This is a genomic window from Aromatoleum toluolicum (assembly GCF_012911005.2).
GTDB lineage: Bacteria > Pseudomonadota > Gammaproteobacteria > Burkholderiales > Rhodocyclaceae > Aromatoleum > Aromatoleum toluolicum.
Genome location: NZ_WTVS01000009.1, coordinates 56,214 through 112,776 on the forward strand (window position 1 = coordinate 56,214; position 56,563 = coordinate 112,776).

Below are 56,563 nucleotides of genomic sequence, written 5' to 3' on the forward strand. Positions count from 1 at the left end.
ACGGAGCGACAAGAAATGCGCAAGATCACGATCATCGGCGCCGGCCAGGCCGGCCTGCATCTCGGCATCGGCCTACTGTCCAGGGGTTTCGACGTCACGGTGGTATCCAACCGGACGGGGCGCGACATCGCCGCCGGCAAGGTGATGTCGAGCCAGTCGATGTACGACATGGCGATCGGCTACGAACGGGAACTGGGGCTCGCCCTGTGGGACGGCGCCTGCCCACCGATCGAAGGCGTGCACATGCGCGCGGGAACGCGCGACGGCACGACGATGATCGACTGGCGCTCACGCATGCGCGCGAGCGGGCAGTCCGTCGACCAGCGCATCAAGATGCCGGTCTGGAGCGACGTCTCGACGCCCGCCGAGCACCTGACGCTCGCGAACGAACTCATCCGCGAATTCTTCCCGTGGGAAGCGCCGCGCTGCGAGAAGCTACGCCTCACCGACGACAACGGCATTCTCGTCGGACGCATCACGCCGACGGTGAGGAAGCCCGTCGGCACCCTGCCCTCGGGACGCCAGGTGCTCGGCATGGCCGACGTGCTAGTGCTCAACGATCCGATCACCGGGCAGGGCTCGAACAACGCCGCGAAGTGCGTGAAGGTCTATCTCGACGCGATCCTCGAACAGGGCGCGCGCCCCTTCGACGCCGACTGGATGAGCGCGACCTTCGAGCGCTACTGGGACTACGCGCAATGGGTCGCACGCTTCACCAACACCCATCTGCTTCCGCCGCCGCCCCAGGTGCTGAAGGTCTTTGCCGCCTGCGGCGAAAACCCGCGCCTGGCTGCACGCGTCGCCAACGCCTTCGACGACCCGAAGGGCCTCGCGCCGTGGTACTACGACCCGGTCGAGGCCGACCATTTCATCGACTCCTTCGCCGTTGCGGCGGCGTGAGGAGCGTCGATGAAAATGCCAACCTCCTCGCACCGACCCTCGCATCGCACCACCCTCGTCGCCACGCTGATCGCCTCGGGCTGCTCACTCGCTGGCTCGGCGCTCGCCACCCAGGGCACCTTCCCGCACGGCTACGGCGTGAAGTCGGAAGGCATGGGCGGCGCCGGCATCGCCCTCGCGCAGGACGGGCTTGCCGGCGCGACCAACCCGGCCGGGATGGTCGAGGTCGGCAATCGCCTGGACCTCGGCGCCGCCTTTCTGAAGGTGGACAACGGCTCCCGTTTTGGCAGCACACGCTTCGACGGCAGCGCCGACAAGAGTCTCTACGTGATCCCCCAGCTCGGCGCGAACCGCATGCTCGACGACGCGAGCGCGATCGGCCTGTCGGTGGTCGGCAACGGCGTCGGCACGGCCTACCGCCACAGCGACGACATCGGCGGCCTGCGCGGACCGCGGTCGGAACTGAAGCAGATGGTCGCGACCGCCTCGTACGCGCGCAAGCTCGACGAGGCCAACGCGATCGGCGCCGGGCTCGTGCTCGCCCGCCAGGTGCTGACGATCCACGGCCCCGGCGGACTGGGTTTACCCGAGGGGCGCGACGAATCCTACGGCGCCGGGGTCCGCCTCGGCTGGACCGGCCATCTCGGGTTCGGCCTGTCGCTCGGCGCCGCCTACGCGAGCCGGATCCGCATGTCACGCATGGACGAATTCCGGGGCCTGCTGGCCGAGCACGGCGATCTCGACGTGCCGGCGAACTACGGCGCCGGGATCGCCTGGCGCATCGGCGCGACGACGCTTGCCGTCGACTACCTGCGCATCGAGTGGAGCGACGTGCGCTCGCTAGGCAACCCGGGCGTCACGAGCGCCGACGGGCCGCCGGGCAGCCGCGAGGGCCCGGGCTTCGGCTGGCGCGACCAGTCGGTGTGGCGCGTGGGCATCGCACATGCCGTGACGGACGCACTGACGCTGCGTGCGGGCTACAACCACGGCACCAAGCTCCTCGATCCGCGCGACGGCTTCCTCGGCGTCCTGGCGCCCTCGGCCAACCGGCGCCACGCGACGCTCGGCGCGAGCTATGCACTCGCGAAGGGCACCGAACTCTCCGTCGCCTACGCCCGCTCCTTCAAGGAGACCGTTCACGGGCAAGGCCCCGCACCGGACGGCATCACCGACCTGTACATGGGCCAGCACTGGCTGTCGGTCGCATACGGGGTGCGCTTCTGAGCGCCCGCAAGGAGAATCCGGCCATGATCGACACCCTGGAACTACGCCAGGCGCTCGGGCAGTTCGCGACCGGCGTCACCATCGTCACGACGCTGGACGCCGACGCACGCCCGATCGGCGTCACCGCCAGCAGCTTCAACGCGGTCTCGCTGACGCCGCCGCTGATCCTGTGGAGCCTGGGCAAGAACGCTTTCAGCCACCCCGCGTTCGAAGCGGCGAGCCACTTCTGCGTGCATGTACTGAGCAGCGCGCAGCGCGAGCTGTCGGACCGCTTCGCGCGCGCCTCGGGCGCGAAATTCGAGGGCCTGGCACTCGGGCGCGGCTTCGGCGGAAGCCCGCTGCTGCCCGGCTGCGCGGCGACCTTCGAATGCGCGACCGAGCACCGCTACGACGGCGGTGACCACCTGATCCTCGTCGGACGCGTGCTCAGGCTCGCCACGTCGCCCGTCCGAGATCCGCTGCTCTTCTACCAGGGGCGCTATGCCGGGCTGGCCTTCCCACCCCTGTATGCGACGAGGCGAGCGCGACTGCCGCCTGAGAAGATCCCGTCCGGTCACCGCGGCAGCCGCCGGCCGGTGACCGGACGCCCCTTACTCCGCGGACTTTGCAGCCGCCTTCGTGGCGGCTTTCGTCGATGCCTTGCCGGTCGCCTTGCTTGCCAACCCTGCTGCCGCTTTCGTCGCCGCTTTCGTCGCCGCTTTCGCCGACGTCTTTGCCGGAGCCTTCGCCGGCGCTTTCACCGCCTTCTTCGCCTGCTCGTCCGTGACGCTGACATACGGGTTGTAGGTCGCCGACACCCGCATCGCCTCGTCGTAGACGCCGCTCAGCATGCTGATCAGCCGGCTCGCCTCGGACAACTTGCGGTCGATCGCCTCGATCGACTTCGTCTGCTCGGTCAGCACGAGCTGCCGGAAGTGCGCGTACTGGCTGATCAGCTCGCGTCCCTTGTCGGTCACGTCGTAGGTGAAGACCTTGCTCCGCCCCTCGCGGATCTTCACGACGAGCTTGTAGCCGACGAGTTTCCGCAGGCTGTACTGGATGTTCGTCACCGAGTCGGTATTCGTCTGCCGGGCCAGCAGGCCGACGGTCTTCGGCGTGTCCTGGAGCCCGATCACGTGCAGCAGGATCAGCTCCGAAAAGGACAGCTCGGCAAGCCCCGAGATGTGCGCGATCTGCATGCAGTAGCGCTCGAAGGCCTGGAAGAAGCGCAGGACCGACCACTCGAACTCGGTGGTCACCGCCTCGTGGTGCGTCGCGCCAAGGTGCCAGACGCGCTGGGTAATCGGCGTCTTCGGTTGCGCAGAGCTCTCTTTTTCTTGGGTCATGTTCGTTCAAGTCGCGGCCCGGGAAATGCCGGAGCCGACTTCCAATGCAATGTCTATTCGTCGGACGACGTGTCGAGCGCCATGTATCCCGTCGACACCCGTCCCGCTTCGTCATAAAGGCCGATCAGCATGCTCACCGTCTTGGCCGTGAAGAGCAGCCGCGCCTCGCCGTTCTCGAGCTGCGCGATCTGCTCGATCAGCAACTGGCGGCGGATGTTGGCCACCTCGTCGCAGACCTGGCGCCCCTTGTCCGTGACTTCGACGTTCGAGTTCTTCCCCGCGCCGTCCTTCGCCTTCTGGACGAGCTTCAAGCCCATCAGCTTGCGCAGGCTGTACTGGATGTTCTGCACGTCGTCGCGGTTGAGCAGGTTCGCGATCATGCTCGCCGGCTTGGCCCGGTCGTGCAGGCGCACGATGTGGAGGATGGACATCTCCGGGATGCTTACGGTTGCAAGACCCAGCATGTTGAGCGCCTGCCGGTTGTAGCGATCGAAGGCTTCATGCCAACGCAGCATCGCCCACTCGAACTCCGTCGTCGCCGCTTCGAGCGACGTGAGGGCCAGATGCCATCCGGTCACCGCGGGACCGACGTTGGCAAGGGTCGGCTCCTCCCCGGGAGTCCATTTTGCATTCACTGTCATGGGCTAAATTTCCTGATCTCAGACTCTGTCGAACGCCAGCGCGCCGGCCAATGGTAGCGACTTAGCCCCCGCCTGTCAGTGCGCCGGCTTGCACTGCCCGCTCCCGCAGCATCACGTCCGCCAGCCCCAACCAGACCATCGCTTCGAGGATCGGCACCGCCCGGATCCCCACGCAGGGATCACGCTTGCCGCGCGTCAGCAGCACGGCCGGCCGCCCGGCCTTGTCGATCGTCCGGCGCGGCAGATGCACGCTGGGCGTCGGCTTGACCGCGACGCGGATCTGCAATGCGTCCTCCGCCTCGTCGAACTCCACCGCCTTCACCGCATTCACGCTCATCAGCGCCTTTCCGAGCAGGCCACGCCACGCTGGCGCCCGGTCTGCGAGCGCCTCCGGCAAAGCGAGCGTGAGGGCGACCTCCGCGCCGACGGAGTCGCCGCTCTCGCGATAATCGGCCAACAGGGCCTCCACTAGCGGCTCAAGCCGCGCATCGGCAACGAACCGCGGGCTCGCCGCGAGATCCGACGCGTCGCGGAAGGGCAGCTCCAGCGAGCCGATCCGGCTCAGCCATCCCCTGACCTCGACCCCGTAGCGCGGCCCCAGCCAGGCCGACGCGATCGCTCCCGCCGCCACCCGCACCGCCGTTTCCCGCGCCGACGCGCGCCCGCCGCCCCGATGGTCGTTGATGCCGTACTTGTGCCAGTACGTGTATTCCGCATGACCCGGCCGGAATAGCTGGTCGAGACGGCTGTAGTCGATCCAGCGCACGTCCCGGTTGCGGATCAGCAGCGCGATCGGATGCCCGGTCGTGCGCCCCTCGAAGACGCCCGACAGGATCTCCACCTGATCGGGCTCGCGGCGCTGACCGAGGGCGGCGACTACGCGCGGCCGGCGCCGATCGAGCGCCCGCTGGATGCCAGCCGCATCGATCGGCAGTCCCGGCGGGCAGCCGTCCACGATGCAACCGATTGCCGGGCCGTGGCTTTCGCCGAAGGACGTCACCCTGAAGAGCTTGCCAAAACTGTTTCCCGCCATGGATGCATTATGCCATGTCTTTTGATGTATTTTCTATTGAATTTTAGTTGACAGTACATCAACGAGACTAATAATCTCCACTCACCCCAGCACCCGACAAAGACGGAAGAACAGGAGACCCCGCCATGGACCGCAATCCCGAAATCGCCAATCGCGTCACGATCAAGGGCATCACGACGAACTACCACGATCAGGGCAGCGGCTTTCCCGTCACGCTGCTGCACGGGTCCGGCGCCGGGGTCACCGCCTGGGCGAACTGGCGCGGCGCGATTCCCGAGCTGGCGACGAACCGACGCGTCATCGCGCCCGACCTCGTCGGCTTCGGCTACACCGACGCCCCCGCCGACATCGAATTCCGCCTCATGGACACCTGGGTCGAGCAGATCATCGGCCTGCTCGATGCGCTCGACATCGAACGCACCGACCTGATCGGCAACTCCTTCGGCGGCACACTGAGCCTCGCGCTCGCAATCCGCCATCCGAAGCGCTTCCGCCGCATCGTCCTGATGGGCAGCGGCGGCCAGCCGTTCGAATTCACGCCCGAGCTCGATGCTCTGTGGGGTTACACGCCCTCGCTCGACAACATGAAGCGCATCCTCGACATCATGGCCTTCGACCGCTCGATCGTGACCGACGAACTGGCCGAGATGCGCTACCGCGCGACGGCCCGTCCCGGCGTGCAGGAGCGCTTCGAAAAGGTCTTTCCGCCGCCGCGGCAGCGTTGGGTCGACGCCCAGGTGATGGCGGACGAGGACCTCGCCGCCCTGCCCCACGAAGTGCTCGTGATCCACGGCCGCGACGACCGCGTCGTGCCGCTCGACGTCTCGCTCAGGCTCGCCGCCAAGATCGACCGCGCCCAGCTCCATGTCTTCGGGCGCTGCGGCCACTGGACGCAGATCGAGCACGGCGCCCGCTTCCTGCAGCTGGTGAAGAACTTCCTCGACGAAGCCGAATGACCCGAACGGGAGCCGCGCCATGAATCACGACATCGCACTGGACATCGCCATCGACCCGGCCGCTTCGGCGCATCTGAAACAGATGCTCGCAAAGCAGCCCGCCAACTGCGTCGGGGTACGCCTGTACGTCCTCCACCCCGGCACCTCGCTCGCCCATGCGGGGCTCGGCTATGCCCGCGAGGGCGAGCGTCCGCAGGAAACGCGGCGGCTGATCGACGAGCTCCCGCTGTGGGTCGACCCGGCTAACGTCTCCTACCTGCAGGGGGTGCGCATCACCTCGCAGAAGACCATGTCGGGCCACCAGCTGAAACTCGTCGCGCCGCACATCAAGCGCGCCATCGCACCGCCATCGGACGCACCGCTCGAACTTCAGCTCAGCCACTTCCTCGAAACCGAGGTCAATCCGCACCTCGCCGAGCATCAGGGATCGGTCGTGCTGCACGGCATCGAGAACGGCGACACCGCCCTCCTCAAGTTTGGCGGCAGCTGCCACGGGTGCGGCAACGCGGACCTGACGCTGACCGAGTTCATCGCGGTAAAGATCCAAGAGCGATTTCCCGCGATCACCAAGGTGAATGCCCTGGCGACCATACATGCCGTCTGAAACCGTGCAGGAAAATCTCATCTCGCGCCTCGAACGCATTACCGCGCGGCTCGGCAACCTTCGCCGCAGACCTCAGCGACGCGCGACCGTCTCGCCGAAGGGGGCGTCTTCTTTTGGTGGGGCTGGAGCGGGACGGAAGCGTATCGACGTGGCTCGTGCAGCCGGACTCGTTTCTTGTCAGCTTCGATGAGCTGCGCAATGTCGACAACCAGCACAAACTCGTCGAACGCAATACCCGGCAGTTCTTCGAGCGACGACCAGCGAACAACATATTGATTGATGCAACGTCGAACCGCCGTCACCTCGTCACCGAGCGGGCCGCCGACAACTGGAACACCACCGCGACGAAGATGTCGAACTGCGCCGAGGCTGTTGGCGCCGGTCCATTTTTGATCAGGAGTACCGGCTGAAAATGGCCGGGCGAGCTAGCCTTTTAGTTTTGAGGCAGCCGCGATCCGTCGAAACGCCCTGCTCAGTTTTTCGCCGGAATGCAGGACGTCATGTGATCAGTCATATGTACACATAGTGGCCGAAAGTGTGGGTCGAATTGGGCCGCGGAAAGCAGACAGTGGCGATTGGGGCGCAGGTACCGCTGAGAGCGAAGCGGCGCGATGGCGGTCCGAGGCACCGCGCCCATGATCGCTCTGGCGAGCATCTCGCCGACCAGAGCCCGCCCAGAGGCGATCACGGCCTCGAGTTCATCGGCGTCAGCGCACTCCTGCAAGCGCTGCGTGGTGCAACAAGACACCGAAACGGGGGCTGGGGTCACCGACATGCTCGTATACCCGGCGCGCCGGCGCCGCATTGTCATTCCCGAAGAGGCACCCGACCCCGCGCAAGCCCATCTCGTCGCGACGACGGGGTGGGGAATGGATACCAAATCCGCCTTATGCGGCAATGTCGGGCGAATCGGGCCTGGATTTCACGCCCCCCTACCCCGCCCTGCACGACTCCACGTACGCCCTTGTCGGCCGTGGCACCCCAACCGCCATGAGCTGACAAAACAAAAGCGGCCCGCTCAGTGAGCGGGCCGCTTTTGTAGAACGTTCTACAATCACTTTGGATAGCCTGAACTGGCTAAGTCCTTGATTACTTGGGGCGACATACCGGGATCGAACCGGTGACAACTGGAGCCACAATTACCGGTTGTTTTCTTTAAAATCAGCAAGTTAAGTCAATTTCTGATCTACAAAACCCGGCCAACCACCCCCTTGAAAGCCGCATCAGTGCTGAAGTCTGAACAGTTTTGTAGAACGATTTTGCCGCACCCGCGGGGATGCACAAAGACCCTAATCCACCCGCCTTCCGTCGGACAATCGCGGGAGTCGAAGGCCCTCACGCCACCGCCCGATGAACACCTGGATCCTGTTCGACGAACAGTTTTCTCCTCGGACAATAAGGGCGAAAAGGTGATGTACGAGGCCCTGCACATCCAAGACTTCGGCTGTATCGGCCACCGCACGCTCCCCGATGGACGCGTGATCATCAACGTGCCGACCGCAGCGATGTTCGACATCGATCCCGAGGGTGCGGTGATGTTCGGGGCCGACCGGGCACTCGAAAAACGAGAGGGGCCGCTCCCCGATCCGCTGCAGTAGTTCCGGACCTACTCCCAGCTCGGCCTGCTTTCGACGAGCGCCCCGCACATGGCGACGATCGACGAGATGGCCCGCCGTTCGGCGAAGAAGATTCCTCGCGGTCTGCACGACATGCCGACGAGGGCGCACGCGTCCCCGAAAGGATCAGCAAGTCCGAGCGCAACGCCGGGATGCTGGCCCCAGTCAGCCAGAAAACGCTGACCGAGACCTATCAGGAATCGGACAAGTTGCAGCGGGCGAAGCGCGACAACGAGATCTTCAGCCGGTCATCGCGCAAGATGGACCGGGATGTGAGCACCAGATACCTATAGGTATAAAATACTTTCCGGAACAGCGAAGAATCAAAAAAATCCTGCGCCGCTTCGAAAAATCTGGGCACGAGGGCAACGTTTCATGGACTTGGTTGGCTACGAATTCCTTCGGCGCAGGCTCAAGCTGAGCGCCTTCCCGCTGGCCCACCCGGCGCGGGTAGCGCCGGTCCAGCGCATTATGCACCTGCCGAACGACGGCGTGCAGGTGCCGCGCACCGTTGCACCCGAGTCCGATCATCCGCTCGATCATGTGCTCTTTTCGCTTCGGCACGAAGGGATCAATCTGCAGGTGCTCGCCGAAGCAATGCCGCACATCCCCGCTGAGGATATGGTGCAGCGCTTGCGCGCGACGCCCTCCGGGCTCTACATCCGGCAAGCGTGCTATCTGTGGGAGTCGTTCACCAAACGAGAGTTGTCCGACTTGCCGGCGGTGGCTGGCGTGTACGGCAACCTGTTCGACCCGGATCTGTATGTGACCGGCCCGGCCGTCAGGAATCCGAAGTGGCGGATCAGCTTCAATGGGCTGGGCTCGATGGACTACTGCCCGACGGTGCGCATAACTGATGCGGTGAGGCAAGGGATCGAGAGCGACATCCTCGGTCGAACGAATGCCTTCCTCGATTCGTTGGGACCGGTCAATGCCGACCGCGCCCTGTCCTGGGCTTACCTGAGCGAAACCGACAGTTCGTTCGCGATCGAGCGGGAAACCCCGAGCCCGCGCAAGGCCGAAGCTTTCGTGGCCTTGCTGCAGCAGGCGCACGAGAACGTCCAACTGACGGAAGAGTACCTGTCCGATCTGCAGTCCTCGACGATCTCGAACCCGTACGATCGGGCAGCCTGCTTTCGTCACGAGCAGAACTGGCTACGCGGCGGCGGGCTGCGCGGGGCAAGCAGCGTCACCTATGTGCCGCCGGCACCCGACCTGCTGACGAGCCTGATGCCTCCCTTCATGGCAATGGCGAACAGCCTATCCAAACAAATCGACCCGATCGTTGCGGCATCCGTGGAGTCCTTCGCTTTCGTGTTCCTGCACCCCTACATGGATGGCAACGGCCGCCTATCACGTTTCCTGTTTCATCACGCCTTGTGTCAGTCCGGCGAACTGGAACGGGGCCTGCTGCTGCCCGTGTCGATCGCGATGAAGCGCCACGAGGAGCAGTATCTGCTGGCCCTGCAGTCCTTCTCGAAGCCTGCCCGCAAGCTGTGGGATGTGACGTGGATCGACGAGGATCAATTCGCGTTCGATTTCAAGGGGCAGCCTTCGATCTATCGCTACTGGGATGCCACGCCTTGCGTCGAATTCGGCTTCCGGATGGCTGAAGAAGCCCTCAACGTCGATCTGCGGCAGGAGACCGAATTTCTCGCGAGCTTCGACCGCATCAGCAGGGCCGTGAACGAGGAATTCGATTTGCGGTCGAACGACCAGCACCTGCTGATCGCGTCGGCGCTGCAAAACGGAGGCGCGATCTCGAAGAACCGGCGCAAGCAGTTGGTCGAAAGGGTGCCCGCCGAAGCCTTCGAGTTCATAGAAGCGCGGGTGAAGGCGGAACTCGCGCAGCAGGAGGCGCCGAGTCCTTCACGCCCTCGATCCGGTCCCGGCCTCTGAAACGTTGAAGCTCTCGAGGCGGTTCAATGCTCCGGTTCAATTTGCGTCAGCCAGTTCTCCGTCATCACTTCGGGGTACCTTGCGAAGTCCCTCGTGTTGTTGGTGACGACCGCAACGCCGAGCGCCACAGCATGGGCTGCAATCAACTTGTCGAGATGATCCTTCTTGCTCTCGCGAGAGGCCAGTCGGATCGGGCCATAGGCAATTGCCGCTTCGACATCGAACGGCATGACGGGAATATCCTGGATGAGATCGTCAAGATTGGCGCGCTCGCGCTCCGGATCGGCCGACACCGCTACGCCGTATTGAAGTTCGGCAAAGGTGATTGCTGACATTACGACATCACCCACATAGCACTCGGCGAAGCGTCGAGCGACCTCCTCGGGATGGTTCTTCATCAGATAGATGCACATGTTGGTGTCGAGCATGTAGCGCGCCATCACAGGGCATCCCTTTCGGCTTGCTCCTGATCGCCGCGACCTTCAGCCATGAAGTCCGGGGAGAACCTCGCAAACTTGGCCATCACACCAGCGAGAGACCGACGAGCGGGCCGAATGCGCAACTCGTCGCCAACGCGTTCGATCTCCAGCTCGATGTCGGTGCGTTCATAAGCCAGGTCCGATGGGATACGCACGGCCTGTGAATTGCCGTTCTTGAAGGCACGTGTGGTGTGCATGGCAAGCATCCTGCGCGGATGTACGATGTGTGTACACTAGGCTAGGCGAGCCATTTTGTAAATACATGGATGTACACACATCGAACGAAAGATCCTGGCACCCCGCACGGATTCCCTACCAAACCGATTCGAAATCAGCGGCCGGCCTCGGGCCGCATCCCATCGGCGGTGGTGCGCGGACCGACCGCGGGCAGTGAGCTGCCCCACAAATTTCGCATTCCCACGTAGTCGTCGTACGATCGATTCAACGACCGGAAGAACGAGTGAAACTCTCGCATCTTGACCTGCCTGGATGACGAGCGCGGAAATTTGACATTATCCCCCTAGTGTGCATTCGCACGTAACTGTGCAAGGGCAAAGATCCGCCCCAGCTCACGCATGGCATCCACGTGTCCTCGGCTCATCCCAACTATGCGATGTGGGCAGCAATCCCTGTCGATGTTGTGTCTGTCTAGCACCGCAGTCCGGAACATCAAGGAAGGAATCTCACCTCCGATCGCGCCTCGGAGCCACCCACTTTTCGAGACGGCGGACATGAGCTGCTAGGCTGACTATAAGTCTAGGTGTATCTCGCCCATGTGTGCCCCACCAACTCTCCGAGGCGAACGACAGTGACCCCAGGGCGCAGCTGCCGAAGCGATGGCATCACCAGCACGCAGTTCGGATAGGGCGTGCGCACCGGCTTACCATCGCACCAGGCGATAATGGTTCCCGCATCCGGGAACGTTTCGAGGCCCGTGTAGTTGCCGGCGAAGCGGAAGTCGGGACTCGATGCGACGACCGGCTCGGTGACCCGCACCAATCTTTGCGTGTTCTCGGGCCTGCGCAGCCAGCCGCGCGGCAGGTCGGCCCCATCCACGACGCCATGCAGGACGAGAAAAGCACCGGTCACTTCCCGTCCGACATCGGCCGCGCGAGCCTCCCAATGCTGCCCGCATTCCACGAGCAGCGCGTTCTTCGGGCTTTCCGGATCCCCAAAGCCTGCATAGTCGCGCATGCGGCGCCCCTCCGGGTGACCTTCGTCGCTGATCACCCATTCCGGAGCGCCGAGGTCGCACGCGAGAGCGATCCCCTTGTCGAGCAGTCCGCACACCGAGAGCGGAGCACTGCGCTCGTGCATCGAATGCAGGTCGAGGAGGAAGTCCACCTGGTCGATCACCTGGCGCATCTCGCGTGCCCGGCGCAATTCGACCGAATCGCGCGACAGATCGTCGAGGATGGCCGCGGTCCATACCCGGTTGAGGTCCTGATCGACGAAGCGCGAGGCGTCGGGATTGGCCGGATCGAAGCGCTCGTAGGCGGCGACGTTGGCGAAGGCCAGGGTGAGGCGCCCGCGGCGGGGGCGGATGCCGAGCTCCAGGAGCTCCTTCACCACGATCGCACCGCACACCTCGTTGCCGTGGGTGAGCGCGTTCACCATCACATGCGGGCCGGGCACGGCGCTGTCGAAGGTGTAGACATAGGGAATGCCCGTGTTGCCTTCGGCGAAGGCGCGGATGTCGGGGAATTCGAGCTCGATCGGATAGTGCTCGCCGGGTGCCGGCCCGGCGGTCTGCTTGGATGTCTGCATGATCGTGTCCAAGTGCGCGATTGCCGGCGGGCTCAGTCGGCCCGCGCCTCCAGGGCGGCGGCGATCGCCTGCCCCATCTCGGTGGTCGAGGCCTTGCCGCCCAGGTCGCCAGTGCGCGGCCCGTCCTTCAAGACTTTCTGGATTGCGGCGAGGATCGCGTCGTGGGCGCGCCGGCCCGCGCCTTCGCCGTTGGCGAGGAAGTCGAGCATCATCGCGCCCGACCAGATCGCGCCGATGGGGTTGGCGATGTTCTTGCCGTAGATGTCGGGGGCGGAGCCGTGCACCGGCTCGAAGAGCGAGGGGAAGCGGCGCTCCGGGTTCAGGTTAGCCGAAGGCGCGAGGCCCAAGGTGCCGGTGCAGGCGGGCCCGAGGTCCGAGATGATGTCGCCGAACAGGTTGGTCGCGACTACCACGTCGAAGCGCTGCGGCTGCAGCACGAAGCGGGCGCACAGGGCATCGATGTGCTGCTTGTCCCAGCTCACCTCGGGGAACTGCTGGGCCATCACGGCCGCGCGACCGTCCCACCAGGGCATGCTCACCGCCACGCCGTTGCTCTTGGTCGCCACGGTCACGTGCTTGCGCGCGCGTTGGCGGGCCTGCTCGAAGGCGAAGCGCAGCACGCGGTCGGCGCCGTGCCGGGTGAAGACGGACTGCTGCATCACCACCTCGCGCTCGGTGCCCTCGAACATGGTGCCGCCGACCGCGGTGTACTCACCCTCGGTGTTCTCGCGCACGATCAGCATGTCGATGTCGCCGGCGCTGCGGCCGGCGAGCGGGCACGGCACGCCATCGAAAAGGCGCGCCGGACGCAGGTTGATGTACTGGTCGAACTCGCGCCGAAACTTGAGCAGAGAGCCCCACAGGGAGATGTGGTCGGGCACCGTCTCGGGCCAGCCGACGGCGCCGAAGTAGATCGCGTCGACGCCCGCGAGCTGGGCTTTCCAGTCGTCGGGCATCATCTTGCCGGTCTGCAGGTAATAGTCGCAGCTCGCCCACTCGATGTGCTTGTACTCGAGTTTGATGCCGAACAGCTCGCCCGCGCGGTCGAGCACCCGCAAGCCCTCGGGAATCACTTCCTTGCCAATGCCGTCGCCGGGAATGACGGCAATCCTGAATGACGAATCCATATGCGAAGCGCCTCGTTGTCGGAGTGGAGAGAGAGGGGCTGCGGCGCTCCGCGAGGAGACGTGCGGCCCCGAATTCGGCGCGGCCTGGAAACCGCCGCGATGGCCTCATCTTAGCCACCGGGCGACGGTGCGGACTTTCGTAAACAGGGTGCTCGATCGCAGGATCGAGCGTTCTTGGCAGGGCGTTCGAAAGCTTGTGCCGCGAGCCGACGCCGCGGATCAGTCGTGCGAGACGTGCAGCCTCTCGATCGGGTAGTAGTCCTTCAAGATCGGCGACTTGATCACGATGAAGCTGAAGTACTTGTCGATCCCGATCCGCGCCTCGAGCAGCGCCTCGACGATGCTCTGATAGTGCACCACGCTGCGGGTCACGAACTTCAGCAGGTAGTCGAAACCGCCGCTCACCAGATGGCACTCGACGATCTCGTCCACGTTTCGGATGTAGGACTCGAACTTGATGAAGTCTTCGCGGCGATGGTCGGACAGGGTCACCTGGGTGAACACCATCTGCACGGGACCCAGTTTCTCGAGCTGGACGTGCGCACCGTAGCCGGTGATATAGCCCGCCTTCTCCAGGCGCTTGACGCGGGTCAGGCAGGGGCTGGGCGATAGGCCGACGGCATCTGCGAGGTCGACATTGGGGGTCCGCCCATTGCGCTGGAGATGGCTGAGGATGCGCAAATCGATACGGTCCAGCTTGGGGGCACCGTTCATCATCATCGGAGGAGCGCACGCCATTCGGTTTTCTAATACTTTCATCGTAGCAGACCGCACCACGGACGACCAAGGTCCGCGGTGTGGTGTCGCAGTCTCAGCGCAGCGCGCCGCGCACACCCGGCATTTCGAGCACCATGTCCAGGGTGTGCCGGACGCGCTCGAACATCAGGTCGAAGTCGGCGCCGGTGTAGCACAGAGCCGGGGCGAAACCGAGCACGTTGTCGCCGAAGGCGCGGAAGATGATGCCGTTGCGGTAGGCGGCGTCGAAGATCCGGTCGGCGAGCTTGAGAGCCGGATCGAAGCGCGCCTTGGTCTCCTTGTCGGCGACCAGCTCCAGCGCCCCCAGCAGGCCGCGGCTGCGCGCATCGCCCACCAGCGGATGGTCGAGGAGCGCCTGCAGGCCCTGCTCGAAGCGCGGCGCCTGGCGGATGCCGTTCTCCAGCAGGCCGCCCTCGTGATACAGCCGCAGCACCTCCAGGGCCACCGCCGCGCTCACCGGGTGCGCCGAATAGGTGTGTCCGTGGCCGACCGGCAGATCGTTGCCGCTCCCCTCGGCGATGCCCTGGTAGATCGCCTCGCTCATCAGTACCGCGCCCATGGGCGCGTAGCCGGCGGTCAGGCCCTTGGCCACGGTCATCACGTCCGGGGTGACGTCTTCCGCCTCGCACGCGAAGAGCGGACCGGTCCGCCCGAAGCCGGTGATCACCTCATCCACCGCGAACAGTATGCCGAGCTCGCGGCAGGCCTCCTGCATCGCCTTGAGCCAGCCCTTGGGCGGCACGATGACGCCGCCGGAGCCCTGCACCGGCTCGCAGAAGAAGGCGGCCACACGGTCGCGGCCGATCTCCAGCACCTTCTCCTTCAGCGCCGCCACCGAGGCGCGGATGATCGCCTCCGGATCCGACCCCTCCGGATTGCGATAGGGATAGGGGGACGGAATCTTGTGCTGATTGGGCAGGGGCACGTCGAAGTTTCGGTGGAAGACCGGGATCGCGGTGAGACCGGACCCCTGCGCCGACGAGCCGTGGTAGCCGCGCTCGATGGTGATGAAGTGCTTCTTCTCGGGCTTGCCCAGCGCGTTGTAGTAATGGACGATGAAGCGGATCGCGGAGTCGACGGCGTCGGAACCGCCCAGGGTGAAGTACACCTTGCGCAGCGACGGCGGCGCGAGCTCCACCAGCTTCGCCGCGAGCCGGATGGCCGGCTCGGAGCCGAAGTGGAAGTAGCCCGTCGCGTAGGGCAGGCGGCGCATCTGCTCTTCGGCCGCGCGCACGATGCTCTCGTGGCCGTAGCCGACGTTTACGCACCACAGGCCGGAGAAGGCGTCGAGGAGTTCCTTGCCGTTGTTGTCCGTGAGGTAGGCGCCGCGGCCGGATTCAAGCACGGCCACACCGCGTCGCTCGTGGGCGCGGTAGTTGACGACGGGGTGGATCAGGTGGTCGCGGTCGAGGGCGACGAGGGTTTCTCTTTGCATGGTCTGTCTGCCGAGGGTTCGTTGACGGGCGGGCTGAACGAGGCCAGAACCGCTTACCGGCGGCCCACTGTTCGGCGGGCGAGGCAGAGACTCTGGCGATGTATTAATGGTAGCCAGGGCCCCGCGGCGGTAGATTCCGACGATGGCGAGCATGGTGCGCGGATATCTCGAAGACGGCGCAGATTCGGCAGATCGTGCCGAGCCCCTTTCCCGCCGTGACCGCGGACGCAAGCGCCGGGCGGCTGCCCGGCGCCGAGCCGCTCAGAGGGAGAAGCGCGCCACCATCGAGCTCAGCTGTCGCGAGCTCGCGCAGATCGTGCGCCGCCACGCCGACCTCCTTCTGCGTGTCGGAGGTTTCGGCCACCGCCTGCGCCACCTGGGCGCAGGCCGCACCCATCTGCTCGCGGGTACCACGAATGCCTTCCTGCATCGTCGTGACGAGAGCGACGATCTCGCCGGTGGCCCCCGACGTGCGTTCCACGAGCTTACGCACCTCGTCCGCCACCAATGCGCTGCGCGCTGTCCTCCATCACCCGGTCAATGCGCTCGAACTCCTCGGCGGCTTCCCGCATCCTGTGCATCCCTGATCCGCCCACCTGTCCAGGCACACCCGCTCGAGGCCCTGCACGGTCGAGCTCATACCGAGATGGCCGATCCCGGCGCACAGCGCCACGAAGCCGATCAGCAGCCCGGCCAGCGCCAGAAGGCGGTGGCGTATTTTCCCGCTCTTCATGCAGGGAGGATGTGGTTTGGAGTTCCGATTTCTTGTAGCCCGGATGGAGCGCAGCGGAATCGGGGACGCGGGCCGGACGGCCCGCGCTCAATAGCCCCGGCTCCGGTCCACCAGCCCGATCAGGGGCAGCCCCACCCGGTGCCGGCGGAGGTTCTCCAGCACCGCCTCCGCAGAAGTCTCGGCCTGGGTCATGCTCGCGATGTGGGGCGTGACCATGATGCGCGGGTGGCGCCAGAAGGGGTGGCCCGCCGCCAGGGGCTCGGTGTCGAAGACGTCGAGGATCGCCGCGGACAGGCGTCCGCTGTCCAGGGCGTCCAGCAGGTCCTGCTCCACCAGGTGGCCGCCCCGCCCCACGTTCACCAGCGCGGCCCCCGGCGGCAGCCTGTCGAAGAGCGCGCGAGAAAGAATGCCCCGCGTCGCCGTCGTGAGCGGCAGCAGGCAGACGAGGATGTCGGTGCGTGCCAGGAAAGCGTCCAGCCCCTCCTCACCGGCGAAGCTCTCCACCCCCGGCAGCTCGCGCGGCGTCCGGCCCCAGCCCGCACACTGGAAGCCGAAGGCTTGCAGCGACGTGAGCACCGCCTGGCCCAGCACGCCCATGCCCAGCACGCCGACCCGGCGCGAGCCCGCGGTGCGCACCCGGAGCGGGTTCCACACGCCCTCGCGCTGCTGGGCGGCGTAGGTCGGCCAGTCGCGATGGGCTGCCAGCACGGCGAGCGTCGCGTACTCCACCATGCCGGCCACGAGCCCCGATTCGATCATGCGCACCACCGGCACCCCCGGGGGAATGCGCGAGAAGTCGAACTGGTCCACGCCGGCACCCACCGAGAACACGAGCTCCAGGTTCGGGCAGGTTTCCGCCAGATTCTCCGGCGGCTCCCACGCGGCGAGATAACGCACCGCAGACGGGTCGCCGATGTCCGGCCAGATGCGGAACTCGACGTCGGGTGCGCGCTCGGCGAACAGCCTCGCCCAGACCGCCCCGCGTTCCGGTTCGGACTTGTAGAGAAAGCTCATCGAGTCGCTCAGCGATCCTTCAGCACAGCGCCTGGTTGATGATGGCGAACTGGCGCATGCCCTCGTCCACGTGGGGCGGCTCGCCCCGTACCATGATGATCCCGCCGTCGACCCGGTCGAGCCCCATCTCGGCCACCCAGGGGCTGAGGCCGCCGGATTCATGCACGTCGATGCGCACGAAGGAACCGGCGCGGACGCCGATCCAGTGGGCGATGAGGGCCTTGGCCCGTTCCGTGTCGGGGGCGACCACCGGTCCGATCGCGTAGCCGCGGCCAAACCGGCGGCAGAAGGCGAAGCCGGCCGGCTCGCCACCGCTGTCGAGCACCACACCGTCGGACACCTTGCGCAACTCGTCGAGCACGGTGGCCCGCGGCATGCCGAGCGCCCGGCTCGCAAGCCGGGCCAGCTTGGGTCCATCGCTCGCGCCGATCGGGCGGATGCGCTCGCCCGCCGGCGGCACAGCCATCACCGGCTCGAACACCGTCCCCTGGTGCTGGTGAATTCGACCGGTCGCGACGAAGCCGAGGCTCTCGTAGAGCGGCTGGCCGGCGGGCGTGGCGATGAGCATCGTGGTGCGCTCGCCCAGCTCCCGGAGCACCCGGGTCATCAGCTCGCGCCCGATGCCCTTGCCCTGCGCGTCCGGCGAGACGATCACCATGCCGAGGGAGCCGTGGTCGCCGCCATAGGCCCAGCACGAGGCGGTGCCGACGATCGTACCCTCGCACTCGGCCACGAATCCCGTCCCGAGGCGATGGACGAACCGCCAGTCCTCGAGCCGATGGGGCCAGCGCACGGCCTGCGAAAGCGCGTGGGCGGCGGGCAGATCGCCCTCGCCCATGCGCCGGTATTCAATCTGGAGTTCAGTGGTCGGAGTCGTCATGAAAGCCTCCTTCAAGGGTCGGCTTAATGTCGCAGGCGGCGGGCGGGATTGATAGGACGTTCTTGCCGTTTGCAGCAATTCGGCAGGATCGTCCACAGGAAGCGGAACAAGAGAACTTCGTGCCGCAGCCCCGCACGGACTCGACATATGCTGCTCGGCAGCAGCTCCTATCATCGATGCGGGAACGAGAGCCGGCTCTCCGCAGCGGGCGATCGACGACATGATCACCTGAAGGAATCGAAATGGACCGATTTGATCCCGCTAAGATTGCCGTGCCGAGCACACACTTCATCGGGGGCCGCACCGTGGGCGGCGCCCGCGAAACCCTGGACGTTCGCCGCCCGTCCGACGGCGCGGTCTACGCGGCGCTGCCACTGGCAGACGCCGACCTGGTGGACCAGGCAGTGGAGAACGCGTGGCGCGCCTTCAAGGAGAGCGACTGGGCAAGCCGCGCCCCGCGCGACCGGGCCCGCGTCCTGCATCGCTGGGCAGACCTCGTCGAGGCCGACGTGGCCACCCTCGCCCCCCTCGAAGCGGTGGGCTCCACCCGCCCCATCCAGAATGCCACGCATTGGGACGTGCCGTTCTGCGCCGAGGGCATCCGCTTCTTCGCCGAGTTCGCCGACAAGTGCGGCGGCGAGGTGGTCCCGACCCAGCGCGACCACCTCGGCATGACGGTGACAGAGCCCTACGGCGTGATCGGGGCCATCGCCCCGTGGAATTTCCCGCTGGTGATGGCGTCCTGGAAGATCGCTCCGGCGCTCGCCGCCGGCAACGCGGTGGTGCTCAAGCCTTCCGAGATGACGCCCTTCTCCATCGTGCGCCTGGCCGAGCTAGCGATCGCCGCCGGCATGCCGCCGGGCATCTTCAACATCGTGCAGGGCGACGGCAGGGTCGGCGACGCGCTGTGCCGCCATCCGCGCGTGTCGAAGGTCACCTTCACCGGCTCCACCCGCACCGGCGCCGCCATCATGGCCGCGTGCGCCGAAAGCGGCACCAAGCCGGTGACGCTCGAACTCGGCGGCAAGAGCCCGCAGTTGGTGTTCGCCGACATCGCCGACGCGGACAAGGTCGCGCGCCGCGTGGCACAGGCCATCGCGACCAACGCCGGACAGGTATGCGTCGCCGGCTCCCGTCTCATCGTGCAGCGGACCATCGCCGACGAACTGATCGAGCGCATCGCGGGCGCCTTTGCCGAACTGGTGCCGGGGCCGACCTGGGAGCCCTCCACCACGCTGTCGCCGATCATCTCGGAGCGGGAAATGAAGCGCATCGACGGGATCGTGCGCACGACTGTCGACCAGGGCGGGCGGATCCTCACCGGCGGGCGCAGCGTTGCCGAGAATGGCGGCGGCGCGTACTACCAGCCGACCATCCTCGCCGACGTAGACATGGGCATGGCCGCGGTGCGCGACGAGATCTTCGGGCCGGTGCTGACCGTGCAGACCTTCGATGACGAGGCCGAGGCGATGCAGCTCGCCGCCCACCCCTCCTACGGCCTGGCCGCCGGCGTGCACACCGCCGACATCAACCGCGCGCTGCGTCTCGCTCGTGGCCTGGAGGCAGGCACCGTGTGGATCAACCGTTACGGCCGCAGCTGGGACTTCGCGCTGCCCACCGGCGGCTACAAACGCTCGGGGATCGGCAAGGACCTGGGGCGCTACGCCTACGAGGCGAACCTGCGCACCAAGACCGTGCTGATCGACTTCGCCGCGGACGCGGCCTGAGCCCACTCCGGAGCTCAGCATAATGTGCCGCGCTCCCTCTGCAATACCAGCAGTTGTGTGATCTGGCTGGCCGAATTTGGGACGAGCGATCGATTGTCGGGTGATGTAATTCGTCCACGGAAGCAATAAGCGCGGATGGCCTGGCAGCCCCAGACCTTCCGGCAATGTGCAACCGCCCCGGTCCATCGAGACCCCGACGCAGAAAACCCCGATCGATACAGGAGTAGAGAAATGAGCAGCCTGCGGCCCAAGTACATCAGCTTCGATTGCTACGGCACCCTGATCAACTTCCAGATGGCCGAACTGGCGCGCGAGCTCTTCGCCGACCGTATCGCGCCCGAGAACATGGCGCAGTTCACGACCGACTTCGCCCGCTACCGCCTGGACGAGGTGATGGGCGACTGGAGGCCGTACGACGAACTGCTGTGCAACTCGGTGGAGCGCACCTGCAAGCGCTGGGGTATCGAGTACCGTGACAACGAAGGCCTGAAGTTCTACAAGGCCGTGCCGACCTGGCAGCCCCATCCGGACGTGCCTGCGGCCCTGGCCCGCCTGGCCACCGAGTACAAGCTGGTGATCCTGTCCAACGCCATGGACTCCCAGATCCAGGCCAGCGTCGACAAGCTGGGCGCACCCTTCCACCGCGTCTACACCGCCCAGCAGGCCCAGGCCTACAAGCCGCGCCTGCGTGCCTTCGAGTACATGATCGAGCAACTGGACTGCAATCCGGAAGACATCCTGCACGTGTCCTCGAGCATGCGCTACGACCACCTGTCGGCGGACGACGTCGGCATCAAGAACAAGGTCTTCGTCGCGCGGGGCCACGAGCCCAGCTGGCCGGTCTGGGGCAGCCTCGAGATCAAGGACCTGAGCGGCCTGCCCGCCCTGGTCGGTCTCTGAGCGCTGTGCGAGACAGGCTCGCGCGGGCCTGTGAGCGTCTCGCCCGCGAGATCGATCCCGTGGGCGAGACCATCGTTACTGCAGGGGTAAACGTATGAGCGACAAGAAAACTGGACCCACCCGGCCGCTGCGAAGCGCACGTTGGTTCCGCAAGGACGACCTGCCCGGCTTCGTGCACCGCTCGACCCTGGCGGCAGCCGGATGGAGCCGCGAGGACCTGATGACACGGCCCGTCGTGGGCATCCTCAACACCTGGTCCGACATCAATCCGTGCAATCTCAACCTTCGCGCCCTTGCGGAGGAGGTCAGGACGGGAATTCTCGAGGCGGGCGGCATCCCGTTCGAAGTTCCGCTGATGTCGATCAGCGAGAACATCATCAAGCCGACCTCGTTCCCATTCCGGAACCTGCTCGCAATGGAGGCCGAGGAGTGCATCCGCGCCTATCCCTTCGATGCGGTGGTACTGCTCGGCGGATGTGACAAGACCCAGCCGGGGCTGTTGATGGGTGCCGCGAGCGCCGGGGTTCCGCTGATCTTCCTGGGCAGCGGCCCGGCCACGCCCCGTTCGGCGACCGGCGGGGATCTGGCCAACGCCACCGGCGTCTGGCGCCTGGTGGACCAGTTGCGCGCCGGCAAGGTCTCCGAAGGCGACTTCGCCGCGTTCGAGCGTTGTGTAATGGGAACGGTGGGCCATTGCGCCGAGATGGGTACCGCCTCCTCGATGGCGACCATCTGCGAGGCCCTGGGCGTGTCCCTGCCCGGCAGCAGCCTGATTCCGGCGGTCGACCGCCGTCGCAATCTCTACGCCCGCGAGGTGGGTCGCCGCAGTGTCCGTATGGCCGCCAAAGGTAGTCCCCGCCCGAACGAGATCCTTGACGCGCGAGCCTTCGACAACGCGATCACGCTCCTGTGCGCGGTGGGCGGATCGACCAACGTCATCATTCACCTGCTGGCGCTCGCCGGCCGCGTCGGCGTGCCGCTGACCCTGGACCGCTTCGACGAGATCGGCCGACGCGTGCCGCTGATCGCCAACGTCCAGCCCGCCGGCGAGCACCTGACCGAGCGGCTCATGACCGCGGGCGGCGTGCCGGCCCTGCTCAAGACCCTCAAGCCGTTCTTGCACCTGGACGCACGCACCGTCGACGGATGCACAATCGGTGAGATCATCGAAACGGCCGAGGTCATCGATGCGGACGTGATCCGCCCGCTGGACAACCCGGTGCGATCAGGCGAGACGCTGGTCGTGGTGAGGGGCAACTTGGCGCCGGACGGGGCGGTGATGAAGGCCTGCGCCGCGGACCCGAAGCTGTTCCGCCATCGCGGCCGTGCGGTGGTTTTCGAGGACGTCCAGACCATCGCCGACCGGATCGACGATCCCGAGCTCGACATCGACGAGAACAGCGTGCTCATCCTGCGCAACGCCGGTCCGGTGGGCGCGGCGATGCCCGAGTGGGGCATGCTGCCCCTGCCGTGTCACCTGCTGGCACGGGGCGTCCGCGACATGCTCCGCATCTCGGACGCGCGCATGAGCGGTACCGCCTACGGCGCCGCCGTGCTGCACGTCTCCCCCGAGGCAGCCGTCGGAGGTCCGCTCGCCCTGGTGCGCGACGGCGACATCATCGAGCTCGACGTTCCCGCGCGTCGCCTCGAGCTCTGTGTCGCCCCGGAAGAGCTCGAGCGCCGGCGCCAGGCGTGGCAGCCTCCGGCGCCCAAGCACACGCGCGGATACCGCAATCTCTACAACCAACACGTCGAGCAGGCGCATCGCGGCTGCGACTTCGACTTCCTCCGGGGCGCCAATGAAGAAACCCTCCCCGAAGGGCTCTTCGATGGCTGGGTCGGAGGCTGGTAGGACATCAACATGAGCATTCTCTATCGATCCGATGCACCGCGTGCGGCCGCCTGGGCGAGCTATTTTGCCGAGCACGCTCCCGACCTGGACTTCCGTGTCTGGCCCGATGCCGGCAAGCTCGACGAGGTCGAATACCTGATCGCGTGGCAGGCGCCGGCCGAGTTCCTCGCCACCCTGCCCCGGCTAAAGGTGTTGTTCTCTTCGGGAGCCGGGGTCGATCACGTCGACTTCTCCGCCGTGCCGGCGCGCATTCCCGTTGTCAGGATGGTCGAGCCCGGCATCATCAACGGCATGGTGGAATATGTGAGCCTCGCCGTCCTGGCTCTGCACCGCGACTTCTTCGACTATGTGGCGGCGAAGGGGGCACGCGTCTGGAACCCCCTCGAAGTGCCGCCCGCCTCGGCCCGCAGCATCGGCGTCATGGGGATGGGTTCCCTCGGCCGCGCCGTTCTGGAGCGGCTGTGGACCTACGGTTTCCGGCTGCGCGGCTGGAACCGCTCTCTGCGCCGGATGGACGGCGTGGAGAGCTTCGCCGGCTCCGATCAGCTGCAGCCTTTCCTCGAGGGTTGCGACGTCCTGATCTGCCTGCTGCCGCTCACCCCGACGACCCGGGGCATTCTGAACCGCAAGCTCTTCGCGGCGCTGCCTGCCGGGGCGGCGCTGATCAACGTCGGCCGCGGCCCGCACCTGGTGGATGCGGATCTCCTCGAGGCGCTGAATTCAGGCCAGCTCTCCCGCGCGATCCTCGACGTGACCGATCCCGAGCCCCTGCCGGCCGAGCATCCCTACTGGATGCATCCGCGGGTGCTCGTGACGCCCCACGTGGCGAGCATGACCCAGCCCGAGTCGGCCGCGCCGATCCTGCTGGAGAACCTTCGCCGGCATCAGCGCGGCGAGCCGCTTCTGAACGTGATCGATCGGTCCCGCGGCTATTGAGGCGGCCGCCTCCGAATCACAGCAAAACATGCTGCGGAGCCGAGTCAATACCAACAAATGTGCGCAGCCCGAGGTCAAAAACGGGACGAACCTACATTCATGGAGTGATGTAATTCTTCCACGGAAGCAATAAACGCAGAGGGTCCCGGCCCATCGAGACCCCGACGCAGAAAACCCCGATCGATACAGGAGTAGACAAATGAGCAGCCTGCGGCCCAAGTACATCAGCTTCGATTGCTACGGCACCCTGATCAACTTCCAGATGGCCGAACTGGCGCGCGAGCTCTTCGCCGACCGCATCGCGCACGAGAACATGGCGCAGTTCACCACAGACTTCGCGCGCTACCGCCTGGACGAGGTGATGGGCGACTGGAGGCCGTACGACCAGCTCCTGTGCAATTCGGTGGAGCGCACCTGCAAGCGCTGGGGTATCGAGTACCGTGACAACGAAGGCCTGAAGTTCTACAAGGCCGTGCCGACCTGGAATCCGCACCCGGACGTGCCCGCGGCCATTGCCCGCCTGGCCACCGAATACAAGCTTGTGATCCTGTCCAACGCCATGGACGAGCAGATCATGGCCAGCGTCGACAAGCTGGGCGCACCCTTCCATCGCGTCTACACCGCCCAGCAGGCCCAGGCCTACAAGCCGCGCCTGCAGGCCTTCGAGTACATGATCGAACAGCTGGGCTGCAACCCGGAAGACATCCTGCACGTATCCTCGAGCATGCGCTACGACCACCTGTCGGCGGACGACATGGGCATCAAGAACCGCATCTTCGTCGCCCGCGGCCATGAGCCGAGCTGGCCGGTCTGGGGCGCGCACGAGGTCAAGGACCTGGGCGGCCTGCCGGCCCTGGTCGGTCTCTGAGCACGCTCCACGACACGACCCGGATACCGGGAGAGATCATGAAACTCGAATCCTATTGGCTCGACACGGCACCTCTCTTCACCCGCGGCGAGCGGGAGCCCGTGTCCGGGCGTGTCGATGTGGCCATAGTGGGCGGCGGCTTCACCGGCCTCGCCTCCGCCCTGGCGCTCGCCCGGCGCGGCGCCTCGGTGGTGGTGTTCGAGGCCGGCCGGGTGGTCGGCGAGGCCTCGGGGCGCAACGGCGGCCACTGCAACAGCGGGCTGGCCCACGACTACGGCGCGCTCGCCGCCCGCATCGGCGCCGAGCGCGCCCGCGCCTACTACCGCGCCTACGAGGCGGCGGTGCAGAGCGTCGAGGACATCGTCGTACGGGAGCGCATCGACTGCGACTTCGTCCGATGCGGCAAGCTCAAGCTCGCCGCCAAGCCGGAGCACTACGGCAAGCTGGCGCGGGCCTGTGAGCGGCTCGCCCGGGAGGTGGATCCCCAGGTGGAGATGATCCCGCCCGAGCGCATCCGCGACGAGGTGGGCACCGACGCCTTCTTCGGCGGCCTGCTGCAGAAGACAAGCGCCCAGATGCACATGGGGAAATTCGGCGTCGGCCTCGCCGAAGCGGCCGCCCGGCATGGGGCGCGGATCCTTGAGCAGGCCGCGGTGACCGAGGTCGAACGCCTCGTGGACGGGACCTACCGTGTGTGTTCAGCTCGCGGCACGGTGCGCGCCACCCAGGTCCTCCTGGCGAGCGGCAACTCCACGGTCGGACCCTTCGGCTGGTTCCGCCGCCGCATGGTCTCGGTGGGAAGCTTCATCATCACCACCGAGCCGCTGGATCCCGCCCTGCTCGACCGCCTGGTGCCCCACCGCCGCGGCTACGTCACCTCGAAAAACGTGGGCAACTACTTCCGCACCACCGCGGACAACCGGCTCGTATTCGGCGGCCGGGCGCGCTTCGCCATGTCGAACCCGCGCTCGGACCAGAAGAGCGGCCGCATCCTGCAGGCCACCCTCGCGGCAATCTTCCCCGAGCTCGCCGATGCGCGCATCGACTATTGCTGGGGCGGCATGGTGGACATGACGGCCGATCGCCTGCCCCGCGCCGGTCAGCACGGCGGCATGTTCTACTCCATGGGCTACAGCGGCCACGGCGTGCAGATGTCGGTGCACATGGGCGAGATCATGGCCGACGTGATGGCCGGCAAGGCGGAGGCGAACCCCTGGCGCGAGCTCGACTGGCCGGCCATCCCCGGGCATTTCGGCAAGCCTTGGTTTCTCCCCTTCGTGGGGGCGTACTACCGGTTCCAGGACCTGATTCACTGACCGCGTCGTCTAAGGAGAATGGAGAGAGAACACCACCATTCAAGGATTGCTCGCACCGCATCGGCGACCCGGGAAACGGCGATCTGCGCCCTAACCGGCTGCTCGCGAGACAGGGATGTACCTCGGAGGAGAGATAAGTCATGAAAGACAAAAACGAAAAGTTCGGCGCGCATCAGGATCTGGTGGAGCGCGTCAGCGAAGACCTGGGCCGCGGCGTGTCGCGCCGCGACGTGCTGCGCGCGCTGATGGCAAGCGGCATCCTCGCCACAACGGCGGGCGGCCTGCTGACGCACACGGGTGCCGCCTTTGCCCAGACGCCGAAGAAGGGCGGCAAGATCCGCGTCGCCGTCGGCGCCGGTTCCACCGCGGACACGCTCGATCCGGCCAAGGGCGGCAACATCGCCGACAGCGTGCGCCACTACATGTTCTACAGCCGCCTGACCACCATCGACACCGAGCTTACGCCCCAGATGGCGCTTGCCGAATCGATGAACACCAAGGACGGGGCGCTGTGGACCGTCAAGTTGCGCAAGGATGTCCGCTTCCATGACGGCAAGCCGCTGACCTCGGCCGACGTGGTGTATTCCCTGCTGCGCCACAAGAATCCCGCCACCGGTTCCAAAGCCAGGGCGGTGGCCGAAGAGTTCGAGGAAATCAAGGTGACCGGCCCGCTCGAACTGCAGATCAAGCTGAATTCACCGAACGTCGACCTGCCGGCACTGCTGGGCACCGCCCATTTCTCGATCATCAAGGACGGCACCACCGACTTCACCACAGCGATCGGCACCGGTCCGTACAAATGCAAGGAATTCAAGCCGGGCGTGCGCTCGATCAGCGTGCGCAATGACGACTACTGGAAGCCGGGGAAGCCCTATCTTGACGAGATCGAGTACTTCTCGATTCCTGACGAGGCGGCACGCGTGAACGCGCTGCTGTCGGGCGACGTGCATCTGATCAATGCCATCAACCCGCGCTCGGCGCCGACCGTATCGGCTGCTCCCGGCTACACGCTGTTCGAATCGAAGACCGGCCATTACACCGACATCATCATGCGCGACAATCTCGGGCCGGTGAAGAACCCCGACTTCGTGCTGGCGATGAAATACATGCTGGACCGCGAACAGATGCTCAAGGTGGCCATGCGCGGGTTCGGCATCATCGGCAACGACCAGCCGGTTCAGCCCTCGAACCGTTTTTACTTTTCCGGCCTGCCGCAACGCACGTTCGACCTGGACAAGGCCAAGTTCCACCTGCAGAAAGCCGGCATGGCCGGGCAGACCCTGCCGATGGTGGCATCGACGGCAGCCAACGGTTCGGTCGACATGGCGCAGATCCTGCAGCTGTCGGCGCAGAAGGCCGGCCTGAACCTGGACATCAAGCGCATGCCGGCGGACGGCTACTGGTCGAACCACTGGGCAAAGCATCCGATGTCCTTCGGCAACATCAGCCCGCGTCCGACCGTCGACCTGATGTTCACGCTGTTCTACAAGTCCAATTCGCCGCAGAACGTGTCGGGCTGGAAGAACGAGCAGTTCGACCAGTTGCTGGACGCGGCGCGCGGTGAAACCAATGACGCCAAGCGCAAGCAGATGTATGCCGACATGCAGGTGATCGTGCATGAGCAGTGCGGCGTCGGGATTCCGATGTTCATCAACTCGATCGACGGTTTCACGAACAAGCTCAAGGGTTATGGCAGTCATCCCCTGGCCGGACTCATGGGCTTTGATTTCGCCGAGCACGTCTGGCTCGACGCGTGACGGGCAGATGGCCGGTGCGCGTGTTCGGTACTGCCGCACCGGTCGCTCGACTGATGGATGACCAATCATGAATGGAACCATTGCAAGACTCGTGCTGAAACGGCTCGGCGTCGGCGTGCTGACCCTGCTGATCGTGTCGCTCGTGATTTTCACGATCACCGCGCTCTTGCCGGGCGACGCCGCCCAGGCCCTCCTGGGCCAGGAGGCTACCCCGGAGACCGTGGCGGCACTGCGCGCCACGTTCGGGCTCGACCAGCCGGCCCACCTGCGCTACCTCCAATGGCTGGGGGGGCTGGTCACCGGCGATCCTGGCAACTCGCTGGTGAACGGCTTGCCGGTCGCGGACCTCATCGGCAGCCGCCTGCCCAACACCCTCAAGCTCGCGGCGATTGCCGCCCTGGCCGCAGTACCTCTGGCGCTGACCATCGGCATCGTGTCGGCGATGTTCCGCGGCTCGCTTTTCGATCGCCTCATGAACATGGCTGCGGTCTCCGCCGTTTCGGTACCGGAGTTCCTGATCGCCACGCTCGCGGTGCTGCTCTTCGCGGTTCATCTGCAATGGCTGCCGGCGCTGTCGCACGTCTCCGAGATCAACTCCTTCGGCGACATGCTGCGCGCCTACGCGATGCCGGTCCTGACCTTGTGCTGCGGGCTGGTGGCGCAAATGGCGCGCATGACCCGGGCGGCGGTGATCGACCAGTTGAGCGCGCCCTACGTGGAGATGGCGATGCTCAAGGGCGCGCGGCCGGTCCGCGTGGTGCTCACCCACGCGCTGCCGAACGCGGTCGGGCCGATCGCCAACGCGGTTGCCCTGAGCCTGTCCTACCTGCTCGGCGGGGTGATCATCGTCGAATCGATCTTCCACTATCCCGGCATCGCAACCCTGATGCTCGACGCCGTCTCCGGCCGCGACATTCCCCTGGTGCAGGCCTGCGCGATGCTGTTCTGTGTGGGTTACATGGTGCTGGTCCTCGTGGCCGACGTCAGTGCAATCGTTTCGAATCCGAGGCTGCGCAAATGAATCCTTCCATGACTCCCGCGGCGCCCGAGGGCGGCCGCCCCATTGCGCCTTCGATCAAGGCGCAGTCGGCAAAGCGACGAAGCCGGCGCGGCACGATGTCCGTCACCGGGCTGATCGGCCTCTTCATCGTGGGCTTCTGGCTGGTGATGGCGGTGGCGGGCCCCTCGGTGGCCCCCCACCCGGGGAACGATCTGATCAGCGACGAGTCCTTCGGCGCCTTGAGCGGTGCGTACCCCTTGGGAACCGACTACCTCGGGCGCGACATGCTGAGCCGGGTGCTGCACGGGGCTCCCTACACCATCGGCGTGGCGCTGGCCGGCACCGTGTGCGCCTGCCTGTTGGGCACCATCCTGGGCCTCACCGGAGCTGCGGCCGGCACCGGCGGCAAGGCGGGACGCTGGGTCGACGAGGTGTTGAGCCGCACCATGGACGCGCTGATCGCGATCCCGAACAAGATGTTCGCCTTGATCATGGTCGCCTCCTTCGGGTCCTCGGTGCCGCTGCTGATCCTCACCGCCGCGCTGGCCTACACGCCGGGCTCCTACCGGATCGTGCGCGCCCTGGCTGTCAATGTGATGACCCTGGACTTCATCCTGGCGGCGCGCGCACGCGGCGAAGGCACGGCCTACATCATCTTCATCGAGGTCCTGCCCAACATGTTCCGTCCGGTGCTCACCGACTTTGGCATGCGCTTCGTGTACGTGGTGCTGCTGCTCGCCGCGATGAGCTTCCTCGGGCTGGGCGTGCAGCCGCCGGACGCGGACTGGGGCTCGCTCGTGCGCGAGAACATCCTGGGCCTGGGCGAAGGCGCCCCCGCAGTGCTGGCCCCCGCGGTCGCGATCGCGACCCTCACCATCGGCGTGACCCTGCTCATCGACAGCCTCGGCGGGCGCGGCAAGCGCGAGAAGGACGGTGTCTGACCATGAATGAGATCGTGAAAGTCAGCGGCCTGCAGGTCGCCGCCCGCAACCCCCAGGGTGAAGACGTAGCCATCGTGCACGGCGCGGATTTCGCGCTGGAGAAGGGCGAGGTGCTCGCGCTCATCGGCGAGTCCGGCTCGGGCAAGACCACCATCGCCCTGTCGCTGCTGGGCTACGCCCGCAAGGGCTGCCGGATCGTGGGCGGATCGGTGCGCATCGGCGACGTTGACGTACTCAAGCTCGACCAGGACGGGCTGGCCCGACTGCGCGGCCGTACCGTCTCCTACATTGCCCAGAGCGCGGCGGCAGCGTTCAACCCGTCCAAGACCATCATGGACCAGGTGATCGAGAGCGCGCTCATCCACAAGACGATGCCGCGCCGCCAGGCCGAGGCCAAGGCCGTGCAGCTCTTCCGCGAGCTGGCTCTGCCCGATCCGGAAGGCATCGGCTCGCGCTATCCGCACCAGGTCTCCGGCGGTCAGCTGCAGCGCCTGATGGCGGCGATGGCGCTCATCACCGATCCGGCTCTGGTCGTCCTCGACGAGCCCACCACTGCGCTCGACGTCACCACCCAGATCGAGGTGCTTCGCGCCTTCAAGAAAGTGGTGCGCGAGCGCGGCACCACGGCGGTCTACGTGTCCCACGACCTGGCGGTGGTCGCGCAGATGGCCGACCGCATCGTCGTGCTGCAAAACGGCCAGATCCAGGAAAACGGCCGCACCGAGCAGATCCTCTCCGCCCCGGCTCACCCCTACACCCGCAGCCTGCTGGCCGCGATGGACCCTGCCTCCCGGGCCGCCGCGACCGGGAGCTCGCGGCAAGACCGGCACGACATCATCCTCGACGTGCGCGATCTCGAGGTGCGCTTCGGCAACGGAAAGGCCGGGGGCGGAAAGGTGGTCCTGCAGGACATCAACCTCCAGATCCGGCGTGGGGCGACCGTGGGCGTGATCGGTGAGTCCGGCTCCGGGAAAACCACTCTGGCGCGCGCCATCGCGGGCCTGGTCGCGCCGTCCGCAGGGCACGTCCTGCTCGACGGCAAGGCGCTCGCGCCCACGCTGGAAGGGCGCACGCGCGACCAGTTCCGCCGCGTCCAGTACGTGTTCCAGAACGCGGACACCGCGCTCAATCCGCAGCACTCGATCGAAGCCATCCTGTCGCGTCCGCTCAAGTTCTATCACGGCATGACGCGCGAGCAGCGGCGAAAGCGCGTGGCCGAACTTCTCGACCTGGTGCGCCTGCCCCAAAGCGTGGCGCAGCGCCGTCCGGGCGAGCTTTCCGGCGGGCAGAAGCAGCGCATCAATCTCGCCCGCGCGCTCGCCGCCGAGCCCGACTTGATCCTGTGCGACGAAGTGACGTCGGCGCTGGATACCGTGGTCGGCGCGGCGATCCTCGAACTGATGGCGGAGCTGCGCCGCGAGCTCAACGTGTCTTACATGTTCATCAGCCATGACCTCGGCACGGTGCGCTCCATCTGCGACGAGATCGTGGTGCTGTACGCGGGCCGCAAGGTCGAGGTGCGTCAGCGCGAGGCGCGGCAGGAGCCGCCGTTCCACCCCTACTCCCACCTGCTGGACACCTCCATTCCGATGCTGCGCCGCGGCTGGCTGGAGGAGGTGACCGGACGCACGGCGGCGACGCTGCCGGCCCTTGCCGCTGGCCTCTCGCCGCAGACGGGCCTGTGCCCGTTCATCGACCGCTGCTCCCTGCGGGTGAACGGGCTGTGCAACACCACCCCCCCACCGCTGCGACAGCTCGCCGGCGGCGGCAGCATCCTCTGCCACCGCTCCGAGGAGGAGCTCGTCCGCGCCCAGGGGGCACTCAAACTCGTTACAGGAGAAGCAGCATGACGGGACGATTCGTGAGACTCGCCGAAACCAGCCGTGCGCTTGTGCGCTTCGAACTAGACGGCAAGCCCGTCGAAGCCCTCGCGGGCGACACGCTGCTCGTCGCCATTCTGAGCAACGGCACGAGCGTGCGCAGCTGCGAGTTCGGCGGGGGCAGGCGCGCGGGCTTCTGCCTGATGGGGGCATGCCAGGACTGCTGGGTGTGGACCGCGGCCGGCGACCGGCTGCGTTCGTGCACCACGATGGTCGAGGAAGGCATGCGGATCCTAACCAGCCAACCGGAGGCATCATGGGTCAATGTCGCGTGATCATCGTCGGCGCCGGACCGGCCGGCGTGCGCTGCGCCGAGGTGCTGGTCGCGGCGGGGATCAGGCCGATCCTGGTGGACGAAGGCCGCCGCGACGGCGGCCAGATCTACCGGCGCCAGCCGGAAGGCTTCAACCGCTCCTACCCCACACTGTACGGGACGGAAGCCGAGCGCGCGCGCTCGCTGCACCAGACCTTCGAGTCGCTGCGCGGGTCGATCGACTACCGGCCCGAGACGCTCGCCTGGAACATCTTCGACCGGCAGTTGTACACGGTCTCTGCGAGGGTGTCGAAGGCGCTGCCCTTCGACGCGCTGGTGGTGTGCTCGGGCGCGACCGACCGTCTCATGCCCGTGAAGGGCTGGCATCGCGCGGGCACCTACAGCCTGGGCGCGGCGCAGATCGCGCTGAAGTCCCAGGCCTGCGCCATCGGGCGCCGGGTGGTGTTCGCCGGCACGGGCCCCCTGCTCTACCTGGTGGCGGCCCAGTACGTGAAGGCGGGCGCGCACGTGGAAGCGATACTGGATACCTCGAGCCTGTGGAAGCGCGTGCGCGCCCTGCCCAAGCTCGCGGCCCGCCCGCGGGTGCTGGTGAACGGGCTCTCGCTGATGCGCACCCTGCGCGGCGCTGGCGTGCGGATCGTGACCGGCATCGAGCCGGTGGAAATCCACGGCTCGCCCGAAGATGGCGTATCGGGGATCACCTATCGCGGCCGGGACGGTTCGACACACCAGCTGGCGTGCGACGCGGTCGCGCTGGGCTACCACGTGCGGCCCGAGACGCAACTCGCCGACCTCGCACGTTGCGAGTTCCGCTTCGATGCCGAGACGCGCCAGTGGCTGCCCGCCGTCGACCAGGACGGCAGGAGCACCGTGCCCGGCGTGTATCTCGCCGGAGACGGCGCCCGCGTGCTCGGCGCCGACGGCGCGGAGATCGCCGGAAAGCTCGCCGCCTGGGCGCTGCTGCAGGATCTGGGCCGACCGGTGCCCGAGGCCGAGCGCGACGCCCTGCGCCGCGAACGCGGAGTGATGGACCGCTTCCGCCAGGGCCTGGTCGAAGCCTTCCCCTGGCCTGCCGAGCAGGCCGCACGCCTGCCCGACGAGGCAATCGTGTGCCGCTGCGAGGCGATTACGGCCGGCGAGCTGCGCCGGGTGGTGAACCAGATGGGCGCCTGCGAGGCCAACCGGGCCAAGGCCTTCAGCCGCGTCGGCATGGGACGTTGCCAGGGACGGTATTGCGGGCATGCGGGGGCGGAAGTCATTGCGCATGCCGCCGGCGTGCCGGTGGAACAGGTGGGGCGTCTGCGCGGCCAGGCGCCGGTGAAACCGCTCTCCATAGCGGTGCGGGAGGAAGTGGAATGAACGCGCGGAAAGCAGATGTCATCATCGTCGGCGGCGGCATCATGGGGGCCGCCACGGCTTTCTTCCTGCGCAAGCGCGGCATGTCGGTCATCCTGCTCGAGCGGGGATTGATCGGCCAGCAGGCCAGCGGCGTCAACTTCGGCAATGTGCGCCGGATGGGCCGCCCGATCGAGCAACTGCCGCTGGCAAACCGCTCGCGCGAGACCTGGCTGAAGTTCAAGGAATTGTTCGGTGACGATGTCGAACTCTTGCTGAACGGCCATCTTCGCGTCGGCTTCACGCCGGCGCACGAAGAACGGATGGCAAAGTATGCGCAGGATGCGAAGGACTTCGGCCTGGACATGCAAATGATGGGTGCGAAAGCGCTGCGCGAACGCTTTCCATATCTGGGGCCGGAAATTACTGCGGGTTGCTATGCCCCCCACGACGGTCACGCGAATCCCCGTCTCGCGGCACCTATTATCGGCCGTGCAGCGGTGCGCGAAGGCGCGCAGGTGTTCGAAAACACCGAGATCGTGAGTGTCGAGAAGGATGGCGAGGACTTCCGCATGACCGCCGCCGATGACCGGACCTTCCGTGCGCCCGTGGCGCTCATCACCGCCGGCGCCTGGGGCGACCGCATCAGCGCCAAATTCGGCGAACCGGTGCCGATGATCGCCAAAGGGCCGCAGATGTGCGTCACCGAACCTGTGCCTTACGCCATCGGGCCGACCATTGGTGCGATCGCGGACGTGTTCGAACAAGTCGTCTTCTTCCGCCAGGTTGCGCGCGGCAACATCGTCATCGGCGGCGGCGGTCACGAACCGGTGGACCTGGAGAACCGGCGCGCCTACGTGAACCCGCACAGAACGCTGTACAAACTGAAGAATGCGCCGCGCGTGGTGCCGGCGTTCAATCACCTGAACATCATTCGCGTCTGGAGCGGGATCGAGGGTTACATGGAAGACAGCAGCCCGGCCATGGGGCCGAGCGCGCGCGTGCCCGGCCTGTATTACGCGTTCGGCTTCTCCGGCGAAGGCTTCCAGTTGGGACCGGGCGTGGGCGACGTGATGGCGGAACTGATCCACACCGGCGCCACGACCACCCCGATCGAGCAGTACCACATTGGCCGCTTTGCCAAGCAGGCGATGCAGGCGGCGTAGCGTTCATTCATATCCCCATCGAATCGAGAACAAACCATGTCGAATTTGCAGCAAGCAGCGGCCGTGCTGGCCAACCCGCCATCCTTCGTCGATCTGCGCCAATTTGCGCGAGACAAGAGCCTCGGCATCGTCGTGACAACTTCGGCCGGAGAGGACCGCTTCCTTTCCAGCCGCCGCATCCTGGACTGGGCACCGGGACCGGTGACGGCGGGCGTCATTACCCTCGAAGCCGGCAGCGGCTCCGTGCAGTCCCTGCCGGCGGATGAATTCATCATCGTCAACGAAGGCAGCCTAACCCTGACGCAGCAGGGCTCCACCCTGACGCTGGGGCCGAACCAGAGCGCGGTGCTCAAGCACGGCGCCGCATTCACCTGGTCCGCACAAGGCCCGGTGTCGCTGATCTTCACCCGTTACAACAGGAGCCAAGCGGGCGACGGTGCCATCGTGCCGATCCAGGAAAACCCGGAGATGGGACCGTCGGCGGGCGGGCCGCTGGCCGAACTGCTGCTCACGCCGGCGCCGGTTTGCCGCAATTACACCGACTACCGCTCGGCCGACGGCGAATTCACCTGCGGTACCTGGGACTCGACGCCCTATACCCGCCGCGCGATGTTCTTCCGCCACATGGAACTGATGCACCTGCTGGAAGGGAGCGTGACCTTCGTCGATGAAGCGGGTCGCAGCGGCACGTTCTCGAAGGGCGACATCTTCCTCATCGAGCAGGGGGCCTCTTGCAGCTGGGAGAGCCGCAAGCAAGTGGCGAAGGTGTACGTGATCTACCGCCCGGCGTAAGAAGGCGAAGGCCATGACAGCACTGCTGGGTTGTATTGCGGACGATTTCACCGGCGGCACCGACCTCGCCGGCATGCTGGTGAAGGCCGGCATGCGCACCGTGCAATTGATTGGCGTGCCGACCGAGCCGCTGCCCGATGATGTCGACGCGGTGGTGATCGCGTTGAAATCGCGTACCAATCCGGTCGGGGAAGCGGTGGCGGAGTCGCTTTCCGCGTTGCGGTGGTTGCGGGAGGCGGGCTGCCGGCAGTTCTATTTCAAGTATTGCTCGACCTTCGACTCGACGTCGCGCGGCAACATCGGCCCTGTCGCCGAAGCCTTGATGCAGGCGCTGGACACCGATTTCACCATCGCCTGTCCGGCCTTGCCCGGCAATGGACGCACCCTCTACAAGGGCAATCTTTTCGTCGGCGATGTGCCGCTCTCCGAGTCCGGGATGCGCAACCATCCGCTGACGCCGATGACCGATGCGAACCTGGTACGCGTGCTGCAGCAGCAGGCGCAGCGCAAGGTCGGCCTCGTCGATTACGCGACGGTCAGCAGGGGCGATGCGGCGATCCGCGAACGCTTCACCGCGCTGCGCCAGCAGGGCCACGGTTTTGCCATCGTCGATGCGCTGTTCAATGCGGACCTCGACGTGATCGGTGCGGCCTGTGCCGATATGCCGCTGGTTACCGGCGGCTCCGGCATCGCGCTCGGCCTGCCGCAAAACTTCCGGCGCCGCGGCCTGCTGGCGTCGAATGCCATGGCAGAGGCACTACCGAAGACCGCCGGCCTGCGCGCGGTGATTTCAGGCAGCTGTTCCATGGCCACGCAAAGGCAAGTGGAAGTGGCGCGCGCGTCCTTTCCCTCCTTCAACGTCGATCCAATACGGCTGGCGCGCGGCGAGGATGTGGTTTCGGCTGCGCTCGACTGGGCAGGTGGTCACATCGCGCAGCAACCGGTCTTGATCTATGCCACGGCAACGCCCGAGGCAGTCAGGCGGGTGCAGGCCGAACTCGGCGTCGAGCAAGCCGGCAATCTCGTGGAGAATGCGCTGGCATCGATTGCGCGCGGCCTGATACCGGCTGGCGTGGGCCAGATGATCGTGGCCGGCGGCGAGACTTCAGGGGCGGTCGTCAAAGCGCTCGGCGTGAAGGGATTGCGCATCGGACCCGAAATCGATCCTGGCGTGCCGTGGACCCGCACCCTGCACGACGACGGCACGCAGCCGCTGGCGCTCGCGCTCAAGTCCGGCAATTTCGGCAGCGAGGATTTCTTCCTCAAGGCCTGGGACAAGCTGCGATGAGCACGATGATTTCCACCGGCCGTGACGAAGCCGCAATGCGCGAAGAGATCGTCGGATTCGGCCGCTCGCTGTTCGACCGCGGCTTGACCGCCGGCAGCAGCGGCAACATCAGCGTGCGGCTGGACGACGGCTGGTTGCTGACGCCGACCAATGCCTGCCTCGGCCGCCTCGATCCGGCACGGCTGGCCAAGCTCGACTGGAACGGCCGCCACGTCAGCGGAGATGCGCCTTCCAAAGAAGCCTTCCTGCATCGCGCGATGTACGAGGAGCGTGCGGGCGCGGGCGCCATCGTGCACCTGCATTCTACGCATTCCGCCGCCGTCTCCTGCATGTGCGGCCTAAACCCCGACGACTGCATTCCGCCCTTGACGGCTTACTTCGTGATGAAAGTCGGCCGCCTGCCGCTGGTTCCCTATCACCGCCCCGGCGACCCCGCGCTCGGCGATGCCATCCGCGGCCTTGCGCGCAAGCATTGCACCGTGCTGCTTGCCAACCACGGGCCGGTTGTTTCCGGCGCTTCGCTCGAAGCCGCCGTCTACGCAACGGAGGAATTGGAAGAGACGGCCAAGCTGTTCCTGCTGCTGCGCAATACACCGACCAGCCCATTGAACACGGAGCAGGTCGAAGAACTCAAGGCGGTCTTTGAGCTCGACATCTAGGAAACACCATGCCGGAGTTCGCCGCCAACCTCTGGATGATGTCAGCAGGTGCCTATGTCTGACTTGACGCCTGACGGCGGATGGCCGGCTCTGCGCTCAATCCAGTTTGCAGGAGAATTTTGAATGACCAAGCGCATCGCCTTTGTCCATACCGTCGGTTTCCTGGTCGAGGATTTCCGGGCGCGCATGCGCGCCGATGTTCCCGCCGCCGACTGCTTCCATATCCTCAACGAAAGCCTGTTGCAAGATCTGTTGCGCGGAGCGCCGCAGCCGCTGGTTTACCGGCGCGTGGTCGATCAAATCGTGCTGGCGGCGCAAGCGCAGCCCGACCTGATCGTCGTCACCTGTTCATCGACGTCTCCGGCCGTCGATATCGCGCGGCGCATCGTGCAGCAGCCGATCCTGAAGATCGACGACCCGATGGCGTCGAAAGCGGCGCGCAGCGGTCCGCGCATTGGTCTGCTGTGCACGGCAACCAGCACGGTGGAACCGAGCAGCGCACTACTGCACGCGCATGCCGCAGAGCAAGGGCGCGAAATCACGATCAAGACGGTGTTGCGCCCCGAGGCCTACCAGGCGCTGATCGCAGGCGATCGTGCGCGGCATGACGCAATTCTTTATGAAGCGGCCGCCGAGCTTTCCAGCGAGGTGGATGTGCTGGTGCTTGCTCAGGCATCGCTGGCGCATTTGCGCGACACGCTCGCCGCGGAACTGAAATGCCCGGTATTGGCAAGCCCGCCATTGCTGATGCGGGAAATCGCCAGACTCAGCGCCGAATGAACCGACAGCGGTTATTGCCAATTACACAGGTGACAGAGATGAAAACCCTGCTGCTCAAGAAAGAGGAAGTCAGCCGATTGATATCCATGAAGGACGTCATCGGCGCGGTCGAAGAAGCCTACAAGGCCTTCAGCGGTGGCCAGGTGGATCAGCCCCCGTATATCGGGATTCATCTCCCTTCCGGGGGCGAAATCGACTTCAAGCTCGGATACTACAAGCGCAATGAAGTGATCTCCATGAAGGCGTCTTCCGGAGGCTTCCCCGACAACCCGACGGTCTACGGCGTGCCCAGCGGCATGGGGACCATTCTGCTGTTCGATGCCAGGACCTGCGCATTGATCTGCGTAATGGACGGAAGCCTGCTCACCGGCCTCCGGACCGGGGCATGCGCCGCCGTTTCGGTAAAGGCGCTGGCGCGCAAGAATTCCAGGAAGATCACGTCGATCGGCACCGGGAATCAAGCCAGGATGCAGATCCGGGCAATTACGGAGGTCATGAAGATCGAGAAGATCCATGCCTGGGACCACACCCAGGAGTCGCTTTCCAAATACAAAGCGGACATCGAAAGCGAATTCGGCATTCCCGTGATCATTGCAGGCTCCGCGAAGGAAGCCGTCCAGCAGGCCGACATCCTGATTACCACGACCCGCGGAAAAGGCTCGCTGGTGGAAGCGGACTGGGTAAAGCCCGGCACGCACATCGTTGCGATCGGCACGGATATGAAAGGCAAGCAGGAATTCGATCCCGAGATCTTCAGGAACGCCAAGATCGTGAATGACTCGATCGAGCAGTGCACCGATAAAGGCGAAACCTGGCATCCGTTAAATCGAGGAATCATTGCCAAGGAAGATATCCACGGAGAAATCGGCGAGATCCTGCTGGGCAGAAAACCCGGAAGAGAAAATGATGAAGAGATCACGATCTTCGACTCGACCGGAATGGCCATACAGGACAACACCACCTCGTACAAGATCTATCAGAACGCAATAGAAGGCAACGTTGGAACCTTCTTTGAATTCATTGCGTAATTTCGATCGAAGCCCTCCCCGGAAATAGCCACGATGCGCAACTACCCGACCATTCAGGACATTCGCGAAGCCCAGGAACGGCTGAGGCCCCACATCAAGCACACGCCGCTATTGCGCGGAGAAAAGATGGAGAAGGCCCTCGGCTGCCAGGTATGGCTCAAGCCCGAAACCCTGCAGATCACGGGCGCCTTCAAGATCCGTGGCGCACTGAACAAGACCCTTTCGCTTCCAAGGGAAGAGATCGCCAACGGCATCATTGCCACGTCCTCGGGCAATCATGCCCAGGGGCTCGCTTACACCGCCAGGATGCTCGGCGTAAAGGCGATATTGGTGCTTCCGATCACCACGCCGAAGATCAAGATCGCCAATACCGAAGCCCTCGGGGCGGAAGTCATCCTTTTCGATGGCGATAACGCTGCCAGATGGAAAAGGGTGTATGAAATTGCCGAAGAAATGAATTACACCGCGGTTCACGCTTTCGAGGACCCTCTGGTGATGGCGGGTCAGGGAACGATCGGCCTGGAGATTTTGGAAGATCTGGAAGACGTGGACACGGTGATCGTTCCCATGGGCGGCGGCGGCCTTATTTCAGGCATCGCGACCGCCATCAAGGAAACGAAACCTTCGGTGCGTGTAATTGGCGCTGAGCCGGCATTGACGCCGAAGTACTTCCACAGCCGGAAGAACGGGGAACGTACCTCGCTTCCCTTGAAGAACACCATTGCGGATGGCTTGAGACTCAGCGTTCCGGGTCGGAACCCGTATCCCATTATCGAAAAGTACGTCGATGAGATCGTTCTCGTCGAGGACGAGGACATCATCGCGGGAATGCGCATGCTGGCCAAGGATGCGAAATTGATCGCCGAGCCCGCCGCCTCGATCGGTATTGGCGCCTTGCTGGCCGGCGCCCTGAAGGTCAGACCGGACGAAAAAGTCTGCGCGGTATTGAGCGGCGGAAACTGGGACCTGAGCGACCTGGCCGAGATCTACAAGGCTTGTGAGTAAGGCGCAACGCCGCGTATGAGGAGGCCGTCATGGATACCCAACCGATCGCCCATGGCATTTCCCAGCGGTACCCGCCTCGCGGCCGGCCACCGCTGGGCGACGAACGCGCGGCGGCCGGCGCCGTTGCGCGGGCCAAGCAGTTCATCGAGGACAACTTCCGCGAGCCGATCAGCCTCGACCGGCTCGCCGCCCTCGTCGGCCTCACCCGCTTCAGCCTGGCCAAGCACTTCCGCCAACGGGTCGGCGTCTCGCCCTACCGCTACGTTTGCGAAGTGCGGGTGCGCCATGCGCAACGGATGATGGCCCAAGGCTGCCGCCCGACCGATGTGGCGAGCGAGGTCGGCTTTTTCGATCAGAGCCACCTCGCCCGGCACTTCAAGCGCACCTGCGGCATGACGCCCAGCGAGTACATCTCGCGCCACCTGCGCACCCGACCCCAGTTCAGCCGCGACCCAATGGACTGAAGGACGTCTCCAGGGAGAAAACGGCTCCCTTTTTCCTTGGGGCGGCCCCCTTCGACCCCCCAAGGATTTTTTACACCTGGAGGCCGCCATTCCCTGTGGGACGGCAGCCTCCTTTTTTTCTTTGCGCCCCTGCTCGGCGAGCTGGTGCTGGAAGAAGGCCTGCTCACGGGCGCCGAGCTCGCCCCCGAGAACATGACGCGCCCGCGGCGCATCCGGCCAAGGGAAATGCCCGTGGCCTGAGGGCTCGAAGCCGGCGGGAGCTCGCAGCCGCGTCCACCTGCCGGCACGCCGCAGAAAATCTCCCCCATGCTCCAAATCGAAAAGGAAACTGCTCGATCCTCCAGGCAATAAAGCATCTCCGCAGGGCTGATCTCCATAGACTTGAATGCGTCAACCCGCCGTCAACCTGCAGGAGATCAAGCAAATGCCATTCAAACCGAAATTCATCAGTTTCGATTGCTACGGAACGCTCATCAACTTCGAAATGGGCCCGACCGCAAAGAAGCTCTTCGAAGATCGTGTTCCGGCCGATCGGATGCCGGCCTTTCTGGACAGTTTTCGCTTCTATCGCCTCGATGAAGTATTGGGCGAGTGGAAGCCGTTCTTCGACGTCGTGGAGAACTCCATCCAACGGGCGTGCAAGGCCCACGGCGTCGATTATCGTCCGTCCGATGCGATCGCGTTGTACGACGCCGTCCCGACCTGGCAGCCCCATCCCAACGTCGTCGAGACGCTGGAGGCCATCGCTCCCCATGTCCCGCTGGTGATCCTTTCGAACTCGATGGTCGATCTGATCCCGGCCAGCGTCGCCCACCTCCAGGCGCCCTTCCACGCGGTGTACACCGCCGAGGAAGCACGCGCGTACAAGCCGCGCGCCGAGATGTTCGAATACATGTTCGATCAGCTCGGCTGCGGACCGGACCAGATGATGCACGTCTCGTCGAGCTTCCGTTACGACCTCATGACGGCACACGACCTGGGATTCATGGCCAATGCGTTCATCGATCGCGCTCACGAGCCCGCGTGCGAAGGCTACGGCGTCAACCGGTTGACCGATGTTCGGCAACTCCCCGGCCTGCTCGGGCTCGAATATCCGCCCCGGACCGCCACGACGAAACGAGTCGCATGATGGCCGACGATCGTCCGATTGCGGCAGCGGCGTTGAGCACGGCGGCCCCCAGCCTCGCCCCCGACGAGGTGGGGGCATTGGTCCGCCGCCTCTACGGCGTCCGTGGCAGCGTCAAATCACTGGCGGGCGAGCGCGACCAGAATTGCTGCATCGAGACGACGGACGGCCGCCGCTACGTGTTCAAGATCAGCAACCCCTCCGAGTCGATTTCGGTGGTCGACTTCCAGATTGGAGCGCTCGAGCACATCGCGCGGGTATCGCCCGACCTGCCGGTGCCACGCGTCGTGCGGACACTTGGTGGTCGGACGCGCGATACGGTGGCATTGCCCGGCGGGGTTCAGACCACGGGGCGGATGCTGACCTATCTCGAGGGCATCCAGATCCGGGAGACTCCGCGGACCGCCGGACAGCGCCGGGCGATGGGGGCATTTCTGGCCAGATTGAACCTCGCGCTACGCGATTTCTCCCATCCTGCGGCGACGCACGACCTGCTCTGGAATGTCTCCGCAGCGCACCGGCTTACCGCAAAGTTCGATGCGATCGACGTCGCTCAGCGTCGCACGCTTGTCGAGTCGTTCATGAAGCGCTTCACCGACCATGTCCTGCCGCGTCTGGCTTCGGTGAGGGCGCAGGTCATCCACAACGACTACCACCTCTACAACGTACTGGTCGCGCCCGACGATCATGAACGCATAACGGGGGTCATCGACTTCGGCGACATGCTGCATGCGCCGCTGGTCGGCGAGGTCGGTACCGCGGCGGCCTTTCACATGACGGGCTGCGCCGACCCGTTCGAGGGGCCCGCGCAGTTCGTGGGGGCCTATCACGGGATTCTGCCGCTTCTCGACGTGGAGCAGGAAATCGTCGCCGATCTCATGGCCACGCGCCACCTCATCACCGCACTGATTTCGGAATGGCGCGCCAAGCGCTACCCCGAGAACCGCGCCTACATCATGCGCCACAACCCCGCAGCCTGGGAGGCGCTGTCCCAGCTCGCCGATCTTTCCCGCAACGAGATGCGCGACCGGCTGCTGGCTGAAGTACGCGAAGTGCAAAACGGATAAGGAAAAAGGAAAAGACTATGAACAGCACAACCGACCTCAACATGGTCAACGCCTACATCCCCGGGCGCGTCGACGTGGGTCCCGTCACCGCGGCGATGATCCAGCGGCGCGACGCCCTGCTCGGCCCGGCCTACCGGCTGATGTACGAGCATCCGCTGCACATCGTGCGCGGCGAAGGCGTGTGGCTGATCGATCCGGAAGGCCGCCGTTACCTCGACATCTACAACAACGTCGCCTCCCTCGGGCATTGCCACCCGGCGGTGACCGAGGCGATCTGCAAGCAGGTGAAGATTCTCGCGACCAACACCCGCTATCTGCACGACACGATCCTCGAACTGGCCGAACGTCTGCTCGCGACCGTGCCCGAGACCGAACTCGCTCATCTCATGTTGACCTGCACGGGCAGCGAGGCGAACGACCTCGCCTATCGCATCGCCCAGGTCCGCACCGGCGGCACGGGCGTGATCGTGACCGAAACGGCCTATCACGGCTTCACCGACGCCGTGTCGAAATTCTCGCCATCACTCGGTGTGACGGTCGATCTCGGCGCGCACGTTCGCCTGGTCCCGGCACCGCGCCTCTATCATGCCGAGGGTGCCGACCTCTCCGAACGCTTCACGCACGATGTCGAGGCCGCGATCGCCGATCTGCGGCGTCACGGCATTAAGCCGGCGGCACTGATCGTAGATTCCCTGTTCACCAGCGACGGCATTCTCCCCGAGCCCGCGGGCTTCCTGAAGGGCGCGGTGGACGCGATCAAACGGGCCGGCGGCCTGTTCATCGCCGATGAGGTCCAGCCCGGCTTCGGCCGTACGGGCGAGCGCATGTGGGGTTTCCAGCGTCACGGCGTCATCCCCGACATCGTCACCCTGGGCAAACCGATGGGCAATGGGCAACCGATCGCGGGACTGCTGGCCACCGCCAACGCGCTGGCGGAATTCGGCAAGAACTCGCGGTACTTCAACACCTTCGCTGGCAATACCGTGTCGTGCGCGGCGGCGCTGGCAGTGCTCGATACGATCGAAAAGGAAGGCCTGGTGCAACATGCGGCCCGGGTCGGGAAGATCCTGCGCGAGGGCATCGCCGAACTTGCCGACCGGCACGAGGCCATTGGCGACGTGCGCGGTGTGGGCATGTTCGTCGGCGTGGAACTTGTCTCGGACCGCGCATCGCGAGCCCCCGACCGCGAGCTCACCACCCGGGTGGTCAATCGCATGCGCGACAAGGGCGTCTTGCTCAGCGCCTGCGCGATGGGGCACAACGTGCTCAAGATTCGACCGCCTCTGGTGCTGTCGGCCGAACAGGCCGGCATGGTGATCGAGGTGCTCGACGAAGCGCTCACCGCGGCGCAATCGGCAAACCCGAGGTAAGCGCGACCGCCACTGCTGCTAGTATCGATTCATGCGATCTCCGGCATCCCTCGACCAGTTCGACATCAAGATTCTCGTGCATCTTCAGCGCGAGGGACGCTGTACGAATGTCGAACTGGCCTCGGCCGTCGGCCTCAGTGAGAGCCCATGCCTCGCGCGTACGAAACGGCTCCAGGAAATCGGCGTTATCCGGGGCTACGGCGCGCATGTCGCGCTGGAGACGCTGGGCAGCTACGTCATCGTGTTTTCCGAGGTGACTCTCGGCAGCCATCACGTGCCGGACTTCCGTAAGTTCGAAGCCGGGGCCGGCAAGTACCCCGAGATCGTCGAATGCTACAACGTCAGTGGCGGTTACGATTACCTTCTGAAAATCGTGGCGCCTGGTGTTGCCTATTTTCAGGCGCTCATGGAGCGGCTGTTGGAAGACGATATCGGGATTGTGAAGTTTTCCAGCCGGATCGTCTTGCGCCAGCCGCTCGAGCGACACGAATATCCGCTGAACATTCTCATAACCGGAGAGCCGAGCTGGGAGTGATGAGGTGACGCATTGCGGCCTGATGGCCTGTGCGTTCAATTCGGATTTCTGCCTCGACGCCCGACATGATGCTGCACGCGGACCGGCATCGGGCAATTCGACGATGAATGGAAATGCAGTCGAAGCGCTTACCGGGTGCACCCGTACTTCACCGCGCCCCGGTGCGAATTGGCGCTGCGGTTGACGATCATGAGCGTCGAGACGGACGGCGAAGACCCCTGCATCAACTCGGATCGCGAGTGCTACCAAGAAAACGGCCGGAGCCTCGGTGAAATCCCCGTAGAAGCCCCGGCCGAAAGAGGAGGAAGAAACGTGTCGCGCCGCTCGGGTGCTCAGAAGCTGTGGTTCACACCCAGCGCGATGCCGTTGTAGGTGGTCGCCGACACGGGAGTGCGATGGCGCCAGCCGTCCAGATAGAGCTTGGTGCGCTTGGACAAGGGATGAAGGTAGCCCGTTGAGATCCGGCTGACGTCCAGGTCGATGTCGCGCCCAAAGCCGACACGTAGCATGCCGGGACCGACGTCGTAGGTCGCCCCCACCACGTAGCTCGACTCGTCATCGATCTCCCTCTGGTCGATGCGGGTGAAGGAGCCCATCACCCGCGCTGATCCGATGGTGTACGAGGCGGCGACGAAGCCGATGCGGTCGCGGTCGGTGTTCTGCTCGCCGGCGAGCATCAACGCAATCGGGCCGCTGTCGTAATTCAGCGAGAAGCCGCGGTTTCGGCCGCGCGCATTGGCTTCCTTCTCCACCTGCCCGGCCACGGCCAGGCTGATACCGTTCAGGGTCGGCGAGTTGTAGAACACGGCGTTCGGGATGCGGATGAAATTCGCCGAACCGACCGCGGCGTCGTTGGTGCCGTCTGCGCTGAACGTGAAATTGCCGAGTTGGAAGGCGTTGAGCGACGCGTTGAAGCCGCTCGATTCCCAGGGCTCGAACTTCCAGTTCTTTTGATTCATCGGCGTCGCCGCGCGTCCCAGGCGAAGCCCGCCCCAGGTCTTGCTCGCAAGGCCGACGGTGCTCTCGCCCTGCCAGAACGCGGCGGCGCGCTCTTGCGTCCCGGTGTCCGGGTTGAAGCGCGTCTGCAGGTGGAAGGTGGCGCTCAAGCCGTTTCCGAGGTCTTCGGTGCCGCGGAAGCCCAGCCGGTTGTTGCTTCCGCGGTCGAGCTTCGCCGTGTCGTTGCTGCGCTTCACGATGCCGAGGTCGAGCAGCCCGTAGATCTGCACGTTGCTTTGCGCGTGAGCGCCGACGGCCGGCACCGCGACGGCACATGCGAACAGCGCATGCCGACCGGCCTTCTTGTGTCTTGCGTTCTTCATCAGTGTCTCGGTGACCCGGTGGATGTGGTGTGGATATGACGCCGCGCCGGCCTCCCGTCCGACGCGGCGCGGGATCAGCGCTTCAGGTTGCCCTGGCACAGATATTTGGTATGCATGTACTCGTCGAGGCCGTAGCGCGAGCCTTCGCGGCCGTAGCCGGAATCCTTGATGCCGCCGAACGGCGCGGCCTCGGACGCGAACGCGCCCTCGTTGATGGCGACGATGCCGGACTCGAGCGCGGCGGCGACGCGCTCCACGCGGTCGATGTCGCGGGTGTAGAAATAGGCGGCGAGGCCGTAGGGCGTGGCGTTGGCGATCTCGACGACTTCCGCTTCGCTGCCGAAGCGGAACACCGGGACCACGGGGCCGAAGGTTTCCTCGTGCGCGAGCGCCATGTCGGTGGTCGCCCCGGTGATGAGCGCGGGGGACACGAAATTGCGGCCGAGCGGTGCGAGCCCGCGCGTGCTCCCGAGGACGAGCCGGGCGCCCTTGTCGAGGGCGTCCTGGATGTGGCGCAGGATCTTCTCGACGGCGCGCGCGTTGATCATCGGACCGATGAGCGCGTCGGGACGGGTGGCCGGTCCCACGGTGAGCTTGCTCATGCGCTCGGCGAGCCTGGCGACGAAGGCGTCGTGGACGGCGTCATGCACGAACACCCGGTTCGGGCTCACGCAGGTCTGCCCGCCGTTGCGGAACTTGCCCGCCATGAGCCCCTCCACGGCGGCATCGAGGTCGGCATCCTCGAACACGATGAAGGGAGCGTTGCCGCCCAGCTCGAGCGAGAGCTTCTTCAGGGTGGCGGCCGACTCGCGTGCGAGATGCTTGCCCACCGGGGTCGAACCGGTGAAGGTGATCTTGCGCACGCGCCGATCCTCGAGCCACTGGCCCACCACGGCCGGCGTGCTCTCGCGCGATGCGGTGACGATGTTGAGCGTGCCCGCGGGCAGGCCGGCCTCTTCGGCGAGCCGCACCAGCGCGAGCGAGGTGAGCGGCGTGTCCTCGGCCGGCTTGCACACTACGGTGCAACCGGCGGCGAGCGCCGGCGCGATCTTGCGGGCGATCATCGCCGCCGGGAAGTTCCACGGCGTCACCGCCGCCACCACGCCGACCGGCTCCTTGACCACCGACATCCGACGCCCGCCCACGGGCGCCGGAATGAGATCGCCGTAGGCGCGGACCGCCTCCTCGGCGAACCATTCGACGTAGCTCGCCGCGTACAGCACCTCGCCGCGCCCTTCCGCGAGCGGCTTGCCCTGCTCGCGCGAGATGAGCCGCGCCAGATCCTCCTGGTTCGCGATGATGAGGGCATGCCAGCGCTTGAGCAGCTGCGCGCGCTGGCGCGCCGGCGTGTCGCGCCAGGCGGGAAACGCCGCGCTGGCGGCGTCCACTGCGGCCTTGGCGTCGGCCGCGCTGCTGTCGACCACCTGCACGATGAGGCTGTCGTCGGCCGGGTCGACAACGTCGAAGCTCCGGCCGTCGGCCCCTTCGCACCATTGTCCGCCGATGAAGTTCCGGGATTGGATCAGTTCGTCACGCGTCGGCGTGAGGGTCAGGGTCGAAGTCATCGCACATCCTCTCAGTTGGGTTGGGCAAGCCGGCATTCGTGGCCGCAGGAGCGGGCACGAATCGGATGGATACAGCTTAAGGATGGATGGAGGGACGGTGACCCCGTCGACCGGCGCGTCGACGGCAGCAAATGGCGAATTCGACCGTCTGACGGAATTTTGTGCGGAGGCGCCCGGAATGCGGTTTCTGGAGCGCCTTAGGGGGCGCGTGCGCTGCTCAGCCGATTCCGTAGCGGCGGGCCCTGACCTCGCCATGGACGACGTCGCCGGCCGCGCCGGAACGATCGGATACGAGATCCTCACCAGCCTCGGCAACTGCCCCGTCTTCGGCGATACCTCTTCGATCGCGTAACCTTTTCGGGATCAAGGGTCTAAGGTAAACGTAGTGGAACTTCACTGCACCAGGCCGCGAGGGAAGCGAGCATGGCCGAAAGACATCGGGGGCGCCGCGTGGCCATCGACGAGGTCCCGCTGAGGCGAGGCAAGGCCCTCGCCGTGCTGCGCAGCGTAACCTCACTGCTCGCCGTGGCGAGCGACGAACGCTCGCTGCTGCAAAAGGTGTGCGCGGCGGTGGTCGACGTCGCCGGCTATCGTTGCGCTTGGGTAGGCTACCTCGATCCGGGACAGGGAGCGCTGCGGGCCGTGGCCGTCTGGGGCTCGGGCCGTCTCGCCGACGGTCGCCTGGATGTCGTCGCGGTTGGTGGCCCCTCGCTTGCCGCTGCGCTCAAGACGAAGGTGCACCTCCCGGTCCTCGACGGGTCGCCCGCGTGCACGCGGCTGCCAGGCGCCGGAGGGGGACCGCTGGCCATCATTCCGCTACGCAACGACTCGAAGCCGCTCGGCGCGTTGCTCGTCCAGGAGGGCGGTACCTCGGCCCTCGACGAGGCGGAGCTCGCTCTGCTGCACGAGGCCGGACGTATTCTCGCATATGGGATCGCAGCCTTGCGCTCCGCAGCCGAGCGCGCCCGGGCCGAGGCGGAGCTCGCCCGGATCGACCGCGCACGGCGCACCCTGAGCGCAGCCAACCGGACCCTGGTGCGGGCGAGCGCGGAGCAGGCGCTGCTCGACGAGCTCTGCCGCGTCTGCGTCGAGGAAGGCGGATATCGGGATGCCTGGGTCGCCTACTTGCGCCATGACGAGGACAAGAGCGTGGAAGTCATGGCGCAGTTCGGCGTCGAACGTGCCTACCTCGAAAGCCTGCGATGCAGTTGGGGGCCCGGCGCGTCGGGCCGCGGAGCGGTCGGCAAGGCCATCCGCAGCGGGCAGCCCAGCGTCGGCCGCCACATCGCCGAGGACCCCGACCTCGCGCCATGGCGCGACGAGGCGCTGCGCCGCGGCATCGCCGCCGTCAGCGCCTTTCCCCTGCGGGTGGACGGGGCGATCATCGGGACCCTGGGATTGCACGCGGCCGATCCGGACGCCTTCGACGCGGCCGAGGAGGCGTTGCTGAGCGAGCTCGCGGACGACCTCGCCTTCGGTATCGAGACCCTGCGCACCCGCGCGCGCTCCCGGGAAGCCGAGGCCGCGATCAAGCGCCTCGCCGAGCACGACGCGCTGACGGGCCTGCCCAACCGCTGGCGCCTGCGCAAGCGGCTGGAGGACGAGATCGCCGCGGCAAAGCGCACGCACCGCCCTCTGGCGCTGCTCATGCTGGGTATCGACCAGTTTCAGGAGGTGAACGAGACGCTGGGCTACGAGCATGGCGACCGCGTCCTGTCCGAGATTGCCGCGCGCCTCGCGGGTGTCGAAGGCGATTGCGAGCACATCGCCCGCATGGGCGAAGCCGAATTCGCCATCCTGCTGCCGGACGGCGATGCGGCGAGCGCCTCCCGCACTGCCCGGCAGATCCTCACCACCCTCCTCGAGCCGGTGGAGGTCGGCGACGTCCTGCTGGATGCCGGCGGCAGCATCGGGATCGCCGTCTTTCCCGGCCACGGCACGGAGCCGGATGTGCTGATCCGGCGGGCCAACGTGGCCATGCACCAGGCCCGCGAGCAGGGCCACGGCATGGCGCTCTACACCGGCGGACGTGACCAGGAGTGCGCGCGGCGGCTCGCGTTGATCGGCGATCTGCATCGGGCCATCGAACGGAACGAGCTGCGGCTCTACTGTCAGCCGAAGGTGCGCATCGCGGGTGGGGAAACATGCGGCGCCGAGGCGCTCGTGCGCTGGGACCACCCGCGGCTGGGCCTGATCCAGCCCGGCGAGTTCATCGCGCTGGCCGAGCGCACCGGCCTCATCGGCCCGCTCACAGACTGGGTCATGCGGGCGGCCTTCCGCCAAGGCTACATGTGGCGCGACGCGGGTGTACGCGTCCCCTTGGCGGTGAATGTGTCGGCCCGCGACCTGCGCGATCCGCGCCTCGTCGAGCGGGTCAGCAACCTGATGGCCACCTGGGGCGGCGAGCCCGACGCGGTGCAGTTCGAGCTCACCGAGAGCGCCCTCATGCACGATCCACAGGGTTGCCTTGAAAGCATGCGCCGCCTCAAGGATCTCGGCATCAAGCTTTTCATCGACGACTTCGGGACCGGGTACTCCTCCCTCGCGTACCTCCAGAAGTTTCCGGTGGACGCCATCAAGATCGACCAGAGCTTCGTGCGCGACATGCTTGCGGATACCGACTCGGCAGTGATAGTGCGCTCCACGATCGACCTGGCGCACGACCTCGCCCTGGAAGTGGTGGCGGAAGGGGTCGAGGACCGTTTGCGCTGGGACCTTCTGGCGGAAGAAGGCTGCGATATCGCCCAAGGCTATTTCGTGAGCGAGCCCTTCCCGGCCGACACCTACCTCGCCTGGCGGGCCGACGCGGCAGCCGCCAGGGTAGCGGGGTAAGGCCTCGAAGCGGCACGCAGCCGCCCGGGGCCCCCTCGCTTCCCCGCTCGCCTGCCCTCGTCCGGCCGCTGCCGGGCGCGGTGGGGTCTGGACTTCATACATCGTGCCGATCGACCCAATCACAACGCGATTCCATGCGTCGACGGCAAGGCCCTTCGATACAAGCTGCCGCCGTCGATGCCTACCATTTTCTGTGAGGGGGTCGCACGCAACTCCCTATTGGAGGAGACAGAAAATGACAACGCAACTCAAGAATCCCCGCGGCCTTCCGCCGGAACAGTACATCAGCCGCCCGCCCCGCACCCGGACCGCCGCCGGCCGCAACCGTGAACGGGAGGCCGTATGAAAATCGCCTACAAATGGCACCGCCGCCTCGGCTGGATGCTCGCACCGCTGCTCGCGATTCAGGCCTTGGGCGGCGCAATCCTGTTGTGGATGCAACCGCTGCCCGGGCCGCAGGAGAGCCCAGCGCCGATTGAGGCCTGGGCTCAGGCGATCGACCAGGGCCTGGCGGAACTGGCGCAGCGGTATCCGACGGCCAAGTTCGAGTACGTGAACCTGCCAGGTAAGGTGGGGGCGCCTGTGAGCGTGCGCCTGCTTGCCTCGGAATCCAGCGAGAGCGGCTGGGTCGACGTCGATCCTCTGGATGGCACGGCTGGCGTACTGAAGCCGGACAGCAGTCAGGCGAGGACCGTCCTGTATGGCCTGCACGAACGCTTGCTGCTCGGAGACGCAGGGATTTGGGTGCTGCGCACTGTCGCGGTAATCGCATTGGTGCTGGTTTTCATGGGGTTGCGCGTGTGGTTGCGCCTGCATCACCAGCCGGCGAGCACGCCATTGCGGCGCCTGCATCGGCTGATCGGACCGGTGGCCATCCTGCCGGTGGCGATCATGCTGTTCACCGGCTTCATGCTGCGCTCACCGGAATGGACGAGCGCAGCCTTGTCGGCTTGGTCGAGTCCGGCGCCCGCCAAACCCGCCGATGCTGCGCCGCCCCCCAGCGGGCCCCAGACGGCGACCCTCGGCCAGGCCCTCGCCGCCGCTGCGACAGCGTTGCCGGAGGCGCGCCCCATTCGCCTCTACCCGCCCCGTAACGGCCAGATGCGCGTTCGGATGCGGGGTGACGAGTGGCATCCCATCGGTCTGAACAACGTGTTCGTGAGTACCGCCGACGCCTCAGTCTTGCGCGTGGTACGCGCCGCCGAGCAGCCCCTGAGCGTGCGCTATCTCAACGTCGTCTATCCGTTGCACATCGGCGTGATGCCGGACGGTGCGGGTCTGCCGGGCGCGCTCGTGGCGCGGGTGCTGTGGACGCTGCTCGCCCTGGCACTCACCGGGCTCGCCGTGACGGGCGCCGTGCAGCACTTCCGGAACAAAGCGAAAGCACCGACGACCGCTCGGAGACCGCTCGAGTGCCAGCAAGGGCAACCGCAATGAAAGCAATCCTTAACGGGAACAGTGCAGCACTTCCGCAACATCGCGAAAACAGCAAAGACCGCTCGGAGACAGGCCGAATGTCAGCAAAGATCACCGCAATGAAAGCAATCGTGCCCGCCGCGCTCGCGGCTTCGCTCGCCGGCACCGCTTTCGCTCAATCGAACGTGACCGTCTTCGGCGTCGTGGATCTGGCCGTGACCCGCGGTTCGGGGAGCATTTCGAACCAAACCGGACTGACCAGCGGCCAACTTGCCGCCTCCAGGCTGGCGTTCAAGGGCACTGAGGACCTTGGCAACGGCCTCAAGGCCGGATTCTGGCTGGAGGCGGGCATCAATGCCGACACCGGCACCGGCCAATCCACCAACACCAACAACCAGACCACCGGCTTTGTTAAGAATGGCGGCTTCACGTTCAACCGCCGTTCGCATCTCAGCCTGGGCGGCAACTGGGGTGAGATTCGCCTCGGCCGCGACTTCGTGCCGCAATACTGGAATATCGCCCACTACGACCCATTGGATCTAAGTGGTGTCGGAACCAGCCAGGTACTGAACTCCTCCATCGGCGGCCCCACCCTGGTGCGCGCCTCCAACAGCATCTCGTACCTTTACGGTCATGGCTTCAATGCCGCCGCAATCGGATACGGGCCTGGGGGATTCAGTGGCTCCGGCTTCCAGTTCCAGGCCATGGGCTACCTCGGCGAGAATCCCAGCGGTAGCGCAACCTCCAAGGATGGCAACGGCTATGGCCTCCGCGCCCTCTATTCGACCGGCAACTTTACGGTCTCGGGCGCAACCGGCCGGACCCGCTACGCCGCGGGCGACACCCGCCAGAGCAACGTAGGCGCGAGCTACAACCTCGGCGTGGTCGAGCTCATGGGCATGTACGAATGGGACCGGAACGGCCCCCTCAAGGCCCGCGGCTGGCTGGCTGGCGGACGGGTCCCGGTCGGTGTCGGCAGCATCCGCGTTGCCTACTCCCGTTACGACAGCGATGCGGCAGGCAGCCCGACGGCCAAGAAGTGGGCGGTGGGTTATGTCCATCCCTTGTCGAAGCGCACTGCCCTGTATACGACCTTCGCTCACGTGAGCAACGACGGCCCGTCCGCGTCGGCCCTGAACGGCGCCGTGACGGCTCCGGGCAAGTCGTCCAACGGGTTCGACCTCGGGATCAAGCACAGCTTCTAGTCTGAAGCTTGCGCAATCAATAAATATCTTCCGTAGTCGTTTCACTTGTACCAACCAATAGTGGATAGGAGACAGCAATGAAGAGTTTCAGCAAGCTTGCCCTCGCGGCGAGCGTAATTGCGGGCTTGGGCGCATCGACCTTGGCACAGGCGCATGGCATCTGGTTCGCGCAGCGCTCGAGCCAGCTCGCGCTGATCTACGGAGTCGGGGGTGAAGACTCTGACATGGTGAAGCGTCTGCAAAAGGTGAAGACCGTCGCCGCTTACGACCAGGACGGCAAGGAGGTGCCGACGCAGTTCGGGGCCAACGGACCGCTGGTCGTGGTAAACACCGACAACAAGCCGGCCATGGTCGCCGCGATCCTGGACAACGGCCTGTGGAGCAAGACGCCCGACGGCAAGTGGCACAACAAGGGAAAGGACGAGGTACCCGATGCGATCAAGAGCGAGCACACCGTCAAGTACACGGTCCATCTGCGCCGGCTCGATGTGGTGCCGCCCGTGCTGCCCGCCCACAAGCTGCAGATCGTGCCGCTCGCGAAGCAATTGCCCGACAAGATGGGCGAGGCGCTGACGGTCCGTGTGCTGTATGAAGGCAAACCCGTGCCGGGCGCAAGCGTGGTGACCGACTACGTCACCGACCCCGACTCCCCGCCGCTGAAGACCGGCGCCGACGGCACCGCGACGATCAGGGTGCGCAACCAGGGCCTCAACGTGATCGCTGCAATCTTGCCCACGCCGCCTGCGAATCCTGCGAAGACGAACAGCGACGAACACCTGGCGACGCTGTCGTTCGTCCTGCCGAACCTTCCCGAGTAATCCTCGGTCCTCTGTCCCGCGCAGCGGCGCTTGGCGCCCCTGCGCGAGGCGCACGGAGCCGAACACGAGTTCAGCTGCTGGACAGGCCGGCTCGAGGCAGCCTTCCTGCGCTCGGCGGAGGAGATTGAAGATGACCCCCACCCTGCTTTTTCAGTTCATTGGCACGCTCGCGATTCTCGTGGTGCTCGTGCTCGCCTGGACCGCGGTCCGCAGCTGGCTGCGCGGCCGCCGCCCGGTGCAGGCTCCCGCCCCAGCGCTGGTACGCGTGCGGCGCGTCGTCGACGAAGCTACCGACATCAAGTCCTTCGAGCTCGTGAGCGCCGACGGCTCTGCGTTGCCTGCCTGGAGCGCAGGCGCGCACATCGACGTGCGGATCGACGACAAGACCGTGCGCCAGTACTCGCTGTGCGGCGCGCCCGGCACGCGCGACGCGTACCTCATCGCGGTCAAGAACGCGCCCGACTCGCGTGGTGGCTCCCGCACGATGCACCAGAGCGTGAGCGTCGGCGATACGCTGGTCATCAGCGGTCCGCGCAACCACTTCGCGCTCGTCGACGGAGCCCGCCATTACCTGCTGATCGCCGGCGGCATCGGGATCACGCCGCTACTCGCGATGGCACGGGAGCTGCAGACTCGCGGCGCCTCGTACGAGCTGCATTACTTCGTGCGATCAAGCGCGGCGACAGCGTTCCGCGAGCTGCTCTCGTCCGAGCCTTACGCCGGCAAAGTGACATTCCACCATACCGGCGCCGACCGGTCGCGCGAGCAATTGCGGCCGCTGCTCGGGAAATGTCCGCAAGGCCACCACCTCTACATGTGCGGCCCGCGCGGCTTCACGGATCTGATCGGCGAGCTCACGGCCGGGATCTGGCCGCCCGAGGCTATCCACGTCGAGTACTTCAGCGCCGACTCGGCCGCCTTGGCGGCGCCGGGCCAGGCCTTCGAAGTCAAGCTGCAGCGCTCGGGGCGCACGATCCCGGTCCCCGCTGGCAGCAGCATCGTCGACACGCTGTGCGCCCACGGCATCGACGTCGCCACCTCGTGCCGCGAGGGTGTCTGCGGCACGTGCCTGACCGGCGTCATCGCCGGCACGCCCGACCATCGCGACGCGTTCCTCAGCGCCAAGGAGCGCACGGCCGGCGACAAGATCATGATCTGCGTCTCGCGGGCGAAGTCGGAGCAACTCGTGCTCGACCTCTGATCGGACGCTACGGCCAGAGCAACGCCGGCACCGTCGCCTTCGACCGGGCCGTGACGGTGGGCGGGGAGTTCACCGGCAACGCCTGGGGCCGCGGCGCGGACGGGCTCGGTTTCGCCTACGGCTGGCTGCGCTCGAGCAGCGGCTTCCGCCGCGACACGGCGGCCGATCCGACCCTCGTGGGCTTCGCCGCGGACGGCGCCGAGCAGGTCGCCGAGCTCTACTACCGCTGGCGCGTGAACGAGCAGCTCGCACTCACGCCGGACCTGCAGCACGTGCGCCGCGCAGCCGCCGACCGCTACACGAAGCCCATCACCGCAGTGGGTCTGCGCGCCCTGTATGCCTTCTGAACATTGCTCCGCCGAACAGCCCGGCGGGGTTCGGCCTTCCGTACGAAGGAGTCGCCACATGACACGTCAGACTCCTTGCCATCCAGCCTCGCTCGCACTGGAGACCGGCTATACGCTGGGCCCGCCGAGCCGTCGGCATACAGCGGCTGGTCGCGTGCCGCATGCGGCCCGATTACCACGGTCCGCCCATTCATACCCCTCCAATCGTCTAATCCAGCGCCCTGCCCTTCAACTGTCAGTGTCGGATTAATACTCCCCAAAGTTGCCGTTTGAAAGTTCCCCAGTTTTGTCAGTGACGGGGCGCCGGGCAGCGCGGTTTGAACACTATCGCCTTCTCCTACAGCCCGCGATGGATCCGCATCTCCAATACCCCTCCGCGGTTCGCAGTCACCGAAGTTGCCCAACTCTGCCCGGAAGCGTCGACCGATCGACAAACCGTTCGTGCAGTCGATGCTTCAGCGGTATCTTCCGATGGCCGACGACATGAGTGGCCTCGATTCCGGGCGACACCCCACCGTTCACCCCACGTCTGCATCGGCCGGAGGGGGAGATCGTGAGCTGGAGCGCCTAACCCGGGCGCTGCGGACGTTAAGCGCCGGCAACCATACGCTGTTGCGCGTGCAGAATGCGGGAATTGCTGGACGCGATGTGCCGCGTGATCGTCGACGAAGGCGGTTATCGCAGCGCGAGCGTGCGCAATGCCCGCCAGGACGCGCAAGAGACCCTGGCCCTCGAGGCGCATGCGCTGCCAGCCGATACGGATCCGGACCCGGCGGCTTGGGCGCACGGCATCACCGTTAGCTGGGCAGACACGGAACTTGGGCAAAACCCGGGAGGAATTGCCTTCCGTACGAAGCGTCCCGGCGTCTGCCAGAATCTGCTCACCCCACCCACACCCTGATGGCATCTCGACGCAGTGCGACTGGGCTACGCGTCCGCGATCGCTTTTCCCCTCCTCATCGACGGCGCCCCGATCGGCACCTTGGGCCTGTGCGCCGCGGACCCGGATGCCTTCGACGAGGAGGAGGTGCATTTATCGAGCGAATTGGCCGACGCCCTCGCGTATGGCATCGCCAATCTGCGCACGCAACTCAAGCACCGCGAGGCCGAGGCGACCATCCAGCGCATGGCCTACTACGACGCGCTAACAGGACTCGGCAATCGAAGCCCGCTGCGGGAAGACCTCCAATCCGCAATCAAGAGGACGCAGGGGCGGAACGAGCCGGTCGCACTGCTCTTCCTCGGCATGAACCGCCTGCAGGACATCAATGACTCGCTCGGATACCTGATCCTGCAGGTCGAGAGCGCGCCGCTTCAACGTCGACCTGACGCCGTATCCCAACATTGTCGCGATCGACCGCGCCTGCGGCGAACTCGACGCCTTCCTCCGTGCGGCACCGTCATC

At 65.8% G+C, this 56,563-nt stretch carries 54 protein-coding genes and 1 pseudogene (1 of these 55 running past the window's edge); 41 read left to right on the forward strand and 14 right to left on the reverse strand.

All coding sequences use genetic code 11. The features are described from left to right. The first annotated feature begins 15 nt into the window (after positions 1–15). The 3 genes and pseudogenes from GPA27_RS06105 to GPA27_RS06115 all read left to right on the forward strand — a co-directional run. A complete protein-coding gene (locus tag GPA27_RS06105) occupies positions 16–900 on the forward strand; it encodes a hypothetical protein (RefSeq protein WP_169138584.1) in 885 nt (294 codons plus the stop codon). Positions 901–909: 9 nt separating this feature from the next. Then, a complete protein-coding gene (locus GPA27_RS06110) occupies positions 910–2,124 on the forward strand; it encodes an OmpP1/FadL family transporter (RefSeq protein ID WP_246260965.1) in 1,215 nt (404 codons plus the stop codon). Between the two features lie 23 nt (positions 2,125–2,147). Then, positions 2,148–2,555 (forward strand): annotated as a pseudogene (locus tag GPA27_RS06115) (flavin reductase family protein); the annotation flags it as partial. Positions 2,556–2,714: 159 nt separating this feature from the next. On the opposite strand, the gene GPA27_RS06120 reads toward GPA27_RS06115, so the two are convergent. The 3 genes from GPA27_RS06120 to aroC form a co-directional block, all read right to left on the reverse strand. Continuing rightward, positions 2,715–3,449 (reverse strand): winged helix DNA-binding protein, encoded by a 735-nt coding sequence (locus GPA27_RS06120; RefSeq protein ID WP_211164857.1) that lies wholly within the window; start codon positions 3,447–3,449, stop codon positions 2,715–2,717. A 53-nt stretch (positions 3,450–3,502) separates the two neighbouring features. Continuing rightward, positions 3,503–4,090, reverse strand: a complete 588-nt coding sequence (locus tag GPA27_RS06125; protein WP_169138586.1) for a winged helix DNA-binding protein — start codon at positions 4,088–4,090, stop codon at positions 3,503–3,505. Between the two features lie 61 nt (positions 4,091–4,151). After that, positions 4,152–5,123: a chorismate synthase gene (gene aroC, locus GPA27_RS06130; protein ID WP_169138588.1), complete on the reverse strand. Its 972-nt coding sequence runs from the start codon at positions 5,121–5,123 to the stop codon at positions 4,152–4,154. 125 nt (positions 5,124–5,248) lie between these two features. Here aroC and GPA27_RS06135 point away from each other — a divergent pair, with 125 nt between their 5' ends. The 5 genes from GPA27_RS06135 (at position 5,249) to GPA27_RS06155 (ending at position 10,198) form a co-directional block, all read left to right on the forward strand. Then, a complete protein-coding gene (locus tag GPA27_RS06135) occupies positions 5,249–6,079 on the forward strand; it encodes an alpha/beta fold hydrolase (protein WP_169138590.1) in 831 nt (276 codons plus the stop codon). Between the two features lie 19 nt (positions 6,080–6,098). Further along, positions 6,099–6,683 carry a NifU family protein gene (locus GPA27_RS06140; RefSeq protein WP_246260966.1) on the forward strand — a complete coding sequence of 195 codons (585 nt, stop codon included), beginning with the start codon at positions 6,099–6,101 and terminating at the stop codon, positions 6,681–6,683. Between the two features lie 113 nt (positions 6,684–6,796). Then, on the forward strand, positions 6,797–7,093 hold the full coding sequence (locus GPA27_RS06145) for a DUF815 domain-containing protein (protein WP_169138592.1): 297 nt from the start codon (positions 6,797–6,799) through the stop codon (positions 7,091–7,093). Between the two features lie 1,002 nt (positions 7,094–8,095). Beyond that, the gene (locus GPA27_RS06150; protein ID WP_169138594.1) at positions 8,096–8,281 is read left to right on the forward strand and encodes a hypothetical protein; all 186 of its coding nucleotides are present in this window, start codon (positions 8,096–8,098) and stop codon (positions 8,279–8,281) included. A gap of 510 nt (positions 8,282–8,791) precedes the next feature. Next, a complete protein-coding gene (locus GPA27_RS06155; RefSeq protein WP_256222809.1) occupies positions 8,792–10,198 on the forward strand; it encodes a Fic family protein in 1,407 nt (468 codons plus the stop codon). A gap of 23 nt (positions 10,199–10,221) precedes the next feature. Here GPA27_RS06155 and GPA27_RS06160 read toward each other — a convergent pair whose 3' ends face one another. From GPA27_RS06160 to GPA27_RS06200, 9 genes are all read right to left on the reverse strand, one after another. Beyond that, the gene (locus tag GPA27_RS06160) at positions 10,222–10,638 is read right to left on the reverse strand and encodes a type II toxin-antitoxin system VapC family toxin (protein WP_169138598.1); all 417 of its coding nucleotides are present in this window, start codon (positions 10,636–10,638) and stop codon (positions 10,222–10,224) included. After that, complete coding sequence (gene vapB, locus GPA27_RS06165) at positions 10,638–10,874, reverse strand: type II toxin-antitoxin system VapB family antitoxin (protein WP_169138600.1); 237 nt, start codon at positions 10,872–10,874, stop codon at positions 10,638–10,640. Before vapB ends, GPA27_RS06160 begins: the two co-directional genes overlap by 1 nt. Positions 10,875–11,433: 559 nt before the next feature. Then, positions 11,434–12,444, reverse strand: coding sequence for a M14 family metallopeptidase (locus GPA27_RS06170; RefSeq protein WP_169138602.1), 1,011 nt, complete (start codon positions 12,442–12,444; stop codon positions 11,434–11,436). A 32-nt stretch (positions 12,445–12,476) separates the two neighbouring features. Next, the gene (locus tag GPA27_RS06175) at positions 12,477–13,571 is read right to left on the reverse strand and encodes a tartrate dehydrogenase (protein WP_169138604.1); all 1,095 of its coding nucleotides are present in this window, start codon (positions 13,569–13,571) and stop codon (positions 12,477–12,479) included. A 219-nt stretch (positions 13,572–13,790) separates the two neighbouring features. Further along, a complete protein-coding gene (locus GPA27_RS06180; protein ID WP_246260967.1) occupies positions 13,791–14,309 on the reverse strand; it encodes an Lrp/AsnC family transcriptional regulator in 519 nt (172 codons plus the stop codon). 73 nt (positions 14,310–14,382) lie between these two features. Next, positions 14,383–15,762, reverse strand: a complete 1,380-nt coding sequence (locus GPA27_RS06185) for an aspartate aminotransferase family protein (protein ID WP_169138606.1) — start codon at positions 15,760–15,762, stop codon at positions 14,383–14,385. A gap of 103 nt (positions 15,763–15,865) precedes the next feature. Continuing rightward, entirely contained in the window at positions 15,866–16,267 is a 402-nt protein-coding gene (locus GPA27_RS06190; RefSeq protein ID WP_169138608.1) for a hypothetical protein, read from the reverse strand. Between the two features lie 315 nt (positions 16,268–16,582). After that, positions 16,583–17,509 (reverse strand): 2-hydroxyacid dehydrogenase, encoded by a 927-nt coding sequence (locus tag GPA27_RS06195; RefSeq protein ID WP_169138610.1) that lies wholly within the window; start codon positions 17,507–17,509, stop codon positions 16,583–16,585. Between the two features lie 19 nt (positions 17,510–17,528). After that, on the reverse strand, positions 17,529–18,389 hold the full coding sequence (locus GPA27_RS06200; protein WP_169138612.1) for a GNAT family N-acetyltransferase: 861 nt from the start codon (positions 18,387–18,389) through the stop codon (positions 17,529–17,531). Positions 18,390–18,631: 242 nt separating this feature from the next. Between GPA27_RS06200 and GPA27_RS06205 the strand changes: the two genes are divergently transcribed. The 24 genes from GPA27_RS06205 (at position 18,632) to GPA27_RS06320 (ending at position 44,455) form a co-directional block, all read left to right on the forward strand. Beyond that, positions 18,632–20,116 carry an aldehyde dehydrogenase family protein gene (locus GPA27_RS06205; protein ID WP_169138615.1) on the forward strand — a complete coding sequence of 495 codons (1,485 nt, stop codon included), beginning with the start codon at positions 18,632–18,634 and terminating at the stop codon, positions 20,114–20,116. A 231-nt stretch (positions 20,117–20,347) separates the two neighbouring features. Then, on the forward strand, positions 20,348–21,016 hold the full coding sequence (locus GPA27_RS06210) for a haloacid dehalogenase type II (protein ID WP_169138617.1): 669 nt from the start codon (positions 20,348–20,350) through the stop codon (positions 21,014–21,016). A gap of 94 nt (positions 21,017–21,110) precedes the next feature. After that, the gene (locus GPA27_RS06215) at positions 21,111–22,868 is read left to right on the forward strand and encodes a dihydroxy-acid dehydratase (RefSeq protein ID WP_169138619.1); all 1,758 of its coding nucleotides are present in this window, start codon (positions 21,111–21,113) and stop codon (positions 22,866–22,868) included. 9 nt (positions 22,869–22,877) lie between these two features. Beyond that, positions 22,878–23,804, forward strand: coding sequence for a 2-hydroxyacid dehydrogenase (locus GPA27_RS06220; protein ID WP_169138621.1), 927 nt, complete (start codon positions 22,878–22,880; stop codon positions 23,802–23,804). Between the two features lie 199 nt (positions 23,805–24,003). Beyond that, a complete protein-coding gene (locus GPA27_RS06225; protein WP_169138623.1) occupies positions 24,004–24,672 on the forward strand; it encodes a haloacid dehalogenase type II in 669 nt (222 codons plus the stop codon). A gap of 38 nt (positions 24,673–24,710) precedes the next feature. Then, on the forward strand, positions 24,711–25,988 hold the full coding sequence (locus GPA27_RS06230; RefSeq protein WP_169138625.1) for an NAD(P)/FAD-dependent oxidoreductase: 1,278 nt from the start codon (positions 24,711–24,713) through the stop codon (positions 25,986–25,988). A 140-nt stretch (positions 25,989–26,128) separates the two neighbouring features. After that, positions 26,129–27,745 carry an ABC transporter substrate-binding protein gene (locus GPA27_RS06235; RefSeq protein ID WP_169138627.1) on the forward strand — a complete coding sequence of 539 codons (1,617 nt, stop codon included), beginning with the start codon at positions 26,129–26,131 and terminating at the stop codon, positions 27,743–27,745. Positions 27,746–27,812: 67 nt separating this feature from the next. Next, entirely contained in the window at positions 27,813–28,766 is a 954-nt protein-coding gene (locus tag GPA27_RS06240; RefSeq protein ID WP_169138629.1) for an ABC transporter permease, read from the forward strand. Then, on the forward strand, positions 28,763–29,686 hold the full coding sequence (locus GPA27_RS06245) for an ABC transporter permease (protein ID WP_169138631.1): 924 nt from the start codon (positions 28,763–28,765) through the stop codon (positions 29,684–29,686). The genes GPA27_RS06240 and GPA27_RS06245 overlap by 4 nt, the downstream gene beginning before the upstream one ends. 2 nt (positions 29,687–29,688) lie before the next feature. Continuing rightward, positions 29,689–31,536 (forward strand): ABC transporter ATP-binding protein, encoded by a 1,848-nt coding sequence (locus tag GPA27_RS06250; protein WP_169138633.1) that lies wholly within the window; start codon positions 29,689–29,691, stop codon positions 31,534–31,536. After that, positions 31,533–31,841 (forward strand): (2Fe-2S)-binding protein, encoded by a 309-nt coding sequence (locus tag GPA27_RS06255; RefSeq protein ID WP_169138635.1) that lies wholly within the window; start codon positions 31,533–31,535, stop codon positions 31,839–31,841. Before GPA27_RS06250 ends, GPA27_RS06255 begins: the two co-directional genes overlap by 4 nt. After that, entirely contained in the window at positions 31,823–33,199 is a 1,377-nt protein-coding gene (locus tag GPA27_RS06260) for an FAD/NAD(P)-dependent oxidoreductase (protein ID WP_169138637.1), read from the forward strand. Before GPA27_RS06255 ends, GPA27_RS06260 begins: the two co-directional genes overlap by 19 nt. Further along, the gene (locus GPA27_RS06265; RefSeq protein ID WP_169138639.1) at positions 33,196–34,341 is read left to right on the forward strand and encodes an NAD(P)/FAD-dependent oxidoreductase; all 1,146 of its coding nucleotides are present in this window, start codon (positions 33,196–33,198) and stop codon (positions 34,339–34,341) included. Before GPA27_RS06260 ends, GPA27_RS06265 begins: the two co-directional genes overlap by 4 nt. Before the next feature lie 36 nt (positions 34,342–34,377). Further along, entirely contained in the window at positions 34,378–35,133 is a 756-nt protein-coding gene (locus GPA27_RS06270; RefSeq protein ID WP_169138641.1) for a cupin domain-containing protein, read from the forward strand. A gap of 13 nt (positions 35,134–35,146) precedes the next feature. Further along, a complete protein-coding gene (otnK, locus tag GPA27_RS06275; protein WP_169138643.1) occupies positions 35,147–36,421 on the forward strand; it encodes a 3-oxo-tetronate kinase in 1,275 nt (424 codons plus the stop codon). Beyond that, the gene (gene otnC, locus GPA27_RS06280) at positions 36,418–37,080 is read left to right on the forward strand and encodes a 3-oxo-tetronate 4-phosphate decarboxylase (RefSeq protein WP_169138645.1); all 663 of its coding nucleotides are present in this window, start codon (positions 36,418–36,420) and stop codon (positions 37,078–37,080) included. The genes otnK and otnC overlap by 4 nt, the downstream gene beginning before the upstream one ends. 123 nt (positions 37,081–37,203) lie before the next feature. Next, the gene (locus tag GPA27_RS06285; RefSeq protein ID WP_169138647.1) at positions 37,204–37,860 is read left to right on the forward strand and encodes an aspartate/glutamate racemase family protein; all 657 of its coding nucleotides are present in this window, start codon (positions 37,204–37,206) and stop codon (positions 37,858–37,860) included. Between the two features lie 38 nt (positions 37,861–37,898). Beyond that, the gene (locus GPA27_RS06290) at positions 37,899–38,888 is read left to right on the forward strand and encodes an ornithine cyclodeaminase family protein (RefSeq protein ID WP_169138649.1); all 990 of its coding nucleotides are present in this window, start codon (positions 37,899–37,901) and stop codon (positions 38,886–38,888) included. Between the two features lie 33 nt (positions 38,889–38,921). Next, positions 38,922–39,893, forward strand: coding sequence for a threonine/serine dehydratase family protein (locus GPA27_RS06295; protein WP_169138651.1), 972 nt, complete (start codon positions 38,922–38,924; stop codon positions 39,891–39,893). Positions 39,894–39,922: 29 nt separating this feature from the next. Then, positions 39,923–40,357, forward strand: a complete 435-nt coding sequence (locus GPA27_RS06300; protein ID WP_169138653.1) for a helix-turn-helix domain-containing protein — start codon at positions 39,923–39,925, stop codon at positions 40,355–40,357. 424 nt (positions 40,358–40,781) lie between these two features. Then, positions 40,782–41,486, forward strand: a complete 705-nt coding sequence (locus tag GPA27_RS06305; RefSeq protein ID WP_169138655.1) for a haloacid dehalogenase type II — start codon at positions 40,782–40,784, stop codon at positions 41,484–41,486. After that, complete coding sequence (locus GPA27_RS06310; RefSeq protein ID WP_211164858.1) at positions 41,483–42,550, forward strand: phosphotransferase; 1,068 nt, start codon at positions 41,483–41,485, stop codon at positions 42,548–42,550. Before GPA27_RS06305 ends, GPA27_RS06310 begins: the two co-directional genes overlap by 4 nt. Before the next feature lie 17 nt (positions 42,551–42,567). Further along, positions 42,568–43,920: an aspartate aminotransferase family protein gene (locus GPA27_RS06315; RefSeq protein ID WP_169138657.1), complete on the forward strand. Its 1,353-nt coding sequence runs from the start codon at positions 42,568–42,570 to the stop codon at positions 43,918–43,920. A gap of 31 nt (positions 43,921–43,951) precedes the next feature. Then, the gene (locus GPA27_RS06320; protein ID WP_169138659.1) at positions 43,952–44,455 is read left to right on the forward strand and encodes an Lrp/AsnC family transcriptional regulator; all 504 of its coding nucleotides are present in this window, start codon (positions 43,952–43,954) and stop codon (positions 44,453–44,455) included. A gap of 332 nt (positions 44,456–44,787) precedes the next feature. Here GPA27_RS06320 and GPA27_RS06325 read toward each other — a convergent pair whose 3' ends face one another. Continuing rightward, positions 44,788–45,774, reverse strand: a complete 987-nt coding sequence (locus GPA27_RS06325; protein WP_169138661.1) for a porin — start codon at positions 45,772–45,774, stop codon at positions 44,788–44,790. Positions 45,775–45,848: 74 nt separating this feature from the next. Continuing rightward, positions 45,849–47,339 carry an NAD-dependent succinate-semialdehyde dehydrogenase gene (locus GPA27_RS06330; RefSeq protein ID WP_211164859.1) on the reverse strand — a complete coding sequence of 497 codons (1,491 nt, stop codon included), beginning with the start codon at positions 47,337–47,339 and terminating at the stop codon, positions 45,849–45,851. A gap of 97 nt (positions 47,340–47,436) precedes the next feature. Between GPA27_RS06330 and GPA27_RS06335 the strand changes: the two genes are divergently transcribed. The 9 genes from GPA27_RS06335 to GPA27_RS06375 form a co-directional block, all read left to right on the forward strand. After that, a complete protein-coding gene (locus GPA27_RS06335) occupies positions 47,437–47,691 on the forward strand; it encodes a hypothetical protein (protein ID WP_169138663.1) in 255 nt (84 codons plus the stop codon). Between the two features lie 98 nt (positions 47,692–47,789). Continuing rightward, a complete protein-coding gene (locus GPA27_RS06340) occupies positions 47,790–50,171 on the forward strand; it encodes an EAL domain-containing protein (RefSeq protein ID WP_256222811.1) in 2,382 nt (793 codons plus the stop codon). A gap of 342 nt (positions 50,172–50,513) precedes the next feature. After that, positions 50,514–51,608, forward strand: coding sequence for a PepSY-associated TM helix domain-containing protein (locus GPA27_RS06345; protein WP_169138665.1), 1,095 nt, complete (start codon positions 50,514–50,516; stop codon positions 51,606–51,608). A gap of 77 nt (positions 51,609–51,685) precedes the next feature. Continuing rightward, positions 51,686–52,792, forward strand: coding sequence for a porin (locus tag GPA27_RS06350; RefSeq protein WP_211164861.1), 1,107 nt, complete (start codon positions 51,686–51,688; stop codon positions 52,790–52,792). A gap of 77 nt (positions 52,793–52,869) precedes the next feature. Continuing rightward, positions 52,870–53,610: a DUF4198 domain-containing protein gene (locus tag GPA27_RS06355; RefSeq protein ID WP_169138667.1), complete on the forward strand. Its 741-nt coding sequence runs from the start codon at positions 52,870–52,872 to the stop codon at positions 53,608–53,610. A gap of 130 nt (positions 53,611–53,740) precedes the next feature. Further along, positions 53,741–54,811 (forward strand): PDR/VanB family oxidoreductase, encoded by a 1,071-nt coding sequence (locus GPA27_RS06360; protein WP_169138669.1) that lies wholly within the window; start codon positions 53,741–53,743, stop codon positions 54,809–54,811. Next, positions 54,811–55,158, forward strand: coding sequence for a carbohydrate porin (locus tag GPA27_RS06365; protein WP_373322730.1), 348 nt, complete (start codon positions 54,811–54,813; stop codon positions 55,156–55,158). The genes GPA27_RS06360 and GPA27_RS06365 overlap by 1 nt, the downstream gene beginning before the upstream one ends. A gap of 625 nt (positions 55,159–55,783) precedes the next feature. Then, positions 55,784–56,059, forward strand: a complete 276-nt coding sequence (locus GPA27_RS06370) for a hypothetical protein (RefSeq protein ID WP_169138671.1) — start codon at positions 55,784–55,786, stop codon at positions 56,057–56,059. A 15-nt stretch (positions 56,060–56,074) separates the two neighbouring features. Then, positions 56,075–56,563: the 5' portion of a GGDEF domain-containing protein gene (locus GPA27_RS06375; protein ID WP_211164862.1), read on the forward strand. 9 nt of this gene lie beyond the right edge of the window; only the first 489 of its 498 coding nucleotides appear in the window; the start codon lies at positions 56,075–56,077; its stop codon lies beyond the right edge, outside the window.

What these genes read in the sequence shown, in the direction of transcription:
- GPA27_RS06300 (WP_169138653.1), top strand. Translation starts at nt 39,923, where the DNA reads ATGGATACCCAACCGATCGCCCATGGCATTTCCCAGCGGTACCCGCCT.
- GPA27_RS06255 (WP_169138635.1), top strand. Translation starts at nt 31,533, where the DNA reads ATGACGGGACGATTCGTGAGACTCGCCGAAACCAGCCGTGCGCTTGTG.
- GPA27_RS06200 (WP_169138612.1), bottom strand. Translation starts at nt 18,389, where the DNA reads ATGACGACTCCGACCACTGAACTCCAGATTGAATACCGGCGCATGGGC.
- GPA27_RS06240 (WP_169138629.1), top strand. Translation starts at nt 27,813, where the DNA reads ATGAATGGAACCATTGCAAGACTCGTGCTGAAACGGCTCGGCGTCGGC.
- GPA27_RS06245 (WP_169138631.1), top strand. Translation starts at nt 28,763, where the DNA reads ATGAATCCTTCCATGACTCCCGCGGCGCCCGAGGGCGGCCGCCCCATT.
- GPA27_RS06110 (WP_246260965.1), top strand. Translation starts at nt 910, where the DNA reads ATGAAAATGCCAACCTCCTCGCACCGACCCTCGCATCGCACCACCCTC.
- GPA27_RS06250 (WP_169138633.1), top strand. Translation starts at nt 29,689, where the DNA reads ATGAATGAGATCGTGAAAGTCAGCGGCCTGCAGGTCGCCGCCCGCAAC.
- GPA27_RS06175 (WP_169138604.1), bottom strand. Translation starts at nt 13,571, where the DNA reads ATGGATTCGTCATTCAGGATTGCCGTCATTCCCGGCGACGGCATTGGC.
- GPA27_RS06220 (WP_169138621.1), top strand. Translation starts at nt 22,878, where the DNA reads ATGAGCATTCTCTATCGATCCGATGCACCGCGTGCGGCCGCCTGGGCG.
- GPA27_RS06345 (WP_169138665.1), top strand. Translation starts at nt 50,514, where the DNA reads ATGAAAATCGCCTACAAATGGCACCGCCGCCTCGGCTGGATGCTCGCA.
- GPA27_RS06210 (WP_169138617.1), top strand. Translation starts at nt 20,348, where the DNA reads ATGAGCAGCCTGCGGCCCAAGTACATCAGCTTCGATTGCTACGGCACC.
- GPA27_RS06310 (WP_211164858.1), top strand. Translation starts at nt 41,483, where the DNA reads ATGATGGCCGACGATCGTCCGATTGCGGCAGCGGCGTTGAGCACGGCG.
- GPA27_RS06330 (WP_211164859.1), bottom strand. Translation starts at nt 47,339, where the DNA reads ATGACTTCGACCCTGACCCTCACGCCGACGCGTGACGAACTGATCCAA.
- GPA27_RS06270 (WP_169138641.1), top strand. Translation starts at nt 34,378, where the DNA reads ATGTCGAATTTGCAGCAAGCAGCGGCCGTGCTGGCCAACCCGCCATCC.
- GPA27_RS06135 (WP_169138590.1), top strand. Translation starts at nt 5,249, where the DNA reads ATGGACCGCAATCCCGAAATCGCCAATCGCGTCACGATCAAGGGCATC.
- GPA27_RS06170 (WP_169138602.1), bottom strand. Translation starts at nt 12,444, where the DNA reads ATGCAGACATCCAAGCAGACCGCCGGGCCGGCACCCGGCGAGCACTAT.
- GPA27_RS06260 (WP_169138637.1), top strand. Translation starts at nt 31,823, where the DNA reads ATGGGTCAATGTCGCGTGATCATCGTCGGCGCCGGACCGGCCGGCGTG.
- GPA27_RS06355 (WP_169138667.1), top strand. Translation starts at nt 52,870, where the DNA reads ATGAAGAGTTTCAGCAAGCTTGCCCTCGCGGCGAGCGTAATTGCGGGC.
- GPA27_RS06205 (WP_169138615.1), top strand. Translation starts at nt 18,632, where the DNA reads ATGGACCGATTTGATCCCGCTAAGATTGCCGTGCCGAGCACACACTTC.
- GPA27_RS06225 (WP_169138623.1), top strand. Translation starts at nt 24,004, where the DNA reads ATGAGCAGCCTGCGGCCCAAGTACATCAGCTTCGATTGCTACGGCACC.
- GPA27_RS06290 (WP_169138649.1), top strand. Translation starts at nt 37,899, where the DNA reads ATGAAAACCCTGCTGCTCAAGAAAGAGGAAGTCAGCCGATTGATATCC.
- GPA27_RS06305 (WP_169138655.1), top strand. Translation starts at nt 40,782, where the DNA reads ATGCCATTCAAACCGAAATTCATCAGTTTCGATTGCTACGGAACGCTC.
- GPA27_RS06315 (WP_169138657.1), top strand. Translation starts at nt 42,568, where the DNA reads ATGAACAGCACAACCGACCTCAACATGGTCAACGCCTACATCCCCGGG.
- GPA27_RS06105 (WP_169138584.1), top strand. Translation starts at nt 16, where the DNA reads ATGCGCAAGATCACGATCATCGGCGCCGGCCAGGCCGGCCTGCATCTC.
- otnK (WP_169138643.1), top strand. Translation starts at nt 35,147, where the DNA reads ATGACAGCACTGCTGGGTTGTATTGCGGACGATTTCACCGGCGGCACC.
- GPA27_RS06160 (WP_169138598.1), bottom strand. Translation starts at nt 10,638, where the DNA reads ATGGCGCGCTACATGCTCGACACCAACATGTGCATCTATCTGATGAAG.
- GPA27_RS06235 (WP_169138627.1), top strand. Translation starts at nt 26,129, where the DNA reads ATGAAAGACAAAAACGAAAAGTTCGGCGCGCATCAGGATCTGGTGGAG.
- GPA27_RS06180 (WP_246260967.1), bottom strand. Translation starts at nt 14,309, where the DNA reads ATGGCGTGCGCTCCTCCGATGATGATGAACGGTGCCCCCAAGCTGGAC.
- GPA27_RS06195 (WP_169138610.1), bottom strand. Translation starts at nt 17,509, where the DNA reads ATGAGCTTTCTCTACAAGTCCGAACCGGAACGCGGGGCGGTCTGGGCG.
- aroC (WP_169138588.1), bottom strand. Translation starts at nt 5,123, where the DNA reads ATGGCGGGAAACAGTTTTGGCAAGCTCTTCAGGGTGACGTCCTTCGGC.
- GPA27_RS06285 (WP_169138647.1), top strand. Translation starts at nt 37,204, where the DNA reads ATGACCAAGCGCATCGCCTTTGTCCATACCGTCGGTTTCCTGGTCGAG.
- GPA27_RS06230 (WP_169138625.1), top strand. Translation starts at nt 24,711, where the DNA reads ATGAAACTCGAATCCTATTGGCTCGACACGGCACCTCTCTTCACCCGC.
- GPA27_RS06265 (WP_169138639.1), top strand. Translation starts at nt 33,196, where the DNA reads ATGAACGCGCGGAAAGCAGATGTCATCATCGTCGGCGGCGGCATCATG.
- GPA27_RS06215 (WP_169138619.1), top strand. Translation starts at nt 21,111, where the DNA reads ATGAGCGACAAGAAAACTGGACCCACCCGGCCGCTGCGAAGCGCACGT.
- GPA27_RS06140 (WP_246260966.1), top strand. Translation starts at nt 6,099, where the DNA reads ATGAATCACGACATCGCACTGGACATCGCCATCGACCCGGCCGCTTCG.
- GPA27_RS06185 (WP_169138606.1), bottom strand. Translation starts at nt 15,762, where the DNA reads ATGCAAAGAGAAACCCTCGTCGCCCTCGACCGCGACCACCTGATCCAC.
- GPA27_RS06370 (WP_169138671.1), top strand. Translation starts at nt 55,784, where the DNA reads ATGCGGGAATTGCTGGACGCGATGTGCCGCGTGATCGTCGACGAAGGC.
- GPA27_RS06360 (WP_169138669.1), top strand. Translation starts at nt 53,741, where the DNA reads ATGACCCCCACCCTGCTTTTTCAGTTCATTGGCACGCTCGCGATTCTC.
- otnC (WP_169138645.1), top strand. Translation starts at nt 36,418, where the DNA reads ATGAGCACGATGATTTCCACCGGCCGTGACGAAGCCGCAATGCGCGAA.
- GPA27_RS06120 (WP_211164857.1), bottom strand. Translation starts at nt 3,449, where the DNA reads ATGACCCAAGAAAAAGAGAGCTCTGCGCAACCGAAGACGCCGATTACC.
- vapB (WP_169138600.1), bottom strand. Translation starts at nt 10,874, where the DNA reads ATGCACACCACACGTGCCTTCAAGAACGGCAATTCACAGGCCGTGCGT.
- GPA27_RS06325 (WP_169138661.1), bottom strand. Translation starts at nt 45,774, where the DNA reads ATGAAGAACGCAAGACACAAGAAGGCCGGTCGGCATGCGCTGTTCGCA.
- GPA27_RS06295 (WP_169138651.1), top strand. Translation starts at nt 38,922, where the DNA reads ATGCGCAACTACCCGACCATTCAGGACATTCGCGAAGCCCAGGAACGG.
- GPA27_RS06150 (WP_169138594.1), top strand. Translation starts at nt 8,096, where the DNA reads ATGTACGAGGCCCTGCACATCCAAGACTTCGGCTGTATCGGCCACCGC.
- GPA27_RS06320 (WP_169138659.1), top strand. Translation starts at nt 43,952, where the DNA reads ATGCGATCTCCGGCATCCCTCGACCAGTTCGACATCAAGATTCTCGTG.
- GPA27_RS06350 (WP_211164861.1), top strand. Translation starts at nt 51,686, where the DNA reads ATGTCAGCAAAGATCACCGCAATGAAAGCAATCGTGCCCGCCGCGCTC.
- GPA27_RS06125 (WP_169138586.1), bottom strand. Translation starts at nt 4,090, where the DNA reads ATGACAGTGAATGCAAAATGGACTCCCGGGGAGGAGCCGACCCTTGCC.